Here is a 57,671-nt window from a genome sequence, read left to right as displayed (position 1 = left end):
AACGTCGGGTTCTGCGGCCAGAACAGCGGGGTCGACGTCATCACCTCGGGCCGCGGCTTGAACGCCGTGTTCACCATCCAGTAGACGGGGAACAGCCAGACGAGGCTGAAGACGACCGCGATCGCGTTGCTGACCCAGCGGGGCTTCCGGCGGCGACGGGTCGGGCGCGCGGCCGACGGGCGGCCGGTGCCGTGGCCCGAGCGCGCCTCCTTGCTCGTCTCGTCGCGGGCGACGGTCTCGGTCGTCGTGGTGCCGACGCCGGCAGGTGCGGTCGTGGTCACAGGTCTTCTCCGGATCGGACGAGGTTGCGGACGTAGAACGCGGTCAGCACGACGAGCAGCAGCGTGGTGACCACCGAGATGGCGGCACCCTGCCCGATGTCGAAGCCGACGAACGCGGTGACGTAGGTGAAGACGCCGAGGGTCGAGGTGGCGTCGTCGGGGCCGCCGGCCGAGACGAGCCAGATCTGGTTGAAGACGTTGAAGTCCCAGATGATCGACAAGATGGTGATCAGCAGCAGCGTCGGCTTGAGGAAGACCAGGGTGACCGTCCGGTAGACGCGCCACTCGCTGGCGCCGTCGAGCCGCGCGGCCTCTTTGTACTCGAGCGGGATCTGCGTCTCGGCGGCGTACATGGTCAGTGCGATGAAGGGCACGGCCTGCCACACGATGAGCATCCAGATGCTCGTGTAGGCGAGGGCCGCGTCGTTCGACCAGTCGACGTTCGTCATGTCGCCGACCAGGCCGGTCTGGGTGAGCAGCCAGTTGACGACGCCGTAACCGGGCTGGAACAGCCACTTCCAGACGATCGACGAGGCCACGTTCGGCATCGCCCAGGCGAGGATCAGCACGACGGTCACGGCGTACCGCATCGGCGCGCCGAGTCGGGTCAGCAGGTGCGAGACGCCGGTGCCGATCAGCACGCTGCCCCCGACCATCGCGGCCGTGAAGACGAGCGTGCGGACGAGCGACCACCAGAAGTCGGTGTCGGTCAGCAGCGTCGCGTACTGCTGCACGCCGACCGAGTCGTACGCGCCGGTGAAGAGCGAGCGCTGGTCGTAGTCGGTGAACGACGTGAAGACCAAGAACACGATGGGTGCGACGGTCACGGCCAGCAGCACGATGCCGGCAGGCGAGAGCAGCCAGAGCGGCGCGAGCTGGCGCTTCTTCCCCGGCCGCACCGGAGCCTTCCGCTCGTTCTTCGGGCGCCTGCGGCCCTTCTGGTCGGGCGCGGCGCCGGGCGGGGTCTCGGTGAGACCGGGAGCGATCGAGAGGGCCACGGTTCCTCTTTCGGTTCGAGTCCAGGAGGGGCGGGTCGAGGGGGCGGGAGCGTCGCGCGATCAGGTGGTCGCGCGACGCCCTCGGGGTGCTGCCGGTGGTCGGTGCCGGTCGCCCGGCGCCTCGGTGCCGGTCGCCCGGCGCCTCGTCGTCAGTCGTTCAGCGCCTTGTCGGTGGCCTCGTCGAAGGACTTCGCCGCGGCCTCGGCCGACTTGGAGCCCGAGACGACCGAGGAGAAGAGCTGGTTGATGCTCTTGTCGCCCTCGAGGGCCGCCCAGTTCGCGCTGGCCGGGGTGGCCTTCGAGTTCAGGGCGGCGTCGAAGAAGCCCTTCTGGATCGGCGTCACGACGCTGCCGGCCGCCTCGATGCCCTCTTCGCTGTTCGGGATCCAGCCGTCGTTGCCGACGACCCACTCGCTCTGGATGTCGGGGCTGGTGGCGATCTTGGTCCACTGCAGGGCGAGGTCGGAGTTCTGGCTCTTCGCCGCGATGCCCCAGTCCGAGCCGCCGAGCATGACCGGCTGCGTCTCGCCCGACTTGCCGGGCATCGGGAAGGTGCCGAAGTCGTCGTCGGTCAGCGCGGGGTTGGCCTTCTTGATCAGGTCGATCGAGCCGTTGGTGTGCAGGATCGTCGCGGTCTTGCCGTCGGCGAAGACCTGCGTCTGGTCGGGCGCGTCGGTGTCGAGCGTCTGCGAGGCGGGCGTCGAGTAGGCGTTCTGGAACTGCGTGAAGTCCTCGAGACCCTGCTGCGCCTCCTTGCTCTCGAGGCCGGCGGTCCAGGTGCCGTCACTCGACGTGGCGATCTCGCCGCCGGCGTCCCAGACGAACTGCATGCCGGCGTACCAGTACTGGCCGGGCAGGTAGAAGGCCGAGAAGTCGGAGGCCGTGTTCGCGGCCTTCACCGCGTCGAGGTCGGCCGTGAGTTCGTCGTAGGTGGTCGGGGCCTCGGTGATGCCGGCCTGGGCCCACATCGTCTTGTTGTAGATGACGGCACGGGCACCGGCGAAGCCCGGCACGGCGTAGAGCGAGTCGTCGACGGTGGCGGGTTCTTCGAGACCGGTCAGCCAGGTCTGGCCCTGCTCGAGGTCGTCGCGGTACGACGTCAGGTCGAGCAGCGCGCCGTTCGCGGCGTAGCTGGCGACCTGCGTGTTGCCGAGGTCGAGCACGTCGGGTGGCGTGTTCGTCGCGAGCGCCGTGCTGATCTTCGTGGTGATGCCGTCCCACTGCTGGATCTGGACGTCGACCTCGGCGCCGGTCTGCTTCGTGAACTTCTCGTTGATGGCGTCGATGGTCTCGGGCGTGTAGTCACCCGTCATGACCCAGACGGTCAGGCTCTTCCCGTCGCCCTCGGTCGTGGGGACGGCCTGCGGCGAGTCGGACGAGCTGCCGCCCGTGCCCGAGCTCGAGCAGGCGGTCAGGGCGAGTGCCGCGGCCAGGCCCAGGGCCCCGACCGCCGTGTAGCGTTGGATTCGCAATTTCATCTCCTCGTTCTCGAAGCGGGGATGCCGCATCGCTGTGGTCCCGGCCCGCGCTCGCACAAGCGTCGGGTCGGGAATGCGGCACGGGCGGTGGCCCTCGCCGCCTCCGGGGGTGGGCCCCCGAGGTCTGTGGTGGGGCTCACGTCAGCCCCAGTTCGGCCTGCAGCACGAACGACGCCGCACCCCGCAGGGCGAGGTCGGTGCCGCTGCCCGCGATGCGCATCGTCAAGCCGTTGCTGACGGCCGACAGCGTCCGCTGCCGGACGGTCTCGCGGGCGGCCCGCAACAGGGCTCCCTCGACCAGGTCGGCGGGGCCCGACAGCACGACCTCGTCGATGTTCAGTGCGCTGACGATCGGCGCGAGGACGAGCCCGAGCGCTCGACCGGCGTCGTGCAGCACGGCACCCCGCGACCCCTCGTCGTGCTGACGGAGGCGCGCCCTGAGCTGCGGAGCGGCCAGCACCTCCTCGAGGCACCCGCGTCGCCCGCACGCGCACACGTCGCCGTTCTCGTCGACCGTCACGTGGCCGATCTCGCCGGCCGAGAACTGGTCGCCCTCGACGAGGGCACCGGCGACGACGAGCCCGACGCCGACGCCGTGGTCGATGGTGACGACCATGAGGCTCTGGCCCGGCGCGGGGCGTGCGGTCGCGGGGTGCGCGGTGGTGGGGTGCGCGACGGGGTGCGCGGTCGGGGGGTGCGCGGTGGCGGTCGTGGCCTGCACGGTCGTCTCGCCGAAGGTGCGGATGCCCACGGCGGCCGCGTTCGAGTCGTTGCCGACGTGGACCGGCAGCCCGACGTGGTCGGACAGGCGCGCCCGCAAGGGCAGGTCGTACCAGCCGAGGTGGACGGCGGTGCGGACGACCCCGTCGTGGTCGACGATGCCCGGTGTCGCGACACCGACGCCGAGCACCGGGCGGGTCGTCAGCGCACCGAGGTCGTCGACGAGACGTTCGACCAGGGCGACCGCGGCTTCGCCGACGGCGCCGTCGAGGTCGACGCTCGCGCGCTCGACGACACCGCCCCGCAGGTCGACGACGGCCCCGACGAAGCGCTCCGCGCTCGACAGGTCGACCGTGACGATGTGGAAGGCGTCCGACTCGATGCCGACGAGCGTCGCCGGCTTGCCGACCCGGGAGTCGTCCCGGACGCCGAGCTCGCGGGCGACGCCGCCGTCGATCAGCTCGGCGACGAGGGCCGAGACCGTGGGACGGGTCAGCCCCGAGCGCCGGGCGAGGTCCGCCCGGCTCATCGAGCCGTCACGGTAGAGCGCCTGCAGGACGAGCGACCGATTGTGCGCACGGACGGGCGGTTGCTGCTGCCTGGTGATCGTCGTGCTGGTCACGGGCGCGTCCTCTCGTCTCGGCATCGTCGCCGACCTGTGGCCCGGTCTGCAGGCCCGCCGGCAGCGGTGCCGGGGTGGCGACGCCATGGTGGCGTGCCGTTAGTAAATGAGCCTTACAAACACGTGTCAAGGTGTGTGGCGGCGAGTTTACGCACACGAAACACCGACGGTCAACACCCGAAACATCGACCGGCGATCGCCGCGACCTCTTGCCGGGGCGTGGTTCGTAAGCTTTACTAACAAACATGTCCACGCCCGCCACCGCGTCCGTCGTCGCGGCCCCCGGTGCGCCCGGCCGTGCCCCGGCGGGCCCCTCCGCAGCCGAGCCGACGGGGCGGCCGTGAGGGTCGGTCTCGACATCGGCGGCACCAAGATCGACGCCGTCGTCGTGGACGCGTCCGGGGCACCCGTCCACCGCCTCCGGCTGCCGACGGGCTTCGGCCCGGACGCCGTGCTGGCCAACGCGATCGCGGCCGTGACCTCGCTGGCCGGCCGAGCGGGCGTCGACGTCACCGCCTTCGAGTCGGTCGGCGTCGGCATCCCCGGCCTGGTCGACGGCGCGACGGGTCGCGTCCGGCACGCGGTGAACATCGGCTTCGACGACGTGGCGGTGGGGCCCACGATGGCGGCCCGGCTCGGGGTGCCCGTGCGGGTCGAGAACGACGTGAACGCCGCTGCACTCGGCGCCTACCTCGCCATGTCGCTGTCCGGCTCGGTCGGCTACCTGAACCTCGGCACCGGCCTCGCCGCGGGCCTCGTCGTCGACGGCGAGCTCTGGCGCGGGTCACGGGGGGTCTCGGGCGAGATCGGCCACGTCCCCGTCGACCCCGCGGGCGAGGCCTGCCCCTGCGGTCAGCGCGGGTGCCTCGAGACCGTGGCGGCCGGGGCCGCGGTCTCACGCCACTGGCCCACCGAGGGGGCGTACCCGGCCGTGGCGCTGTTCGCGGCGGCCGACGCGGGCGACCCCGAGGCCGTCCGCGTGCGTGCCGACCTCGCGGCGGGCGTGGCGGCCGCGGTGCGCCTCCTCGTCCTGACGACCGACGTCGACTCCGTCGTGATCGGCGGCGGGCTCAGCAACCTCGGTCGACCCCTGCTCGACGACGTCGCCGGAGTGCTCGACCGCTGGGCGGCCGGGTCGCCCTTCCTGGCGTCGCTCGAGCTCTCGTCGCGCATCGAGCTGCTGCCGCCGGGGTTCCCCGTGGCCGCCGTCGGCGCGGCGACGGTCGGAGCCCGCGGGCCCGGCGCCGCGGTCGCCGCCGCGCTCTGACGAGCGCACCCGCACCCGCCGCACAGTCGCGCCCCCGCGCCGCCACGCCCACGGCGCCACGGGACACGACGCCAGAAAATGGTCACAGCGCCAGGAGAAAACCTGGTGCTGTGACCATCTCGTGGTGCGGTGCCCGCGGGAGGGCGCTCGGCGTCGCTACGCCCTGGCCACCCGCAGCGTCACGATCTCGAACGGGCGCAGCGTCAGCTCGACGACCGAACCCGCGGCCCATCGACCCGCCCCGGCGGTGCCCGGCTCGAGTTCGCGCTCGATCAGGTCGGTGCGCCACGCCTCGCCGAACCCGCTGTCGGCGTCGACCGTGACGGTGCTCGACGCCCGAGCACCCCGAGCCTCGTAGAGCCGGACGATCAGGTCGCCCGAGCGGTCTTCGGCGAGCTTGACCGCCTCGACCAGCACCGCGGGTGACGACGACGTCACGAGCGGAGCCACCCGGGCACCCGACGCCCCCTCGACCCGTCGCACGGGCAGGTTGAGCCGGTAGCCCGCGGTCGCGGCCTCGAGCACGTCGGGTGCGACGCGAACCGACGAGCGGAGCACGTGCCGGCCCTGGTCGGCGTACGGGTCGGGGAAGGTCGGTGCGCGCAGCAGCGACTGTCGGACGAGCGTCGTCGTGCCGCCGTCACCCCCGTCGGCCGCGTCGCGGGTGCTGCGGGTGACGTCGTGCCCGTAGGTGGCGTCGTTCGCGACGGCCACGCCGAAGCCGGGCTCGGCCACGTGCACCCAGCGGTGGGCCACCGTCTCGAAGCGGGCGAAGTCCCACGAGGTGTTCTGGTGGGTCGGGCGCTGCACGTGCCCGAACTGCACCTCGGAGGCCGCTCGGTCGGCGTGCACGTCGAGGGGGAACGCCAGCTTCAGCAGCTTCTGCCGCTCGTGCCAGTCGACGTCGGTCTGCACGTGCAGCTCGGCCTCGCCCTCGTCGAGCCACCACCGTTGCACGATCGTCGACCCGCCGAAGCGACGGGTCACGACGAGCGCGCCGCCCTCGGCGACCACCGACTCGGCCTCGACCAGGTCGGTGCGCACGTTCTTGTAGGCCTGGTCGACGTCCCACGCGTCCCACTGGTTGGGGGTGTCGCGGAAGAGCTGCAGCAGGCCGAGCCTCTCGCCCGGGGCCACGAGGTCGCGCCGCGACGAGGCGTCGACCAACGAGACGACCAGGCCGTCACCGTCGAACGCCGCGCGGACGAGCCCGTTGTCGAGCACCCAACCGTCGCCGTGGGCGACCGGCGAGACCGACCCGACCCCCGCCTCCTGGGCGAGGCCCTCGGCCGAACCCGACGACGCGGCGACGCCCGCCGCCGTGACCGGCCCGGCGTTGAAGGTCGTCGTCGCCGAGCCCGACCCCGCGAGCGCGCGCTGGGCCGAACCGATGATCGCCTCGAGCTGTTCGGCGACGCGGGCGTAGTGCCGCTCGGCCTCGTGGTGGACCCAGGCGATGGACGAGCCGGGCAGGATGTCGTGGAACTGCTGCAGCAGCACGACGTGCCAGATCTGCTCGAGTTCGTCGTAGGGGTAGTCGACCAGCCCGCGCGCGGCGGCCGTCGCGCTCCAGAGCTCGGCCTCGCGCAGCAGGTGCTCGCTGCGCCGGTTGCCCTGCTTCGTGCGCGCCTGCGACGTATAGGTGCCGCGGTGGAACTCGAGGTACATCTCGCCCGACCAGACGGCCGGGTCGGAGAGCTCGGCCCGCGCCTGGGAGAAGAAGGAGGCGGGGGTGCCGACGGTCACGCGCGGCGAGCCCTCGAGGTCGCCGGCCCGGCGCGCGGCCGCCATCATCTCGCGGGTCGGCCCGCCACCACCGTCGCCCCAGCCGAACGGCACGATCGAGACGTTCGAGAACCCCTTCTCGGCGTAGCCGCTCTCGGCGTGCGCCAGTTCGCCTGCCGAGAGGTCGGAGTTGTACGTGTCGACCGGCGGGAAGTGCGTGAAGACGCGGCTGCCGTCGATGCCCTCCCAGAGGAAGGTGTGGTGCGGCATGCGGTTCGTCTCGTTCCACGACTCCTTCTGGGTGAAGAACGAGCTCGCCCCCGCGGCCCGGGCGATCTGCGGCATCGCGCCCGTGTAGCCGAACGAGTCGGGCAGCCAGACCTCGTCGGCGTCGACGCCGAACTCACGGAGGAAGAACCCTTTGCCGGCGACGAACTGACGCGCGAGCGCCTCGCCGCCGGGCATGTTCGTGTCGGACTCGACCCACATGCCGCCGACGGGCACGAAGCGGCCCTCGGCGACCTTCTGCTTGACGCGCTCGAACAGCTCGGGGTACCGCTCCTTCAGCCAGGCGTACTGCTGTGCGCTCGAGGCGGCGAAGACGAAGTCGGGGTCGTCGTCCATCAGGGCGACGACGTTCGAGAAGGTGCGCGCGACCTTGCGCTGCGTCTCGCGCACGGGCCAGAGCCAGGCCGAGTCGATGTGGGCGTGACCGGTCGCCACGACGCGGTGTGCGCTCGCGTTCGCCGGCGAGGCGAGCACCCCGGCGAGGGCCTCGCGCCCGAGTGCCGCGGAGCCGGCCACGTCGGCGTGGTCGACGACGTCGCACATCCGGTCGAGGGCCCGCAGGATCTCGTGTCGTCGCGGGGTCGCGGGGTCGAGGGTGCGCATGAGCCCGACGAGCGTCCACACGTCGCGGTCGAGTTCGGCGACCACCTCGTCGCGCTCGGCGAGGGTGATGCCCCGCAGGGCGTAGATCGGCGCGTCGCCGGCGGTCTCGGGGTCGCCCAGCAGCGTCTCGCCGTGGAAGTCGTCACCGCCGATGTCGGGGTTCGAGGCCGCCTCGACGTAGACGTCGATCGTGCTGCCCGGCGTGACGCCCGCCCCGATCGAGGTCAGCGGCACGTACCCGTTGTAGGGCTCGATCGCCTTGACGATCGTGCCGTCGGGCCGCCAGACCAGGCCCTCGGCCTGGAACCCGGGCTGGCGGATGCTGAAGCCGAGGTCGACGACCAGCTCGAGCGCCGTCGAGGGGTCGGTGCCGAAGTCGTCGGGCACCGTGCCGGTCACGTGGAACCACGTGGTGCCCCAGGGCCGGCTCCACGGCGAACCGACCGAGAAGGGCGTGAACTCGTGCGAGACGGCCTCGGCGAACGGGACCGGCTCGCCCGGCGCCTCCCACGCCGAGATCGTCAACGGGACGGCCCGGCGGTAGACCGCCGGCGTGATGCGGTCGCGGACGAAGCGGTCGATGCGGGCCTCGACGAGGACGGTGTTGTCGTGCATGGGATCAGTCTCCTGACGGGCGCGCCGGAGCGCGCGGTGGGGCGGGTCGTTCTGTGGATCGCGAGGGCTGGGGGCTGACTGGTGGGGAGGCGCGTCACCCCTTCACGGCGCCGGCCAGCGCGTTCGATCCGCCGAGGGTCCGCGACACGAGCACGTACAACGCGATGACGGGCACCGAGTAGACGATCGAGAACGCGGCGAGCTGGCCGTAGGCCACCGAGCCGTACTGCCCGAAGAAGTTGAAGATGCTGACGGCCGCGGGCTGCTTGTCGGGGCTGAGCAGCAGCACGAAGGGCACGAAGAAGTTGCCCCAGGCCTGGATGAACACGAAGATGAACACCACGGCGATGCCCGGCCGCATGAGCGGCACGACGATGCGCGTCAGCGTCGAGAACATCGAGGCGCCGTCGGTCCAGGCGGCCTCCTCGAGCGAGATGGGCACCGAGTCCATGAAGTTCTTCGCCATCCAGATCGCCATCGGCAGGCTGGTCGCGGCCAGGAAGAACACCGTGCCGCCGATCGAGTCGATCAGGTTCAGCGAGACGAACAGGCTGTAGACCGGCACCATCATCGCGGTGATGGGCAGGCCGGTGCCGAACAGGATGCCGTAGAGGAACGGCTTGTTGATGCGCATCCGGTACCGCGACAACGGGTACGCGGCGAGGATCGCCACCACCACGGTCACCAGGGCGCAGCCACCCGAGACGATGAGGCTGTTGGCGAGCGGCACGAACGAGATCTCGGGCGTGAGCACGGCCGTGAAGTTGTCCAGCGTGAACTGCGACGGCACCTTCGCCGACAACGTCGCCGAGGGGTCGAACGACGCGAGCAGCAGCCAGGCGAGCGGCACGGCGAAGCAGATCGCGATGACGATCAGCACGACGTTCGAGACGGCCTTCATGCTGCGGCCGCTGGGTGAGGTCATGGCCATGGTCAGTCGACCTCCGGTTTCAGGGCCCTGATGTAGATGATCGAGAAGACCGCGCCGACGAGCAGCATGATCGTGGCGATGGCGGTGCCGAAGCCGAGCTGCGAGAACTGGAAGGCCTCTTGGTAGGCGAGGATCGGCAGCGTCGTGCTGTTCACGCCGGGCCCGCCACCCGTCATCACGTAGATCAGGGTGAAGACCGACAGCGTCTGCAACGTGGTCAGCATGAGGTTGGTCGAGATGCTGCGTCGGATCACCGGCAGCGTGATGTAGACCAGGCGCTGCCAACCGGTGGCGCCGTCGACCTCGGCCGACTCGGTGATCTCGGGCGGCACCTCCTGCACCGCCGCCGAGTAGACGAGCATCGAGAACGCGGCTCCGCGCCAGATGTTGGCGAGGATCACCGAGAGCATGGGCAGCGCGTAGAGCCAGTTGGCGCCCGTGATGCCGAACCACGACAGGACCGTGTTGAGCGTGCCCGCGTCGTTGAAGAACGCGTACGCCGCGAAGGCCGCCACGATCTCGGGCAGCACCCAGGCGGCGATGACGAAGGTGCCGACGATCGACCGGACGACCTTGTGGCCGTTCCGCATCAGCAGCGCCAGCCCGAGGCCGACGACGTTCTGCCCGACCACGGCCGAGAAGAAGACGAAGGCGAGCGTCAACAGCACCGACTTCGGGAAGTCCGGGTCGGCGAAGAGCTCGGTGTAGTTGCGGAACCCGATGAACTCCGACCCGCCCGCGGCGTAACCGGTCAGCGAGGCGTCGGTGAACGAGCCGTAGAAGCTCGAGATCACCGGCCCCAGCAAGAACAGGGCGAGCAGCACGAAGGCCGGGACGAGCGGCAGGGTGCGGGCACCCGTGCGCAGCGCGCGGGCCTTCGAGGCACCGGCCCGGCGACCCGGCTTCTCGCCGTGGGGCCCGGGGCCGGGCCCGGGGGCCCCCGGCCGGCCGCTCTCGCGGCCGACCGGGGTGGGGGCGATGGTCGCCATCCGGCTAGTCCCCCGCCTTCTGCGTCTGGTCCTCACCGACGATGCCGACCAGCTGCTCGTCGAAGGCCGCGGCGGCCTCCTCCGGGCTCTGCTGGCCCGTCATGACGGCTTCCATCGCGACGGTGATCTCGTTCGAGATGCGGCTGTAGTCGGTCGTCGCCGGGCGGAAGTGCGTCACCGGCACGATCGACGAGAAGAACTCGAAGGTCGGGTTGCTGTCGACGTACTCCGGGTCCTCGGCGACGTCGCTGCGCACGGCGATCTGGCTGGCGGCGATGTCGTAGCTCTGCGAGCCCTCCTTGTCGAGGGCGTCGGCGATGAACTCGAACGCCTTGTCGGGGTTCTTCGTCTTCGACCCCACGGCGAGCGTCCAGCCGCCCGACATGCTCGTCGCACCCGGCTTCGCGCCGTCCTGCGTCGGCATGGGCGCCTGGCCCATCACGTCGTTCCACTCGGGCCACGGGTTCGTGCCGGTCTCGAGCCACGTGCCGCTCATCCACGAACCGTCGAGGGCGATCGCGAGCTTGCCCTGCGGAAGCCACTCCCCACCGACGATGGTGGCGATGTTCGTGTCGAGCGCCTCCTCGGGTTTCGGTCCGACGCCGCCCTGGTAGACGTCCTCGATGAAGCCGAGCGAGTCGACGAAGCCCTGCGAGTCGGTCAGCCACTTGCCGGTCTCGTCGTCGTACAGGGTGCCGGTGGGGGTGCCGTAGAGCAGCATCTCGAAGCCCTGCATGGTCGCGCCCTCGCCCTGCGGCTTGCCCGAGTAGACGTTGAGCGGCACGACGTCCGGCACCTTCGCCTTGACCGTCTCGGCCGCGTCGAGCACGTCCTGCCAGGTCTTCGGCTCCCACGGCACGGGCAGCCCGGCCTGGGCGAAGAGGTCCTTGTTGTACCAGAGGGCCCGCGTGTCGGTGCCCATCGGGATGCCGTAGGTCTTGCCGTCCTCGCCGACGCCGGCCTCCTTGGCGTTGTCGTAGAACTTCTCCCAGTCCTCCCACCCGGCGGTGTACTCGTCGAGCGGCAGCAGGTAGCCGGCGGCCGCGTCGCTCTTGACCTTGAATGTGTCCTCGTACATCACGTCGGGCGCGGTGGCGGCCGAGCGGTTCATCAGCGCGAGCTTGGTGAAGTAGTCGTCGTTCTGCGCGGCGATGGGCACGAACTCGACCTTCATGCCGGGGTTGGCCGCCTCGAAGGTCTTGGCCGTCTCCTTCATGTGGGCGTCCATCTGCGTGAACGTGCCGAACTTCTGGTACGCGACCTTGATGGTGTCGGAGTCGCCGTCGCCGGCACCCCCCGCGCAACCCGAGGCCAGCAGGGCCGTGGCGACTGCCGCGGCGGCGACGGCCAGTGCGCGCTTGCGCCCCCGGGCCGAGGTGAACGTGCGTGACATGGTGCTCCTTTGCTCCATCCGCGTCGGCGCCGGGCAGCTCTGCCCGACCGCGATGCGATTACTACATCGTATGGAGTAACTCGTGTCAAGAAGGAGGCGGGCAACGTTCCGGTAACGGACCAGGAGGCGCGGGTCGGCCCCTCAGGCGCGGATCAGCAGCGCGGACGGCCGCGGCGAGAACGTCTGGTCGAGCACGAGGCAGGCCGCCCCGACGGCCGCGACGTCGATGCCGATCGACGACTCCACGATGCGGATCGGATGCTTCGGGATCAGCGCGGGGTCGTCGCGCACGGCCGCCGGCAGCACCTCGAGGACGTGCCGCGACAGCGGTGCCCAGAACGGCCCGCCGCAGACGATCTCGTCGAGGTCGAGCAGGTTGACGATCGTGACGAGCGCCCTGGCCAGGTGGCGACCGGCGCCGTGCAGCACCGCCAAGGCCGCGGCGTCGCCCGCGTCCGCCTTGCCGACGAGGGCGCCGAACGCCTCGTCGATGCGGCGCATGTCGACGTCGTCCCCGCGCCGCGCCGACTCGGCGAGCGCGTCGTCCGACACGTCGCCGGCGACGAGGACTCCCCCGTCGACGGCCTCACGCACCAGGGCGTGCGGCGTGATCAGCTCACCGACGCAGCCGATGCGCCCGCAGGTGCAGCGGTGCCCGTGGTCGGCGACCATGACGTGGCCCGAGTCCCCCGCGTTCGCACTGGCCCCGCGCAGCACGTCGCCGCCGAGCACGAGCCCGGTGCCGTAACCGGTGCCGTAGTAGACGAAGGCGAAGTCGGTGCGCCGACCCGCGCCTCCTTCGCTCAGCCACGTCTCGGCGACCGCGCAGGCCGTGACGTCCTTCTCGAGCAGGACCGGCAGGCCGGTCGCCTCGCTGAGCGCCCGACGCAGCGGCACGTGCCGCCAGAGCGGCATCATCGGCGGGTCGAGCACGAGACCGGGGCCGATGTCGACCGGGCCGGGCGAGGCGATGCCGACCCCGAGCAGCAGCTCGCGGTCGACGCCGCTCGTCACGACGAGCCCGTCGATGGCCCGGGCCATCAGGGCGACCACCTCGTCGGGTTCGCTCGCGGACGGGGTCAACTCTCGGGCGTGCGCCACCACCGTCCCCACGAGGTCGAGCAGCACGAAGGTGAGCACGGCGGGGTCGATGTGCACCCCCACGGCGAACCTGCCGCGCGACTCGAGCTGCAACATCGTGCGCGGCTTGCCCGGGCCGCTGATGACGGTGCCGCTCTCGCGGATGAGACCCGCCTCGAGCAGGCGTCGCGAGACGTTCGTCACGGCCTGCGGGCTGAGCCCCGTCCGACCGGCGATCTCGGTGCGACTGAGGCCGGCGCTCTCTCGACGGATCGCGTCGAGCACCACGGATCGGTTGTAGCCGCCGATCGCCGGCAGGTTCGTCCCGCGGTTCATTCTCGCCATCATCCACGACCCGGGGGCCTCCGTGCGCCCGCCGCGGCCCTCATCCGCCGGGTGGTGGTGCCCTCGGGGGCACGCCGATACCCTGATGCCATGTCTGGTCTGCGCCTCGAAGAACTGTCCGCCGCCACCGTCGTCGCGGCCAACAACCTCACGCTCAAGCCGGGGCAAGAGCAGTTCGTCGCTCCCGTCTCGCACTCGATCGCCGAGGCCTACGTCAACCCGACCACCGCGTGGCCCCGGGTCGTCGTCGACGCCGACGGCACGGTGGTCGGCTTCATCATGGGCAACTTCGACGCCGAGGCCGACGACGAGGCCCTGCGCAGCTGCATCTGGCGCATCAACGTCGAGGCCGACGCCCAGGGCCGCGGCATCGGGCGCTTCGCCGTCCACGCCCTCGCCGACGAAGCCCGCAGCCGCGGCTTCGACCGCGTCACCGTCATCTACGAGCCCGGCGACGACGGCCCCGAAGAGTTCTTCCACCACATCGGCTTCGAGGTCATCGGCGAGACGCCCTACGGCGAGCAGATCGCCGGACTGACGCTGGCGTCACCGGAGGCGTGAGCGCCGACGCCGAGGGGCCACCGGCCCCCGACGACTTCGCGTCGCGCGTGATCGCCGTCGTCGAGTCGATCCCGCCCGGCCACGTCATGACCTACGGCTCGGTCGCGGCCGCCCTCGGGTCGCGGGCGTCGCGGGGCGTCGGTCAGGTGATGGCGTACGCCGGGGCCGACCTCCCGTGGTGGCGGGTGATCCGCGCCTCCGGCCACGCCCCGCGCGACCACGAGCAGCGGGCCCTCGAGATGTACCGCGTCGAGGGCACTCCCCTGCTGTGGAGCCGGACGGGCGTCTTCCGCGTCGACCTCGAGCGCGCCTCCCACCGCCCCTGACCGGGCACGGGGTGACGCGACCCCTGACTCAGCGCGCCCAGTCGTACGGAGTCGTCGTCGACACCGCGACCAGGCCGGACCGCTCGAGGATCGGCCGCGAACCCTCGGTCGAGTCACTGTGCACCAGGGTCTTGCCCCCGGCGAGAGCCGAACGGGCTCGTGCCGCGGTCAGCGCTCGGTAGATGCCGCGGTGGCGGTACGCCTCGAGGGTGGCACCGCCCCAGATGCCGACGAAATCGGTGCCGGGCACGGGCTCGAGTCGGCCGCCGCTGACCATACGACCGTCGACCTCGGCCACCCAGAGCTCCGTGCCGTCGCCGCGGGCCAGACGCGAGAGCAAGGCGTCGGCCGTGCGCGCGTCGACCCTTTCACCGAAGGCCTCGTCGACCATCGCGCTCATCGCGCGGACGTCGCCCTCGGTCGTGACCCGACGCACGGTCACCCCCTCGGGCACCTCGCCGAGATCGGCGAGTGCGCGGAGCGGGCCGATCATGATCGACTCCGGTTCGCCGGGCTCGAAACCGTGGGCGACGAGCGCGTCGTGCAGCCCGGGGGCCTCGTCGTGCCCCCGCGTCTTCCACTCGACCCGGGTGATCTCGTCGTCGGCGCGGAAGTGCGCGACGGCGACCCCCACCAGGTCGCGGATCGCGTCGGCGTCCGCTCCCCCGAGGTCACGGTAGGTGACGAAGCCGCGACCGCCGGCGAAGGTCACGAGTCGCAGCGGGCCGTGCCGGGTGACCGAGAGGGCGCTCGGCGTCTCGGCGTCGGTGCGCAGTTGCTCGTCGTAGGCGTGCAGGTAGGTCGTCGCGTCGGTCATCGGGGCCAGGCTAGCCGAGCCCGAGCGGCAGGCGGCGGGCGGCAGGCGGCAGGCGGGCCCACCTGCCTGCCTGCCTGCCTCAGACCAGCGAGTCGCGCCAGGCCGCGTGCAGCTGGGCGAAGCGGCCCGTGCCCGCGATGAGGTCGTCGGGGGTGCCGTCCTCGACGATCTTGCCGTGCTCCATGACGAGCACCCGGTCGGCGATCGCGACCGTCGACAGCCGGTGGGCGATGATCACGGCGGTGCGATCGGACAGCAGGGTCTGCAGAGCCTCTTGGACCATGCGTTCGGACGGGATGTCGAGCGACGCCGTCGCCTCGTCGAGGATCAGCACGCTCGGGTTCGCGATGAACGCCCGCGCGAACGACAACAGCTGGCGCTGCCCGGCCGACACCCGCCCGCCGCGCTTGTTCACGTCGGTGTCGTACCCGTCGGGCAGTGCCTCGATGAACTCGTGCGCACCGACCGCCTGGGCCGCCCGTACGATCTCGTCACGCGTCGCGTCGGGCTTGCCCAACGAGATGTTGTCGGCCACCGACCCCGAGAAGAGGTAGGCCTCTTGCGTGACCATGACGATGGCGCGTCGGAGGTCTTTCGGGTGCAGGTCGCGCAGGTCGACGCCGTCGAGCGTCACCGCACCCCGAGTGGGGTCGTAGAACCGCGAGATGAGCTTGGCGAGGGTCGACTTGCCTGCCCCGGTCGAGCCGACGAGGGCGATGGTCTGCCCCGCCGGCACGTGCAGGTCGAACCCGGGCAGCACGACCGTGTCGGCGTTGTACGCGAACTCGACGTCGTCGAAGTGCACCTGCCCCTTGGCGTCCCACAGGTCGACCGGTCGCGTCGGGTCGGGCACGCTCGGCTGCTCTTCGAGCACGCCCGAGATCTTCTCGAGCGCGGCCGACGCCGACTGGTAGCCGTTGTAGAACATGGCCATCTCTTCGGCCGGGTCGAAGAACCGCTTGGCGTACAGCGCGACCGCGAGCAGCGCACCCACCTCGAGTGAGCCGTCGATGACCCGGAACCCGCCCCAGAGCACGACCACCGCGAGGGTCGCGTTGCCGATCAGCACGAGACCGGGGTCGAACGTGCCGAACAGGGTGAACACCTTCGCGTTCGCCTGGCGGTACTCCTCGACGTGGCCGGCGTACTCGTCTTCGTTGCGCTTCTCCTTGCGGAACGCCTGGACGGCGCGCATGCCCGTCATGGTCTCGACGAAGTGCACGATCACCCGCGCGCTCGCGACGCGCGTGGCCCGGAACAGCTTCTGCGACCGCACCTGGAACCAGCGCGTCAGGGCGAACAAGGGCACCAGGGCGACCGCGAGCACGAGCCCGCTCTGGGCGTCGAGGCTCACCAGCGCGATGGCCGTGAAGACCATGTAGAGCAGGCCGGAGACGAGCTGGTTGATGCCCGAGTCGAGCAGCTCGCGGATCGAGTCGAGGTCGCTGGTCTGCCGCGAGATGATGCGGCCCGACGTGTAGGTCTCGTGGAACTCGAGGCTGAGCCGCTGGGTGTGCAGGAAGAGCCGTTTGCGCAGGTCGATCAGGATGGCCTGGCTGATGCGGGCCGAGAGGACCGTGTACTGCGCCATGAGCACGGCACCGATCACGCCGGTGATCAGGTAGACCACGACGACCATGATCGCGGGCACCCAGTCCTGCTGGTCCATCAGGGCGGGCAGGGCCCGGTCGATGCCGATCGCGATGAGGGCGGGCCCCGCGACCTGCGACGCCGTGCTGATGACGACGACGACGCCCATCAGCGCCAGGCGCCACCGCAGCGGGTGCACGAGCGACCCGAGCAGTCGCAGCGAGCGTCGGCGCAGGCGCTTGCTCTCGGCCGTGGTGAAGTCCTGACGTTCTTCACCGCGGACGCCCTCGGTCGTCGAGCCCTGCTCGGCGCGCTTCTCGGCGGGGGTGCGGCCGTCGAGCGCTTCGTGCTCGACAGGTGCCGTGGGGTCGGACGCCGACGCGTCGCCGGCGGTCGTGGGGCGGTCGGGACGGTCGTCCTCGAGGGTCGCGTCGATCATGCCAGCACCTCTTCTCGGGTGTTCGTGTCGTCGTCGAGCGACGAGATGACGTAGCGGTAGTGCTCGTTGGCCGCGAGCAGGTCGGAGTGTCGGCCGACCGCGGTGACGCGCCCGTTCTCGAGCAGCGCGACCCGGTCGGCCAGGGTGACCGTCGAGGGCCGGTGGGCCACGATCAGCGACGTCGTCGACGCGAGCACCCGGCGGAGGCCGGCCTCGACGCGCGCCTCGGTGTCGACGTCGAGCGCGGACAGCGGGTCGTCGAGCACGAGGACGGCCGGACGGGCCGCGATGGCGCGGGCGAGGGCGAGTCGCTGACGCTGTCCGCCCGACAGGCTGAGCCCTTCTTCACCGACGCGCGTGTCGACCCCGTCGGGCAGGCGTTCGACGAAGTCGGCCTGGGCGATGTCGAGGGCCTCGCGCATCACGCGGTCCGCCTCGGCCGGGTCGTCGACCAGGTCGGGGCGGCCGAGCATGACGTTGTCGCGCACCGACGCGCTGAAGAGCGTGGCGTCCTCGAACGCCATGCCGATGTGCCGGCGCAGCTCTTCTCTCGTGAGGTCGCGTACGTCGACCCCGTCGATCAGCACACGACCGCCCGTGACGTCGTAGAGCCGCGACACGAGCGAGAGCAGCGTCGTCTTGCCCGAGCCCGTGAGCCCCACGAGAGCCATGGTCTCGCCGGGCTCGAGCACGAGGTCGACCCCGTTGACGAGGTCGTCGTACTGCGCCGGGGAGTCCTGGTACCGGAAGTGCACGGAGTCGAACTCGAGCCGCCCCCGGGGCTCGGCGATCGTCTTGGGCCGGGCGGGGTCGGTCACGGCGTTCTCGGTGTCCATCACCTCGAAGTAGCGGTCGACGGCGGTGCGGGTGTCGAAGGTCATCGACAGCAAGAACCCGATCGACTCGACCGGCCAGCGCAGCACGGTCGCCGTGGCGAAGAACGCGAACAACTGGCCGACCGTCAGCTGGCCGTCGGCGGCCAGCCCGATGCCGCCGAGCAGGCAGAGGGCGAACGCCACGTCGGGCACGAGCAGCAGCCAGAGCCACAGCTTCGAGATGGCCTTGGCCTTCTCGATCTCGGTGCCGCGCAGGTCTTCGGCCTGCTTGACGAACTCGCGCAGCGAGTGCTTGCCCCGGCCGAAGGCCTTGAGCACGCGGATGCCGTGCACGCTCTCTTCGACGCTGGTCGCGAGGTCGCCGACCTGGTCCTGGCTGCGACGGGCGACGACCGAGTAGCGCTTCTCGAAGGCGAAGCTGACGACGAACACCGGCAGCGAGGCCACGACGAAGATCAGGCCGAGCACCCAGCTGTACCAGAACAGCACGACGAACCCGACGACGATCGTGACCAGGTTGACGATCAGCAGCAGCAGCCCGAAGGCGAGCCACCGCCTGATCAGGCTGAGGTCGCTGACCGACCGGCTGAGCAGCTGCCCGCTCTGCCAGCGGTCGTGGAAGGCCACCGGCAGGTCTTGCAGCTTGGCGTAGAGCGAGTTGCGCATGGTCGCCTCGACGCGGGTGCTCGGCGTGAGCACCATGCGTCGACGCGTGCCGATCATCAGGGCCTCGACGACGCCCAGGGCCAGGACGACGCCGAACGCGGGCCAGACCTGTGACCGGTCGCCGCTCGACAACGGGCCGTCGACCAGCAGTTGCAGCACGAGCGGGATGAGCAACGCCACGACGGCGGCCATCAGCGACGCGACCAGGCCGAGGGCCAGCCGCGGGTAGGCGAGCCGCGCGTAGGGGTGGAGGCGCGCCAGGGCACGGACCGTCGAGGGTCGGCCCTCACGATCGGGAGGACGGGTGGACGGGGACTGCTGAGACATGGGTGATCCAAGTGTCGTGATCTGGCACGGATGACGGCGCCGAGCCGTGACCCGTTGTGGAGATTAGGTGGTGTCGCGGTCGCTGGGGAGGACGCGCGGCCCCGCCCGGGGATGGTCGCCGGGAGGGGGTGTGGGAGGGGTGCCGGTGGGCGGCGGGCCGTCTCGTCTAGCCGATCGGCGCCGGGCTCGGAGACGCCGAGGAGGCGCGACCCACGCGAGCACCGTCGGTGGCGGTGCCCACCGTGGTCAGTGTCGTCGTCGTCATCATGTCCTCCTGAGTGTCGTCGTCCGTCCGTGCGGTCGGGGTCGACCGGCTGCAAGCAGCCTTACAGGATATGCGTGTCGACGACTCCGCCGCAAGACTGAATCGTTCGGATCTGCAACCGTCTCGGACCGCGCCTCCTGAACCGTCCACGAGGGACGCCGAGGCGCCGCCGGGTGGCCGGCGAGGCACCGCAAAGGCGCCGCCGGGTGGCCGCGCCGTCGGCGGTTCAGTGGAAGAAGTGACGCTCGCCCGTGAAGTACATGGTCACGCCGGCCGCCTGGGCCGCGGCCACGACCTCGTCGTCGCGAATGGAGCCGCCGGGCTGGACCACGGCGGTGACCCCGGCGTCGAGCAGCACCTGCAGCCCGTCGGCGAAGGGGAAGAACGCGTCGGACGCGGCGACCGACCCGGCGGCTCGGGCACCGGCGCGGTCGACGGCGAGGTGGCACGAGTCGACCCGGTTGACCTGGCCCATGCCGACGCCCACCGACGCGCCGCCCGAGGCGAGCAGGATCGCGTTCGACTTGACGGCCCGCGAGGCCTTCCAGGCGAACTCGAGGTCGGCGCGCGTGGCGGCGTCGGCCTCGTCACCCGCGACGAGGGTCCACCCGTCGGACGTGAAGCCGTCGAACCCGTCGGCGTCCTGCACCAGCAGGCCACCCGAGATCTGCTTGACCTCGCGCGCCTCTCGCGCGAAGCCGGCGGGCAGCGTCAGCAGGCGGACGTTCTTCTTCCGGCTGAGGATCTCGACGGCCTCGGGCTCGAACCCCGGGGCGATGACGACCTCGGTGAAGATGTCGGCGACCGTCTCGGCCATGGCGCGCGTCACGGCGCGGTTGGCCGCGATGACGCCGCCGAACGCCGAGACGGGGTCGCAGGCGTGCGCCCGCTGGTGCGCGTCGGCGACGGCGTCGACGGCGTCGGGCGAGGCCACGGCGATGCCGCACGGGTTCGCGTGCTTGACGATCGCGACGGCCGGCTCGTCGAAGTCGAACGCGGCACGGAGGGCGGCGTCGGCGTCGACGTAGTTGTTGTACGACATCTCCTTGCCGTGCAGCTGCGTCGCCTGGGCGATGCCGTGCCCCCCGGGCGTCGCGTAGATCGCGGCGGCCTGGTGCGCGTTCTCGCCGTAGCGGAGGGTGTGCTGCAGCTCGCCCGAGACCTCGACCCGGGGGTCGAAGCCGGCCCGCGCCTCCTCGGGGTCGACGGAGGACGAGGAGGCGCCGGTCGCCGAGGCGGACGCGTCGGCCTCGTCGCGCACGCCCACGTGTGCGGCGAAGTACTGGGCGACGGCCGTGTCGTACGCGGCCGTGTGGGCGAAGGCCTCGCCGGCGAGACGCTGACGCTGGGCCAGGGTCGTGCCGCCCAGGGAGAGCGCCTCGACGACCTGCGGGTAGTTCGTCGGCGACACCACGATCGCCACGTTGGCGTGGTTCTTCGCGGCGGCACGCACCATCGCCGGCCCGCCGATGTCGACGTTCTCGATGACGGTCGGCACGTCGGCACCCGACGCCACGGTCTCGACGAACGGGTAGAGGTTGACGACGACCAGCTCGAAGGCGGCGATGTCGAGCTCGGCCAGCTGGGCCTCGTGCGACTCGAGCCGCAGGTCGGCGAGGATGCCCGCGTGCACGGCGGGGTGCAGGGTCTTGACGCGGCCGTCGAGCGACTCGGGGAACCCGGTGACGCTGCTGACCTCGGTCACGGCGTGGCCGGCGTCGCGGATGGTCTGGGCGGTCGACCCGGTCGAGACGATCTCGACGTCGGCCGCCGACAGGGCGGCCGCGAGGTCGAGCAGTCCGGTCTTGTCGCTGACGCTGATCAGCGCCCGCCGCACGGGCACGGCGTCACGGTCGCGGTAGAGGCTGGGGTCGATGACGTGGCCGCTCATGCGGTGGGCTCCTGTTCGAGAGAGATCGTTCCGTCGGCGATGTCGAGCACGGTCTGCACGAGCAGTTCGCGCTCGACGACCTTGATGCGGTCGTGCAGCGACGACTCGTCGTCGCCGGGGTGCACGGGAATCCGGCGCTGCGCGAGGATCGGCCCGCTGTCGACCCCTTCGTCGACGACGATGACGCTGGCCCCGGTCTGCTCGACGCCGGCCGCCAGCGCGTCACGCACGCCGTGCGCCCCGGGGAACTCGGGCAGGTACGCGGGATGCGTGTTGATCAGGTTCGGGGCGAGGGCCGCGACGACCCGCGGCGGCACGAGTCGCATGAATCCGCTGAGCACCACGAGGTCGGGCTGCCACTGCCGGATCTGCGCGAGCAGCTCGTCGCCCCAGGCGGCACGGTCGGCGAAGTTCGAGAACGAGACCGAGAACGTCGGCACCCCGAAGTGCTCGGCGTGCTCGAAGCCGTCGGCCTCGCGGTCGGCCCCGACGGCGACGACCCGTGCGGGGTACTCCGCGTCGCTCGCCGCCTCAAGCAGCGCCCGGAGGTTCGAGCCACCACCGGAGATGAGCACCACGAGGTTCAGCACCCGGCAAGCCTAGCGGGCCGGGCGATCGGCCCGGGGGCGGCCCATCCGCTGCCGGGGACCCGATCCGCCGCAGGGCGATCAGCGCGTGAGGCCCTCGATGCGCTCGGTGTCGTCGCCGTCCGGCCTCGCCGCGGACGCACGCTCGGTCGCGGACGCGGTCGCTGGCTCGGCGTCACGCCGGGCGTCACGGGTCGGGGCTTCGTCGGTCGACGACGTCGGCCTCTCGGCTCGGTCGCCCACGAACCTCGGGGGCGAGACGACCATGGCCAGCGCTCCCGCGACGGCGAACTCGAGCGCGGCGAACCCGCCCACCAGCAGCGGGTCGGGTCCGACCTCGGTCAGCCGTCCGGGCCCGGCCGACCCCGATGCGGCCCAGGCGAGCAGCCCGAGCAGCACTCCGCCGACGAGGCCGCCGACGACCGCGGTGGCGATCCGGTGCAGCAGGTCGTCGACCCCGTGACCGGCGAGCATGCGCTGCAGCCGCGGCCTCAGCACCGTGACGCAGACGTAGGCCGCGACGACCGGCACCAGCAGGCCGACGAAGCCGAACGTGAGATCCGCCGTCGGCAGCGCTCCCAGCAGCGGGATCGCGGGCATCGGCCCGACCGCGGTGCCGAGCGGAGAGATCGACGACCCGGTGCCGATGGCGAAGCCGGGGCCGACGAGCCACGACGCCGCCCAGACGACGACGTCGGGGATCAGGGCAAGCTGGCCCACGGTCAACGCGAGCCCCCCGAGGAACCCTCCGTGAGCCCCTTCGTAGAGCGTGATGACCTCGGCGTAGCTCGTCACGATCAGCACCGTGACGACGAGTGCCGAGGCGGCGAGCACGGCCGCGGCGGCGGTCGCGCCGAGGCGCAGGGCGGCCGCGGCGATGCCGGTCACCTGCCCGGGCAGTCGCGACAGCAGACCGACCACGGCACCCGTCACCGGGTCGGCAGGTTCTCCGCGACGGCGCCGGGTCACCTCGGCCATGGCGACGACGGGCACCGCGTAGACGAGCGTCGGCAGCAGCGTCCCCTGCCACAGCGAGGGGCGGGCGAGCTCGTGCTGGGCCGAGGCCGTGAGGGCGAGCGAGAGCAGGGCGACGGTGCCGATCGTCACGAGGACGCCCGTCACGCGGTGCGCCGTCTCACCCGCGGCCCGGCCGGCTCGGACGCCCATCAGCACGGTGAGCGCCGCGAAGCCCATCGCCGCCAGCGAGACGACGATGGGGGCGTCGGCACCGGTGACGCCCGTCGCGGCCGCGGCGTCGGCGCTGAGTTGCAGGGTGAGGTCGGCGCCGTGGCCGACGAGCCACGAGTCGACGGCCGCCCGCCAGAACACGATCCAGTCGATCTGCAACCCGTACTGGAACGCCCAGAGCGAGGTCAGCACGACGAGGGGGATGCCGACGCCGACGCCCACGACGAGCAGGGCTTCGAGCGCGGCGAAGAGGGCGGTGACTGGGCGGTTCATCGCGAGCGACTGTACCGGTGCCGACCGTGGCCGGCCTGCTGCCCCGCCGCCCGCGACGGCGACATCGGCGGCCACGCCCGCGACGACGCCCGGTCACCGCGCAGACGACGACGGGCGTGTCCGCCGTGACCGAGCGTCCGAAGACGACCCGTCACGGCGAACACGCCCGACGAGGAGGCGCGGGTCGCCCCCTAGAGGGAGGCGTAGACCTCGCGGAGCAGCGCCGCGGTCTCGCTCGGCGTCTTGCCGACCTTGACCCCTGCCGCCTCGAGGGCCTCTTTCTTGGCCTGGGCGGTGCCGGCCGAGCCGGACACGATCGCGCCGGCGTGGCCCATCGTCTTGCCCTCGGGGGCCGTGAAGCCCGCGACGTAGCCGACGACCGGCTTGGTGACGTGCGCCTTGATGTAGTCGGCGGCCCGCTCTTCGGCGTCGCCGCCGATCTCACCGATCATGACGATCGCCTTGGTGTCGGGGTCGGCCTCGAACGCCTCGAGGGCGTCGATGTGGGTGGTGCCGATGACCGGGTCGCCGCCGATGCCGATGGCGGTCGAGAAGCCGAGGTCGCGCAGCTCGAACATCATCTGGTAGGTCAGGGTGCCCGACTTCGAGACGAGGCCGATCGGACCCGAGCCCGAGATCGAGGCGGGCGTGATGCCGACCAGCGATTCGCCCGGCGTGATGATGCCGGGGCAGTTCGGGCCGATGATGCGCGTCGTGCCCCCCTTGGCCTTGGCGAGCGCCCAGAACTCGGCGCTGTCTTGCACGGGGATGCCTTCGGTGATGACGACGACGAGGGGGACCTCGGCCTCGATGGCCTCGACGACGGCGTCCTTCGCGAACGCCGGCGGCACGAAGACGATCGAGACGTCGGCGCCGGTCTCGGCGACGGCCTCGGTGACGGTGCCGAAGACGGGCAGTTCGACGTCACCGTGGGTGACGGTCGTGCCGGCCTTGCGGGCGTTGACGCCACCCACGACCTGCGTGCCGGCCTTGAGCATCAGGGCGGTGTGCTTGGTGCCCTCGCCGCCGGTGATGCCCTGGACGATGACCTTGCTGTCCTTGTTGAGGAAGATCGACATTGTTCTGTGCAGTCCTTACTTCGAAGCCAGCTCGGCGGCCTTGTCGGCCGCCTCGTCCATGGTCGCGACGACGGTGACGAGCGGGTGCGCCGCCTCCGCCAGGATGCGTCGACCCTCGTCGACGTTGTTGCCGTCGAGGCGCACGACGAGCGGCTTGGTGGCCGCGTCGCCGAGGATGCCCAGGGCGGCGACGATGCCGTTGGCGACCGCGTCACAGGCGGTGATGCCACCGAAGACGTTGACGAACACGCTCTTGACCTGGGCGTCGCCCAAGATGACGTCGAGCCCGGCCGCCATGACCTCGGCGCTCGCTCCGCCGCCGATGTCGAGGAAGTTCGCGGGCTTGACGCCGCCGTGTGCCTCACCGGCGTAGGCGACGACGTCGAGCGTCGACATGACGAGCCCGGCGCCGTTGCCGATGATGCCGACCTCGCCGTCGAGCTTCACGTAGTTGAGCCCGGCAGCCTTGGCCTTGGCCTCGAGCGGGTCGGCCGCGTCGGCGTCCTCGAGCTCGGCGTGGCCGGGGTGACGGAACTCGGCGTTCTCGTCGATCGACACCTTGCCGTCGAGGGCGACGATGTCGCCCTGCTCGGTGAGCACGAGCGGGTTGACCTCGACGAGCGTGGCGTCCTCGCCCTCGTACACCGCGTAGAGCTTGACCAGCACGGGGGCGACCTTCTCGATCAGCTCGTCGGGGAACCCGCCGGCCTTCGCGATCTCGGTGGCCTTGGCCAGGTCGATGCCCGAGCGGGGGTCGACCTCGACGCGCGCGAGGGCGTCGGGCTTCTCGACGGCGAGCTGCTCGATCTCCATGCCGCCCTCGACGCTGCAGAGCGACAGGTACGAGCGGTTGGCCCGGTCGAGCAGCACGGAGAAGTAGAACTCCTGCGCGATCTGGGCACCGCCCGCGATCATCACGCGCTTGACGACGTGACCCTTGATGTCGAGCCCGAGGATGTCCTTCGCTGCGGCCTCGGCGTCGTCGGGGGTCTTCGCCACCTTGACGCCGCCGGCCTTGCCGCGGCCGCCGACCTTGACCTGGGCCTTGACGACGGTGACGCCACCCAACTTCTCGGACGCTGCCCGCGCCTCCTCGGGGGTGTCGGCCACGATGCCCGGCAGCACGGGCACGCCGTACTGCTCGAACAGGTCTCTGGCCTGGTACTCGAAAAGATCCACGCTGTTCTTCCAATCCGCATCTCTGCGTCGTCTCACCATGATCCGTCTCGACATCGAGCCATCTCGACATGAAGACAATGGGCCAGCGGTCAGCCTAGCGGGCGACCCGAGGGGTACGCCGAGCGTCGCGTCTGCTGTGAGCATCGAGGGCTCGCCCGCGGCTGGGGAGTAGACGAGAGGCATCCCGACAGAACGAGAAACGGAGACACGCATGTCGAAAGAGCAGAACGTCGCCACCCAGCAGCGCATCGGCGAGATCCTGACCGCCCGTGAGATCGACCGCCTGGGCGAGGGCTTCCACGCCGACGTCGTCGACCACGACCCGGCCCCCGACGCACCCGCCGGCCTCGCCGGCATCCAGGCCTTCTGGACCGAGTTCTTCGAGGCCTTCCCCGACGCCGACCTCCAGGTCGAGACGCTCGTCGCCGACGACGAGAACGTCACCGCGGTCTTCACGATCTCGGGCACGCACACCGGCACGTTCCAGGGTGCCGAGGCGACCGGCAAGTCGTTCACCGTGCGCGGCATCCAGGTGGGTCGCTTCGACGACGACGGACTGCTCGTCGAGCGCTGGGGCGCCACCGACGAGGCCGGCCTGAAGCAGCAGCTCGGCCTGGCCTGAGCCACTCCCCACCACCCCGCACCGCCTTCGAGAGGACGCACCATGAGCGACACCAACACCCCCGCCTCGTCGGGTGACCAGCCGTACGACCAGGCCGACGAGTTCGCCGAGTCCGAGCAGATCGCGACGAACGACGCGGTCGCGGGCGAGACGGTCTTCCCCGGCGTCGGCGAGGGCAACGACGGCCCCACCGGCGGCGCACCCCGCGAGGGCTCGCCCGAGTACGCCTCGAACGACCTCGAGGGCGACGAGATCGACCTCGACGAGACCGAGTGACCTCGGTCACCACCGTCTGACGACGCCCCCGCCGCAGCTCGCGACGGGGGCGTCGTCGCGTCACGACTCCTCCACCGCGGGTCGCCGTCGTCATCCGTGCACAGGAGGCGCGGTGCCGGCCTCGGCAGCCGGGGTCGCTGCCCGATCGTCGGTGCATGACATCACCAACGAACGCCCTCCGGCCCCCCAGACGGCGCCTCGCGCTCGCCCTCGTCCTCTTGTTCTCCGTCGCCGCCGGCTTCCTCGGCCAGGCCCCGGCCGCCGCCGTGACCGGCACCGGGCACGGCGTCGGGCACCTGTGGCGGGGTGACGGCGTCTCGTGGCTCGGCACCTACCGGCTCGACGACGGCACCCAGGCGTTCTGCCTCGAAGCCGGCAAGACCTCGCCCGTGGGCAACCACTACGACACGACCACCGGCGGCGACGTCATCGGCGTCTCGACCGACGACCACGCCCGCCTCGCCTACATCGCCCGCACCTGGGGCGGCACGACCGACGCCGACACGGCGGCCGCGGGTCAGCTCGCCGTCTGGACGATCACCGGGCTGAACGGCCACACGCAGCGTTACTACGCGGGCCGCGCCAACGAGCGCTGGCCCATCGTGCTCGAGCGGGCGAACCAGATGCTCGCCGAGGCGTCGTCCTCCGCGTCGAAGTCGGTCGTGGCCTCGATCACCGTCGAGCTCGCCGCCGACGGAACGGGGCTCGTCCGCCCCGTCCTCACGGTCGACCGAGTGACGGGCGGCCCCACTCTGCTCGAACCGTCGCACGAGGGCACCGTCACGCTCGACGGCGCCGTCTTCGCGGACGGGTCCACGACGACCTCCGTCCGAAACGCCGAATCGGTGCCCGTGACGGCCACCGGCGACCAGGCGCGCCTGACCGTGAGGGCGACGGTCCGGTTCGACGACCTGCCCTACGGGAGGGTCACGACCGTGGGCAACAGCCCTGCCGGGTCGCAGATGATCCTGTTCTCGGGCGGGGTGGCGGCCTCGGCCTCCGAGGCTGCCAGCGTCGAGCAGCTGTCACCCCTGCCCTTCCAGCCGAGGATCGTGACCCAGACCAGCGACACGATCGCCGAGACCGGCACGACGGTGACGGATCAGGTCACCCTCGACGTCCGCCCCGGCGAGGGGCTCCTCTCCGAGTGGGGTCGCTACGACGACGCGGGCACGTGGCTGGCCGTGCCGGTGACCGTCCGCAGTCGCCTGCTCGGGCCCTTCCTCGCTCCCGTGGTCGAGGCCGACGACTGGCCCGAGGACGCTCCGGTCGTCTGCGAAGTAGCCCTCGAGGTGCTCGACGGTCCCGGCACGTACTCGACGCCCGGTTGCGACCTGCCGTCCGGCGGGTACTACACCTGGGTCGAGACCATCGACCCGGCCGACACCCCGGTCGAGGCGGGCCGTGACCGGGTCGGTTCGTGGCGCTCGCCCTTCGGTACGGCGACCGAGACCACGTTCGTCCCCTGGGCTCCGTCCGTCTCGACGACGGTGTCGGAGGCCGAGGTCGACCCCGGCACCTGCGTCAGCGACGCCCTCACGGTCGCCGACCTCCACCCCGATGTCCCCGGCGGCGTCGAGGTCGAGTCGGTGCTCGTCGGGCCGTTCGACGACGCCCCCGAGGCGGGAAGCGATCTCGGGCCGATCGACCGGATCGACCCGAGCCTCGTCGTGGCCCGCGAGGCCGTGGTCGTCGGCGACGACGGCACGTACGACACGCCGTGCATCACGCTCGACCGGCCCGGAACGTACGTGTTCGTGTTCTCGTCCGCCGGATCACCGGCAGCGGAAGACGGCAGCCAGGTCGTCCCGGCCTTCGCCGACACCACGGTGCACCGGAGCGAGATGACGACCGTCCGTCAGCCGGCCCCGACCGAAGCCCCCGTCGTCCCGGCCCGCCTCGCCTTCACCGGGTCGGACGGCGGCGGGCAGGCGTTGCTGGTCGCCCTCGGCATCGTCGGCACCGGGGTCGTCCTGGTGGCGACGGCGGGCGTGCTCCACGTCAGGAGGCGCCGACGCTCGGGCGTCGCCACCGGCGCCGCGTCGATCGCACGGCCGAGCGACCGTCCGTCCGCCCTCGGGGTCGGTGACGCGCGATGAGCCGCCGGGTGCGGGCGTCACGACGCGGTCGGCGGTCGACCGACCGGGTCGAACGGCACCTGCACCCTCACCGCCTGCCCGGTCCCGTCGTCCACGACCGCGACCCCCGGCGTCGCCCGATCCGTGAGGTCGGCCTTCGTCAGACGGATGCCGACCTGCTCCCCCTCGTTCGGCAGCTGCGGGCTCAGCACGGCACCGCAGCGGTTGTTCCGCACGTCGACCTGCCACCCGGCCCACCCCGCCAACACCTCGCCGGTCGTGCCCGCCACGACGAGGGCACGACCGGTGTCGGGGCACGACCGCACGAACTCCACCAGCCACTCGGCGGCGGGGCAGTCCTTGAGCTGTTCGCCGTCGTCGACGACCAGCACGCGGGGACCGCCCTGACCGTCCTCTCGGGAGAAGAGCGCTGCGAGACTCGAGGCCTCGACGGCCCTGGTCGTGATCGTCGCCACGACGCCCTGTGCGCCCTCGAGTTCACGCAGCGGCGAGCGACGTGGTGCCACGACGACGACCCCGACGCCCTGTGCGGTGATCGACCGCACCATGGCGACCAGGACGCTGCTGCGGCCACTCTTCGGCGGCCCGGTGACGACGAAGCTGCCCGGCCCCTCGGCGAGGTCGGGGCCCATCGGCACGAGGTCGTCACCGCCGACGCCGACGAGGGCGAAGAGGCCGGACGGGTCCTCCTCGACACGTCGGGACCAGGCCTGGTCGAACGTGATCGGACCGGCCAGTTGGTCGACGCGGAAGGGCTTGCGCCCCGAGGGCACGTGGCGGTCACGGTGGGCCGCCGCGACCCCGCGTCGGCGCAGGGACTCGGCCTGAGCCTGCCCCGTGGGGTCGTCCGCGATCAGGGCGACCTGAGTCTCGACCGCACTCTCGGCAGTGAATCCCCTGCCCGGGAGCACGACGTCGGGCACGGCCCGGGGGGTCAACCCGGCGAGGGCGTAGTCGGCCCGGTCCGTCAACCGCAGCAGCAGTTTGTCGTCGACGAGGGCGGCGAGCCGTCCGGCGACGAGCTGGCGGTCGCCCGTGACGATCACGTGCACCCCCGCCGCGGCGCCCTCCCGCAGCAGCAGCCCCACCTGGTCGACGAGTGCGCCGTGCTCGATCTCGGCGAAGCTGCCGGTGAAGCCCTCCCAGCGGTCGATCATGACGACGAGGTGTGGCAGCCGGTCGGCCTCGGGCACGGCCCGGCGCTGTTCGACGACGCCGGCGTGGCCCCCCGTGGCGAGCACCTGCTGTCGACGGTGGGTCTCGTCGACGAGCTTGGTCAGCAGACGGCGCACGCGGTCGAGCTGGGCCCGCTGCGCGACGGCTCCGACGTGCGGCATGGCCTCGAGCGGCAGCAGGGCCCCGCTGCCGCAGTCGATGCCGAAGAGGTGGACGTCGGCGCAGCTCGTCCGGTCGGCGATCGCCGCCGCGACGGTCCGCAGCACCTGCGACCGTCCAGTGCGCGGGGCTCCCACCACGAAGAGGTGCCCGAGGGTCTGCAGATCGAGGACGGCCGCGGACTGACGCTGTTCCGCCGGGAAGTCCTGGCGTCCGAAGGGCAGGACGGGCAGATCTCCGTCGAGGGCGACCTCGTCGTCGTCGCCGAGCCCGGGTGCGTCGAGGTCCTCGAGGACGATCCGTTCGGGCAACGCGTCGAGCCAGGGACGATGCGGACGGGCGATGCCGAGACGGTCGCTGGCCGCGGCGAGCGCGGCGACGAGCTCGACCAGGTCGGTGCGTTCGACCGACTCGGTCGACGTGCGCGGGGGCGGCTCGGCGGCGACCCGCCCGAGGTCCTCCCAGCCGAGCGGACTCGACCACACCTCGGGCACGACCTCGGCGACCGCGCCCGGACGCCGCCCGCCGACGCGCCCCGCCTGGAACGGTACGAGCGCACGTGCCCCCAGGCGCACGAAGGCCCGACCCGGCGTCGACTTGGCGATGCCGGCGGCGTCCCCCGCGTCGATGACGTCGGTGCTCTCCCCCGCGTCGGTCACCCGCAATGCGATTCGCAGGTTGGTGTTGGCCCGGATGTCCCCGGTCACGACGCCGGTCGGTCGCTGGGTCGCGAGCACGAGGTGGATTCCGAGGGATCGTCCCCGTTGGGCGATGTTGACCAGGCCCGTCACGAAGTCCGGCAGCTCGCGGACCATGCTCGCGAACTCGTCGATGACGATCAGGAGGCGCGGCAGCGGCGGTCGCGCAGCCGGCCCGCGTGCTCCCTCGACGTAGTCCTCGAGGTCTTTCGCGCCGACGTCGGCCAGCAGGTGCTCCCGCCGACGCAACTCGGCCCCGAGCGAGTGCAGGGCACGCTCGACGAGGTGCGTGTCGAGGTCGGTGACCATCCCGACGGTGTGGGGCAGGGCCTCGAAGTCCCGGAAGGCGGCCCCACCCTTGTAGTCGACGAGGACGAAGGTCATCGACTCGGGCGTGTTCGCGGCGGCGAGCGACGCGACCATGCTCTGCAAGAGCTCCGACTTGCCCGACCCGGTCGTGCCGGCGACGAGACCGTGCGGGCCGTCCCGCCGCAGGTCGAACGAGAACGGGCCGTCGAGGCTCTCGCCGATCACGACCTCGGTCGTGGGGGCCGTGTGCGACCAGCGCTCGAGGACGGCCTCGGGCGTGGGAGGCTCGAGCTGCAGGACGTCGAGGAGGCGCGATCGTGCCGGCAGCCCGGCGGCACCGCCACCATCGTCGACGTCGACCACCGGGGCCACGGCTCGTCCGACGGCCTCGAACCAGCCGGCGGGCAGCAGGTCGGCCTTGACCTCGCGCACGTCGGCGGTCCGGTGCACGTCGAGCGAGTGCCGGGTGGTGCCACAGGTGACGACGGCGACGCACTCCTCGGGGAGCGAGCGACGTTCGGAGTCGATGCACACCGCGTGCACGCCGACGGACGGTCCGTCCCGGAGGACGCGGACGAGCCCCGGCAGGGTGCGCAGTCGCCTCGCCCCGTCGACCACGAGCACGACGTCGGTCGCCACGCGGAGCGCTCCCGCCGACTCGCGGGCCGCTCGCTGACGGCCGTCGATCTCGGCCCCGAGCTCGGCGATCCGCCGGGCGACGGTCTCGGCGTCGGTGCCCAACCACACGGCAGCCGGTCGTCCGTCGTCGGGTCGGGCGTGGGGCACGTGGGCGAGCCAGGACCAGTGGTCGGCCGCAGCCTGCTCGGTCAGGACCACGAAGCGCACGTCGCGGGGGCTCTGGGCGACGGCGAGCTGGGCGAGCATCCAGGCGACCAGGGGGCGGGCGTGCTCGGGCCTGCCGGCGACGCCGACGACCCCGTGGTCACCCAGGTCGACGGTCACGGGGACGTCGACGGCAGGGCGGGCCACCGTCCGACGGTGCTCGAGTTCGGCGGGGTCCTCGGTGGTGACGCCCGAGGGCAGGTCCGCGGTGCCGATCCTGACGCGCAGGTGGTCGGGGTCGTCGCGGCGGCGCTCCCACAGTCGCGATCGACGCCGGACGGCGATGTCGAGCACGGTCGCGGCGTCGGGGCTGAGGTGTCGCAACTCGCGCTGCAGCTGTCGCACGGCGTTCTCTGCGTCCGCCGCCACCGCCTCCTTGGTGGCCTGGTGGTCCGCGAGCCGCCGTCGGTGCGACACCTTGCCGTTGCGTTTGTCGTAGAGGTGGTTGCCGATCATGACGACGGGCGACATGAGCCCGAAGGCGAGGAATGCCACGTTCCCGAACACGCTCACCATCACCACCGCCATCAGCATCGGCGCGAGAGCCGCCACGATCGGCAGGGGCCGCTTCGTGCCCTGCTGGGGCTCGGCGGGGTAGCGGAACGACGTGGTCGGGGGCTCCGGCAGGAGGCGCGGGGGACGCGCGTGGTCGAGCGTGCCTCCCCCGTCGCTCACGGTGATCGCCGCGGACGGGTGCCCCGCCGGAGCGACGACGAGGAGGGTGTCGCCGATGGTGATCACGCAGTGCTCGTCGACGGCGGCGGTGCCGCGGACCGGCACTCGATCGACGAGGACGAGCGGCCCGCGGGCGTCGTCGTCGGGCTCCGCGAATGCCGAAGCGGTCGGGGTCAGCGAGAAGCGTCCGGCACCGTCGAGCTCGATCGACGCGACGATCGGGGGCACGCGGTCGTCGTCCAGGCGGACGCCGGCGTCGGGTCCGGTGCCCACGTGCACGATGCCGACGTCGACGACGTGGATCGTGCCGGCACCTCGGCCCCCGATGACGCGGATCGTGGGCAGGTCGTCGGGGAGGCGGTGGTGAGGTGCGGGGCCGCCGAGTCCGAGCACGGCACCGTCGAGTAGGACGCCCGAACGGAGGCGGGCACCGGACTCCACCGGAATGCCGTCGACCGAGAGGCTGCCCGGGGTCGGCCCGGGGGTGTCGGACGCCAACCCGAGGGTCGAGGCGAGGTGTGTCGCGACCTCGCCGACGGTGGTCTCGGGGTCGACGACGACGGAGCGATCGGCCCGGCGCCCCGTGGGGACGTGCAGGACGGTGAGCGCGAGTCTCACTCGGCCGGCACCACGCTGATGCCGTCGGCGAAGTGGTCGACCTCGACGAGCATGGCGGGCACCCCTTCGGGGCCGCCGACCTGACAGCTGATGCGGACGTCGTACGGTTCGGCTCGGAAGGCGTAGACGAGGGTGGCGAAGAGGCCGTCGTCGCCGTCCACGGCCGAGTACCGCACGCCCCGCAGGCCTCGACCGAGGTCGGTCGTCTCGATCTCCTCGACGACGGGAGGCTCGATCGGGGCGAGGTCGCTCTCGAGGACCATGGCTCGCAGGGCGGTGTCGCGGTCGCCCTGGGCGAAGCCGTATTGCACCCGCAGCAGGCTCGGTGGTGTGGCGATGTCGGGCAGGTAGAGGTACCGGCGTTCGTCGGCCGGCGACCAGCGCGCCAGGGCCGAGAGCACTTCGGTGAGCCAGGACCGGGAGGCGCGGGTCGCCCCCTCGGACCGCTCGGCCACGGCGCGCACGGTGGCCTTGATCCACGAGCGCGGCGCTCGGTGCCCGTCGTGTGGCCAGGTGGCCGGCAGGGGCACCCAGACCTCGGGATCGTGCCCGATGAGCAGGTCGAGGTCGTGGTCGCGGTCGGTCATGGTGCGAGGTCGCTTTCTGTCGCGGTGGAAGGAGTTCAGGCGAGAGGTCGGTCGGTGACGAGGCGGCTTTCGGCGTCGCGCCAGCGGAAGGTGCTGACCATGGCGTCGAAGACGTCGACGAGGGCGTCGGCGATGCGTCCCCTCCCGTCGGCGTCCGTGTCGGCGTCGGCGTCACCAGGAGCAGCCTCGGCACGGGCTGCCACTCCGACGGTGAGGACGAGACTGATCAGCCGGTCGTCGTGGCCGGCGATCCGCGCCAGCACGGTTCGGCGGCGCAACGGTGTCAGGCTGGCGACTCCCTCACCTCCGTCGCTCTTGCCGCCCGACGCGGTGTCGCCGCCGAAGCCGTCCCACACGACGGCCGGGTCACCCGCGAGAACGAACGGTTCTGCACCGTGAGTGGCGACCCTCCGCAGCAACAGCCGGTCGAGATCGGCGTGCCCTGACCGGGTGACGGGCACCGTGGCGACGACGATGGAACAGACGACGTCGGTGCCGGGCAGCGGTCCCGCGGTGAGGTACGAGTCGAGCACCCGACCGTGGATGTCGGCAGCGAGCGCGCGGCCGAGCGCCGACCCGAACCGCAGCCGCCAGTCCTGGGTCGCCGCCCCGGCCTCGGACTCCGCCGGCTCACCGAGCTGCGCAGCGACGACCACGGCTGCCTCTCGGGCATCGAGACCCCCAGGCACCCGGACGAACCCCGGAGGCACGACGATCGAATACGACGCCGCCACCGTCCCAGCCGTCCGCCCCACGTACCCCGCGGCGCTCACGACTTGTCCCGGTGAGTCACTCCGCCATGTACTGCCCGAAACTCCACCGTACTTTTCGCGCACCTGCGCTCACGCTTGACGAGGAAGGACTCGACCGTCCGCAGTATCCCCAAAATGAAGAACGCGAGGCACTCCGCCGCCAACACGAACGCTGCGACGAATGAGTCTCGGGGCCACGCGTCCAGGTCGACGAAGAAGAGCGAATGGGCCAACGAATAGAAAGCAGCAAGACCACACCAAAAGGACAGGACAAAGGGCTGGAGTGCAAAGTCGAGAGACTCCGCACGCCTGAGGAAGACGACCACAACGAGGGCCAACAGGGCAACGCTCGTGAGCCAGAAAGGACCCGAAGGCAGAACGAACGGAGGCCAGCCCTCGGCGGACTGAAAGAGGGGGCCTCCCCCAGGATTGGTCCGGAAGTCACCCCCCTTAGGCAGCGCTAGACATCCAAAGACGAGTCGTGCGAGTTGGAAGTAGACGGGTGATGCGATGCCCACGATCCCCGCTAGGAGTGGTAGTCCGCGCGAGACAAGCATTCGCGTTGAGACATCCGCGGCACGGCGACCCGAACTCATAACGTGCCCCCATCACTAGTTCTCCAGGCTGCTGCTGAAGGCGCATCGTGAATACCTCTGGGGAGCAGGACGTCGAAGACGTCGCGCGTGGTCAGAGCGTGGTCGATCGCCTGGATGCCCCGGGCGATGTTGAGCTTGCGCATGATGGTGGCGACTTCTTCGGCGTCATCCGCGAATGCGCCCGGCCTGCTCGACCGGAGAAAGTGCAGCATCCTTGCCACATCGCTGTCGCCGAGCGCTTTCACGAGGGTCCAGTCCCCCAACCCGGGTTGAGCCCTCGACCAACTCTTGCTCACCCAGGCCGCCGCAGATCCACGAGAGACTCCGCCGTGAGTTACGAGACCCGCGGCTCGCGCGGAAGCGATGCCTCTCATCCCTGCGCGAGCCGAGGCGACCGCAGCACCACCTATCCCCATGGTCGCCATGGACAACCCGGCTAGAAGGACATCTCCGAGAGTCGCTGTACCTGCACTCGCCCGGGCTGCCGTGATGGCGAACGCAAGGACGGCGATGATCGCCGCCACGACGTTCAGCCCGGGAACGATGAATGCCAGAGCTGCGAGGAGCTCGCCAAGAATCGTGAGCACATCCATGAAACCGCTGATCCACGAGTCGTTCTCCTCCATCCAGGTCTGGAAGGCGGCGAAGCCTGCGTCCCAGGCGCCGCCGAGGTCGTCCCAGACGGTGTCGTCGAGGCCGTCGTCGGTGGCGTCGTCGATCCTGGCGATGGCGACGGTCGCGGCGGTCTCGACGGACGCGTGCGCGTCGGCGAGTCGTCTCGCGTAGAGGGCGACGCGGCCCCCAGCGTCATCGGCCTTGGCCCGCTGGGCCACAGCCTGGTCGAGGTGCTCCTGTTTCGTCACCTCGTCGGTCGCCACCAGGGCCAGCTGTTCGTACCGCTCGACCAGCCTCTCGGCTGCAGCGAGGTCGTCGACGGCGTCTCGATGGTTCGCCAGGGCCGGCGCCGCGGCCTCCTGTGCGAGTGAGAGCTCGGACGCGTACGTCTTCAACGCCGAACCCGTCTCGCCGTAACGACCCTCGGCCTTGCCCAGGCTCGCCGACACCTGCTGGGCCTTGGCGAGGAACGCGTCGAGGGCGTCACTCGACGACGACCCCGCATCGAGCGACCGCAGCCTGGTGGCCGCCCCACGGATCGACGCCGCCACCGACTCGTAGTGGTCAGCCATGGAGTTCACCACCCCCGGATCACCCGAGACCCCCACGAGCGAATCGGCCGCCACCGCGGCGAGCACACCGGCCGTCACCGGTCGCCACCCACGAGGGTGCCCTCGAGTTCGCCGTCGACCTCGGCGAAGGTCTGGTCGATCGTCGAGAGCGCCTCGCCGAGCTCGGTGATCTGCCGTGCGAGCTGCGCCCGCCGGTCGTTCCAGTTCGTCGCGAACGAGGTGACCTTCGCGGCGAGCCGCGCGTGCCCGCAGGCCTCGGCCGTGAGCTGTGCCGACGAGTCGGCGGTCTCGAAATCGGTCCGTACCCGGTCGAGGTCGCCGAGCAACGCCTCGAGACCGGCCCCGTCGATGTTCAGGCTCGATCGAGCCATGAGGTTCCTCCCCTCGTGTCGGGAGGCCGAGGCGCGACGTGCCTCAGCACGACCCGCCTCGACCCCGGTCGTGCGTCGGTCAGCCCAGGCTGCTGGCGAGCTGCTGGTCGGCCCCCTCGAGGGTGCTGGCCGCGTTCTCGAGGAACGCCGCCATGCTCTCGACCGCCGAGACGGTCTTGGACGCCCCGGTCGTGAACTCGGTGTACGTCGAGTCGAACGCCTTCGACGACTTGTCGGTGACGTAGCCCGAGCCGACGAGGTTGTCGATCTGCGACTTCATCTGCCCGAGTTGGTCTTCGATCGCGCGCTGCCCGTTGCGCAGTTGCGTGGCCTGCGTGCGCAGGTCGTCGTAGGTGACGGTGACATTGGCCATGAGGTGCTCCCTCTCGTTCGTGACGTCGACCGGTCGGTCGATCACAACCAATATGTCATGCCTGATAGGTTGCGTGACGGTTGTCCACAGATCGGAGTCGACATGGGGCGGAAGAAGAACGAGCGCAGGAGGCGCGAGCAGCGCCCGACGGAGCCCCCGGTGGTCACCGCCCAGACGGTTCGTGAGCAGCGGGCCGCAGGGCTGCTCTCGCGCATCACCACCCTGCCCCTCGAGCCGCCCGCGACCATCGTGACGTCGGTTCCTCCCCCGCCCCGCGCCTCCTCGGGGTTCGTCCCGCCTACCTCCCCGACGATCGATCGGGGCAGTCCGGTCGGCGCGACTCCCGTCACCCGCGGCACGGTGCCCGTCGAACCCTCGTCCGCCGCCACACCGCACGCACCGACCGTCGGAGCCCCGACACCGCCTCCAGCGTCGCCGCGACCACCGGCGTCACCCTGCGCCGAGAGACCGTTCGACGAGAGGTCGCCGGGGGGACCGGATCTCGAGGCGACGGCGCTGCGCCCGAGGCACTACGGCCTGCGACTCCCCGATCAGAGCGTCGTGCCCGTGACGGCGCGGGCGGTCGTCGTCGGTCGCCGGACGGACCAGCCGCCGCCCCCGCCTGCCGGCGCCGTCGTCGTGGCGCTCGACGACCCGGGACGGTCGCTGTCGCGCCACCACGTCTCGGTCGTGATCGGTGCCGACGGGGGCGTCTGGGTGACCGACCTGGGCTCGGGCAACGGCACGACCCTGGTGTCGACGACGGGTGAGGTCACCGAACTCGAGGCGCACACCCCCGTACGCGTGAGGGTCGGGTCGCTGTTGTCGATCGGCGACCACGCGGCGACCGTCGTCCGTCGCCGCCCGGACGCCCCGACTCACGGCGAGGCGTGAGCCGACGGCCCGACAGGTGACTGCAGGCATCACCCCGGGCTCCGACCCTGGTCGGCGGCGTCGGCCGCGTTGATGCGCCCGAGCTGACGGGCGCCGGGCCGCCGGCGCTAGATCTTCTCGATCGGCGCGACCTTGATCAGCAGCTTCTTGCGGCCGGCCCCGTCGAAGAGCACCTCGGCGATGCGACGGGCGCCGATGCCGGTGACGGCCATGACGCGACCCTCGCCGAAGTCGACGTGCGAGATGCGGTCGCCGGCCTCGAGCTCCATGTCGCCGTTGTCGCGCACGGTGCCCGTGACCCGGTTGGCCCATTCGGTCTTCGGCTTCGTCTTGGCCGCTGCGGTGGCCCGGTCGTAGCTGCCCGAGCCGTAGCCACCCGACGCGCGCGGCGTCGCACCCCGGTTGCCGTCGCCACCCTCGCCACGCGCGTTGAGCGCGCGCGGCTGCGTGCCCCCGCGACTGGTGGCCATGCCGGGCGACTGCTTCCAGTCGATCAGCTCGACCGGGATCTCTTGCAGGTAACGCGACGGCATCGCCACGTTCACCTCGCCGAACTGCGCCCGCGTCATCGCGAGCGACAAGAAGAGCCGCTGGCGTGCGCGGGTGATGCCCACGTAGAACAACCGTCGCTCTTCGGACGGACCGCCCGGCTCGCTGGCCGACATGCGGTGCGGCAGCAGGTCTTCTTCGACCCCGGTGAGGAAGACGGCCTCGTACTCGAGCCCCTTCGCGGTGTGCAGCGTCATCAGCGACACCGTTCCGCTCGTGTCGTCGAGGTCGTCGGCGGCCGCGACCAGCGTGACCTCGGTGAGGAAGTCGAGCAGCGTGCCGTCGGGGTTGTTCTTCTGGAACTCTTTCGTCACCGCGACGAGCTCGTCGATGTTCTCGGCGCGGGCCTCGTCTTGAGGGTCGCGTGACGCTCGCAGCACCTCGACCAGGCCGCTGCCCTCGATCAGGGTGGTCAAGATCTCGTGGACGGGTGCCGTCGCGGCCGTCGCCTGCACGTCGTCGAGCAGCTTCGCCAGACCGGTGATCGCGCCGGTCACCTTCGGGCCGAGACCGAGCTGGCCGGCGTTGCGCATCGCGTCACGCAGCGGCGCCTCGTTGGTGTCGGCCCACCGCTGCATCGCGGTCTCGGTGGCCGGGCCGATGCCGCGCTTGGGCACGTTCATGATGCGACGGAGCGCCAGCGGGTCGGCCGGGTTGGCGACGGTGATCAGGTACGCCATGGCGTCCTTGATCTCGGCGCGCTCGTAGAACTTGGTGCCACCGAGCACGCGGTACGGGATGGCCGAGCGGATGAAGATCTCTTCGAGCGCACGCGTCTGTGAGTTGGTCCGGTAGAAGACGGCCATGTCTTTGTAGTCGGTGCCGGACTCGTGCAGCGCCGCGATCTCGTCGGCGACGAACTGGGCCTCGTCGTGACCGGTGTAGCCGGTGAACCCGACGATCTTGCTGCCCGCGCCGACCGTGGTGAAGAGGTTCTTGGCCTGGCGGTCGAAGTTGTTCGAGATGACGGCGTTGGCCGCGTCGAGGATGTTCTGCGTCGAGCGGTAGTTCTGCTCGAGCAGGATGACCTTCGAGTTCGGGAAGTCGCGTTCGAACTCGACGATGTTGCGGATGTCGGCGCCGCGGAACGCGTAGATCGACTGGTCGGAGTCGCCGACCACGGTGAGCGACGCCCCGGGGATGCCGCCGCTGCCGTCGCGCATCGACTGGACGAACTGGCCGCCGCGCTCGAGCTCGTCGACGAGGTCGGCCTGCACGGGCCGGGTCAGTTCGCGGATCAGCGAGTACTGCGCGTGGTTGGTGTCTTGGTACTCGTCGACCAGGATGTGCCGGAACCGTCGCTGATACTGCGCTGCCACGTGCGGGAAGGCACGGAACAGGTAGACGGTCTGCGCGATGAGGTCGTCGAAGTCGAAGGCGTTGGCCCGCTGCAGCTCGCGGGTGTACTGCCGGAAGATCTCGAGGAACATGACCTCTTGCGGGTCGTTCATGTTGATCTGGCGCGAGTACGACTCGACGTCGCTGAGCTCGTTCTTGAGCTTCGAGATCTTGCCCGACGCCATGCTGACGGTGAGCCCGAGCTGATCGGCGTCGAGCTCTTTCAGGATTCGCTTGAGCAGCGCCCGCGAGTCGGCCGAGTCGTAGATGGTGAAGCTCTTGGTGAAGCCGAACTGCTCGGCCTCGCGCCGCAGGATGCGCACGCACGCCGAGTGGAACGTGCTGATCCACATGCCCTCGCCGGCCTGACCCACGAGGTGAGCCACGCGCTCGCGCATCTCGGCAGCGGCCTTGTTGGTGAACGTGATGGCGAGGATCTGGCTGGGCCAGGCCTCGCGAGTCGCCAACAGCCCGGCGATGCGGCGGGTGAGCACGCTGGTCTTGCCCGAGCCGGCACCGGCCACGATCAGCAGCGACTGCCCGCGGTACTCGACCGCCTCTTTCTGCTGGGGGTTGAGACCGGCGGTCAGGGGGTCGCCGGAACCGCCGGCAGCGTCAGAGGGCTCGAGCACGATCGTCATGGCCCGTCGAGTCTAAGCGCGACCACCGACATCGTGAGGGGGTGCAGGTCGGCCACGGCCACGGGCGGCATCGTGCGGGGTCAGCGGGACGCGAAGGCGACCCGCGCCTCCTCGGCGAGCTCGGGCTGGTCGGCGAAGACGCCGTCGACGCCGAGCGCCATGAGCGACGTGAACTCGGTGCGCCAGTCGCCGAAGGCGGCCTTGCCGCCGGGGCCGCGGTTGGCCTTGGCCAAGAAGGCGTTCTCGGCCCGGAGCGTCCAGGTGAAGACGTCGAGCCCGGCCGCGTGCGCCCGGTCGACGACCCGGCCGTCGGTCGCCCCGCGGGCGTCGACCAGCGTGTGCTTGTCGAGGCTGACGCCGTGCAACCCGGCGTCGACGAACGACTCGAGCGACTCGGCGTGCAGCTGGTCGCGGTACCCCACGGAGGTGCGACCCGCCGCGACGAGGTCGGCTGCCGTCCCGGCCTTCTCGAGCAGGTAGACGAGCCGGGCCCCGAGTCGCTGGTCGGCGAGCCGACCGAGCACGGTCTGTTCGAACGACTCGATGGTCAACCGGGGGTCGTCGACCCACCGCCGCTGCCGCAGCTCGTCGGCGAGCAGCTCGCCCAGCGGCAGCCCGATCGAGTCGAAGTAGGTCGCGTGCTTGACCTCGGCGACGAGCCCGACCGGCCGATCGGCGGCGTCGAGCAGGTCGAGCAGGTCACCCAGCCGCTGGATGCGCCCCTCGCCGTCGTGCGCCGCGCTCTCGGGCCGCAGCTCGGGCAGCCGCTCGCGGATGCGCAGGGTGCTGAGCTCGTCCCAGGTGAAGTCCTCGGTGAACCAGCCCGTGACCGTGGTGCCGTCGATGGTCTTGGTGGTGCGACGGTGCCGGAACTCGTCGTGGTCGGCGACGTCGGTCGTGCCCGAGATCTCGTTCTCGTGCCGCAGCACGAGCACGCCGTCGCTCGACGCGACCAGGTCGGGCTCGATGGCGTCAGCCCCGAGCTCGATGGCGAGCCGGTAGGCGTCGTCGCCGTGCTCGGGACGGTGGCCGCTGGCGCCGCGGTGGGCGATGACGAGAGGCGAGGTGGACACCCGGTCACGCTAACCCGCTCGTCCGTGCGCGACCCGAGCCGGGCGGCTCCTGGTGGACGGCAGAGGAGGCGCGGCCCCTGGGGACGAGGCGTCGCACCCACCGCAGACGCAAAAGACTGCACGCCATGCATGTTCGCCCTGCGAGAATGCGGCTCTCATCAGGCAGATCTTCAGCCATTCGTTGCACGGCGCGGTTAGCCTCATGTGTACGGAACAGCCCTCGTGCACCTGCGCGGGCGGTCCACACATCCCTAGCGATCAAGAAGAGGAATCCCTTGGCATTCTCGAATCCCGGCTTCAGTCAGTCGCCGGCCTTCTCGAAGAACGGCGGGCCCGTCATCCGTCAGCAGCAGGGCGCAGCCCAGCCGGTCGAGTACAACGGCATGACGGCCGAGCAGCTGCAGCAGCTCTACTCGCAGCCCGCCGCCGGCCCCACGCAGACCGACCGCATGACGTACGAAGACACGATCTCGAAGACGTTGCTCGCCTTCGGCGTCGTCCTCGTCTTCGCCGCCGTGGGCTGGTTCGTCCCGGCCCTCGCCTTCGTCGGCGCCATCGTCGGCTTCGTGCTCGCGCTCGTCAACATCTTCAAGAAGAAGCCGTCGCCCGGTCTCGTGCTGGCCTACTCGGCCGCGCAGGGCCTGTTCGTCGGTGGCATCTCGGCCATCTTCGAGGCGCAGTGGGACGGCATCGTCACCCAGGCCCTGATCGGCACCGTGGCCGTGTTCGTCACGACCCTGCTGCTCTTCAAGAGCGGCAAGATCCGCGCCTCGGCCAAGGCCACCAAGATCTTCATGATCGCGATGATCGGCTACGGCGTCTTCTCGCTGCTCAACCTGGGCCTGATGGTCTTCGGTGCGAACACCAACCCCTGGGGCCTCCGCGGCATGGAGATCGCGGGCATCCCGCTCGGTTTCATCCTCGGCATCCTCGTCGTGATCATGGCCGCGTACTCGCTCGTCCTCGACTTCGACCAGGTCAAGACCGGCGTCGAGCGCGGCGCTCCCCGCATCTACGCGTGGTCGGCGGCCTTCGGCATCGTCATGACCGTCATCTGGCTCTACGTCGAGATCCTGCGCATGCTCGCCATCCTGCGAGGCAGCGACTAGTCACCACGGCGCCACCAGCACCACCCCGAAGCGGGGCTCGTTCCGAGAGGGACGGGCCCCGCTTCCGCGTGTGGGCCGTCGGTCGGGTGGGCAGAAGGTGTTGATGACGGGCGGATGAGGAGCATGTTCTGCCCACTCGCGGAACCACGACCGGCCAGGAACGACGGAGAGATCCAGGAACGACGAAACCCCCTCGGGCAGATGTCTGCCGGAGGGGGCTTCGCGTCACTGCGCTTCGCGGGAGGTCTCCCTCACTCCACGTTCGCGGCTACTGGTGGGCACCGGGGTCGCAGGCTCCCCCGGAATGATCAGGCCTCGGCGCTCCGCACCGAAAACGGCCTGATCATTGCGCTTCGCGGGAGGTCTCCCTCACTCCACGTTCGCCGCTACTGGTGGGCACTGACGGCGCAGAGCGCCGCCAGAGTGACGCTCCGCGTCACTCCCATTCGATCGTTCCCGGGGGCTTCGAGGTGACGTCGAGCACGACGCGGTTGACGCCGTCCACCTCGTTCGTGATGCGGTTCGAGATGCGGGCCAGCACGTCGTACGGCAGGCGCGTCCAGTCGGCGGTCATCGCGTCTTCGGACGACACCGGGCGCAGCACGATCGGGTGACCGTAGGTGCGACCGTCGCCCTGCACGCCGACCGAGCGGACGTCGGCGAGCAGCACCACGGGGCACTGCCAGATCTCGTCGTCGAGCCCGGCGGCCGTCAGCTCGGCACGCGCGATCGCGTCGGCCGCACGCAGCAGCTCGAGACGCTCGTGCGTGACCTCGCCCACGATGCGGATGCCGAGCCCGGGGCCGGGGAAGGGCTGGCGACCCACGATGACCTCGGGCAGACCGAGCTCGCGGCCGATGGCACGGACCTCGTCTTTGAAGAGGGTGCGCAGCGGCTCGACGAGCTCGAACTGCAGGTCTTCGGGCAGGCCGCCTACGTTGTGGTGGCTCTTGATGTTCGCCGTGCCCGTGCCGCCACCGCTCTCGACGACGTCGGGGTAGAGCGTGCCCTGCACGAGGAACTTCACCGCCGAGTCGCCCTCGGCCGCGGCCTCGAGCACGAGGGCCTCGGCGGCCGCCTCGAAGCTGCGGATGAACTCGCGGCCGATGATCTTGCGCTTCTGCTCGGGGTCGGTGACCCCGGCGAGGGCGTCGAGGAACTGCTGCTCGGCGTCGATCGTGACGAGCCGCACGCCGGTCGAGGCGACGTAGTCCTCTTCGACCTGGCGACGCTCGTCGGCGCGCAACAGGCCGTGGTCGACGAAGACGCAGATCAGCTGGTCGCCGACGGCCTCGTGCACGATCGCCGCCGCGACGGCCGAGTCGACGCCGCCCGAGAGGCCGCAGATGACGCGGGCGTCACCGACCTGCTCGCGGATGCGCGCGACCTGCTCGGCGATGACGTTGCCGCTGTTCCAGTCGGCGGGGATGCCGGCGGCACGGTGCAGGAAGTTCTCGAGCACGGCCTGGCCGAACGACGAGTGCTTGACCTCGGGGTGCCACTGCACGCCGTAGAGCTTGCGGGCGTCGCTCGAGAACGCGGCGACGGGAGTCGAGGCGCTCGACGCCAGCACGTCGAAGCCCTCGGGGGCCTTCGACACCGAGTCGCCGTGGCTCATCCACGTCGTCTGCGAGGACGGCTGGCCCGACAGCAGGGTGCTGTCGCCCTCGGCGAGCGTGACGTCGGTCGCGCCGTACTCGCGCTGACCGGTCTGCGAGACCTCGCCGCCCAGCGCCTTGGCCATCGCCTGGAAGCCGTAGCAGATGCCCAGCACGGGGATGTCGAGGTCGAAGATGCCCGCGTCGATGCTCGGCGCGCCCTCTTCGTAGACGCTCGACGGCCCACCGCTCAGCACGATGCCCACAGGGTTCTTCTCGGCGATCTCGGCCGCGGTGATCGTGTGCGGCACGATCTCGCTGTAGACGTTGGCCTCGCGCACGCGGCGGGCGATCAGCTGCGCGTACTGGGCGCCGAAGTCGACCACGAGCACGGGGCTCTGAGCGGTCTCGGGGGCACGCTCTGCCGGTGCGGGGGCCGTGGCGGCGGTCGTCGCCGACGCCTCGGCGGTCTCGGGTGCGTCGGTCACGCGGGGGCTCCCTCGGTCGTGGGGGTGGTCTCGGCGGTCAGCGCGTCGTACTGCCGCGTCGCGAGCTTGGTCATGTGGCTCTCGACGAAGAACGAGAGCAGGGGCACGACGCCGCCGAGCGCGATGAGGAAGAACCGCGAGAACGGCCACCTCATGAGGCTCCAGAGGCGGAAGTCGGCGAAGAGGTAGACGACGTAGAGCCAGCCGTGCGCGATGAGGATCGCGGTCGACAGGTTGAAGCCGGTGGTCGAGTCGACCGGCACGAGGAACCCGCCCTGACCGCCGAGCTGCATCTCGAGCTGCAGCGGCGTGTACTTGAAGAGCATCTCGAAGATGAGCAGCAACAGCATGACGCCGGTGACGTACGCCGAGATCTTGTAGAACCTGACGGCACCCGGGATCTTCGGGATGTCGCGTTGCCGGGGCTTGAGAGGCATGGGCTCGATTCTAGCCGCGCCCACCGACGCACCACGACGGCACCTGTCGACGTCGAGGGACGCCGCGCACCGCCCGACCTAGACCTCGACGCGGCGGGGTCAGGAGGCGCGGGTCGGCTGAGTCGCGCCGCGCGCGTCCGCCTCGGCCCGCGCCTCCTCGGCCTCTTCGTGCTCGCGCTCGAAGGCGTCGCGCACGAGTCGGAACCACAGGAAGACGGCGAAGCCGGCGAAGACGACCCACTCGATCGCGTAGAAGACGTTGAGCCAGTTGAACTGGACGTCGGAGGCGGGAGGCGCCGAGTCGATGGCGTCGAGCGACCGGGGCGCGTCGTCGGAGACGACGTAGCCGCCGTAGACCTGGCCGTCGAAGCCGGGCCACTCGTTGATCAGGGCCGCCACCGAGACGACGGTCTGCGCACCGCTCTCGAAGTCGCTCTCGGTCGGCGACTCGGACGGGAAGTACCGGCCCTCGACCGTGACGGTCGACGTGGCGGCGACCGCGGACTCGGCGGCCTCGGCCCCGTCTCGCGTGGCCGACCAGCCGAGGCCCACCGGCAGCGAGGCGCCGTTCGCGTCGTCGACGAAGCGACCGATCAGCCAGTAGCCGGTCTCGCCACCGTTGACCCGGTCGCCGACGACGGCGAAGTCGTCGGGGTCGAACTCACCCGTGACCGACACCCGCTGGGCACCGAGCGAGTCGGCGAACGGAGTCTGCGGCGTGGCCACCGACGAGAGCACCTTGGTGGTCTCGGTCTCGGGGTTGACCACCTGCACGCTCTCGACGCTGCGCTCGATCTGCCAGTGGCCGAGCCAGGCGAAGATCGCGGCGACCACGAGCGCGAGCCCGAGCAGGGCGATCCACCGCGGGCGGCGGGCGACCTGCCACATCGTCTCGGGCAGCGGATCGCCGTCGACTCCGAGGAGGGCGGGGCGCTGCTCGGTCTGGGTCACGTCGGTGATCGTACCTCTCGTCGTCGACGAGCTCGCTGGGACGTCGAGCGGATCGAGACGTCGAACGCAGCTAGCTACGATCGGATCGGGTCGACGAGCGGACGGGGCCGGGTCTCAGTACTCGGGGTCGCGCTGGCGCGCCGCCCGCTGGTCGCTCTGCTGGCCGGCCTGCTCGGCCCAGAGCCGGGCCTCGTCGGCGTCCATCGCGTCGAGGTCGTCCAGATCGTCGTCGCCGTCGCCGTCGTCGCCGTCGCCGTCCGCGTCACCCTCGCGTCCCGCGCGCGTCGAGCCGGGCCGCCCGGCGGCGGCCCGCGCCGCGCCCGCGCGCACCCGCTCGGTCTCGCGCTCGTCGTCGTCCTCGGTGACCTCGGTCTGGTCGAGGTCGTCACCCGCGAGCGCGGCTTCCATCAGGGCGATCTCGTCGCCGCTGCGCGCCTCGCGTTCGAGGCGGCGCGCCTCGGCCTCGGCCCGCTCGGCCTTCTTGCGCGACCGCAGCAGCACGGACCCGATGCGCTCGCTGTTGGACGCGAGGACGGGCCCGAGCACGGCCATGATGAGCACGTAGAGCCCGGCGAAAGGCTGCAACCGTTCGTCGAGCCCTGCTCCGGCCGAGAGCGTCGCGAGGATCAACGCGAACTCGCCCCGGTTGACCAGGATGACCGTGGTGTTGATGCCCGCCTGCGGCCCCAGCTTGTTGAGCCAGGCGACGAACTGGCCCGCGCCGACGTTGAGCAGCACCGTCATGCCGACCGCGATCGCGACCGGCCCGAGCACGCTCGGGAAGAGCGCGGGGTTCAGCCCGAGGCCGAAGTTCAGGAAGAAGAACGCCCCGAAGACGTCGCGCATGGGCAGGGCGAACTGCTCGACCCGGTTGCGGAACTTCGTCGCCCCGATGATCAGGCCGATGAGGAAGGCGCCGATCGCGTCGGTGACGCCGAGCACCTCGCCGAGGCCGGCGAAGAGCACGGCGAGGCCGAAGAACAGCACCGTGAAGAGTTCGTCGTCACGGGTGCGCATGAGCCTCGACACGACCCGACCACCCCACCGGGCCACGCCGAACATCGCGACGAGGAACGCGAAGGCGATGCCGAGCTTCAGGATCACCGGCCCGGGGTCGGTCTCGCCGCTGAGGACGACCGAGACGATCGCGAGGTAGATGGCGATGAAGATGTCTTCGACGACCGTGACGCCGAGGATCATCGGCGTCTCGCGGTTGGCCAGGCGGTTCAGCTCGATCAGCAGCTTGGTGACGATGGCGCTCGACGACGTCGCCGTCATGCCGGCGATGATCAGCGCCTCGCGCGTGCCCCAGCCCAGCATGAAGCCGAAGACCAGCCCGACGCCCATGTTGATGGCGATGTAGCTGCCGCCCGAGACGATCAGACGCCCGGCGTTCGAGAAGAACTCGTCCTGGTCGAACTCGAGCCCGAGGTTGAACAGCAACAGGATCAGCCCGAAGATCGCGATCAGCTCGATGTTGTCGGACTCGAAGCTGAGCGGGAACCAGCCCGTGTTCGTGCTGGCGAGCAGGCCGACGATCATGTAGATCGGGATCGACGGCAGCCCGATCAGCTTGCCGGCACGACCGAGCACGTAGGCGATCAGCAGCAGGATGCCGAGGACGATCAGCTCTTCACCCAGGTGCATCGGGCCTAGCCCCCGGGCGGCGCGTCGACCGGCGAGCGGTGCTTCAGTTCGCCGGTGCGGTAGAACGAGAACGCCTTGGCGACCTTCTCGGGCGAACCGGCCACGACGAGCGTGTCGCCGGGGAACACCTTGAAGTCGCCCGACGGGGCGGGGTTGGCGGCGTCACCACGGACCACGGCGACCACCGTGAGGCCCACGACGCCCTTGGCGCCGAGGTCGCCGAGCGGCTGGCCGGCGATGTGGTCGTCGTAGTCGACCGTGAACCAGTCGATGCTGAGGCCGGGGATCTGGTCGAGTGCCGACAGCGATTCGGTGATGCGCGTGCCGCCGAGCAGCTCGGCGAGCGTGTGCGCCTCGTCTTCGCTGAGGCGCAGCGAGACCTTCTTGACGTGGTCGCCGTCGACGTCGTCGCTGAACGTGATGAGGTCGCTGTGACCCGAGCGGTGCGTGATGACACCGCACTTGCCGCCGTCGTCGGTGATGAAGGTGTGCAGCACACCCACGCCGGGGAGCTTGACTCGACGCACGTCAACCATGGTTCGTCTCCAGTGGACTCGGGGGCAGTCGTCTCAGCTTAGCGGCGGGGTCGGCCGCGGCAGCCGGGCTGCTCACGAGGGGGAGAACCTCTCGCGACGGCCCGTTGTTCCCGACTCGCACCACCGACGCCGACCCTCGGTCGCCGGCTCCCTCGGCGCCGGGGTCGCGGATCGCCTCGCGATCCCTTCAGCTCCACCGCGGGAGGCGCGGTGCTGGTCGAACCGGCACCGCGCCTCCTGCGGGTGGTCGCGTGAGCGACCCGGCGTCAGCCCTGGCGACCGCCCGGGCTGCTCGCCGACGTGTCGTCGCCCGGCGTGCCCGCCGGCTCGGTGACCTTCTCGCCCGGCTTGGGCGCGCCTCCTTGGTCGGCCCCCGCGACGACCATGTCGTCCTCGTCGAAGCCGAAGGTGATGTCGGGCGCCTCGAGGCGCACGCGGTCGGCCGACTCGTCGTCGGGCTCGAGCTGGCTGGCCCGCTCGGCCGCGACGCGCTTGAGGTAGTTCGCGACCTCGGCCTCGGCCTCGTCGTCGCTCCAGCCGAGCACGTCGGCCATGAGCTTGGCGGCGACCGGGGCAGCGGACTCGCCGCGGTCCCAGGCCTCGATCGAGATGCGGGTGCGGCGGGCCAGCACGTCTTCGAGGTGCAGGGCGCTCTCGTGGCTGGCGGCGTACACGACCTCGGCCCGGATGTAGTCGTCGGCCCCGGGCAACGGCTCGGCGAGCGAGGGGTCGTCGCGGATGAGGTCGAGCACCTCGTCGGTCAGCGTGCCGTAACGGTTCAGCAGGTGCTCGATGCGCACCTTGTGCACGCCGAACGCCTTGGCGATCTTGCCGCGCTTGTTCCACGCCGCGTGGTAGCCCTCGGCGCCGAGAAGCGGGATCTCCATCGTCGTGCTCTCGGGCGTGCGACCGTCGAGGGCCGCGACCGCCTCGTCGATGGCGTCCTCGGCCATGACCCGGTAGGTGGTCCACTTGCCGCCCGCGACGACGACGAGCCCCGGCACGGTGTGCGCGACGATGTGCTCGCGCGAGAGCTTCGACGTCTGGTCGCTCTCACCGGCGAGCAGCGGACGGAGGCCGGCGTAGACGCCCTCGACGTCGGCCCGCGTGAGGGGCACCGCCATGACCTTGTTGACGTGCTCGAGGATGTAGTCGATGTCGGCCGCGGTGGCGGCAGGGTGGGCCTTGTCGAGGTCCCAGTCGGTGTCGGTCGTGCCGACCAACCAGTGGCGGCCCCACGGGATGACGAACAGCACGCTCTTCTCGGTGCGGAAGATCATGCCCATGTCGGAGTGGATGCGGTCGCGCGGCACCACCAGGTGCACGCCCTTCGACGCCCGCACCTTGAACTGGCCCCGCTCGCCGACCATGGCCTGGGTGTCGTCGGTCCAGACGCCGGTCGCGTTGACGACCTGCTTCGCCCGGATCTCGAAGTGCTCGCCGGTCTGGTAGTCGTGGGCCTTCACGCCGACGACCCGCTCGCCGACCTTGACGAAGCCCTCGACGCGGATGCGGCTCGCGGCGTGGGCGCCGTAGCTCGACGCGGTGCGCACGAGCGACGACACGTAGCGGGCGTCGTCGACCTGGGCGTCGTAGTAGGTGAGGCCACCGACGACGGCGTCCTTCGACAGGCTCGGGATCGCGCGCAGCACCTGCGTCTTGCTGAGGTGGCGGTGGTGGGGCACGCCGGGCGGTCGGCCACCGGTCCAGCTGAAGATGTCGTACAGCGCCATGCCGGCGCCGATGTAGAAGCGCTCGTAGACCGGCTTGCTCAGCGGGTAGAGGAACCGCACGGGCTTGACCAGGTGCGGCGCGAGGCGCTGCAGCAGCAGACCGCGTTCGATGAGGGCCTCGCGGACGAGCCGGAAGTTCAGCTGCTCGAGGTAGCGGATGCCGCCGTGGACGAGCTTCGACGAGCGGCTCGACGTGCCCGAACCCCAGTCGCGCGCCTCGACGATGCCGACGCTCAACCCGCGGGTCACGGCATCGAGCGCGGACCCCGCCCCGACGATGCCACCGCCGATGACGAGGATGTCGAGTTCTTTCGTCTTCAACGCCTCGACTGCTGCGGCCCGTTCGTCGGGGCCGAGCTTCGAGGAGAGCGAAACGGACGCGGACTTGGCCATGCGAGCCTCCATCGTTGGATTCGGTCGGCCCGGCCTCTCGACCGGACCACCTCATCAAACGCTAGTGGGGCTGGTAGGGGGCCACAACCACTTCGACCCGCTGAAACTCTTTCAGGTCGCTGTAGCCCGTGGTCGCCATCGAGCGCCGCAGGGCCCCCATGATGTTCGACGTGCCGTCGACCGTCGTGGCCGGGCCGTAGAGGATCTTCTCGAGCGAGCCGATGGTGCCGACCTGCATGCGGCGACCGCGGGGCAGCTCGGGGTGGTGCGCCTCGGCGCCCCAGTGGTAGCCACCGCCAGGCACGTCGTCGGCCCGGGCCAGCGCCGCACCGAGCATGACGGCGTCGGCACCGCAGGCGATCGCCTTGACCAGGTCGCCCGAGGTGCCGAGGCCCCCGTCGGCGATGACGTGCACGTAGCGCCCGCCCGACTCGTCGAGGTAGTCACGGCGCGCGCCGGCGACGTCGGCCACGGCGCTCGCCATCGGGGCGTGGATGCCCAAGGAGGCGCGGGTCGTGCTGGCGGCGCCGCCCCCGAACCCGACGAGGACGCCCGCGGCACCCGTGCGCATCAGGTGCAGGGCGGCGGTGTAGGTCGAGGCGCCACCGACGATGACCGGGACGTCGAGCTCGTAGATGAACTTCTTGAGGTTCAGCGGCTCGCTGCTCTTCGAGACGTGCTCGGCGCTGACCGTCGTGCCGCGGATGACGAAGAGGTCGACGCCGGCGTCGACGACCGTCTGGTACAGGTCTTGGGTGCGCTGGGGGCTGAGGGCGCCGGCGACGGTGACGCCGGCCGCGCGGATCTCGGCGAGGCGGTCGCGCACCAGCTCGGGCTTGATCGGCTCGCTGTAGATCTCTTGCATGCGGGCGACCGAGTCGTCGTCGGAGAGCTCGCGGATCTCGGCCAGGACCTCTTCGGGGTCGTCGTAGCGCGTCCACACGCCTTCGAGGTCGAGGACGCCGAGGCCGCCGAGCTGACCGATGCGGATGGCCGTGGCCGGGCTGACGACGGAGTCCATCGGCGCGGCGATGACCGGCGACTCGAACTGGAACGCGTCGATCGACCAGCCGACCGAGACGTCTCGGGGGTCGCGCGTGCGCCGGCTCGGAACGATGGCGATGTCGTCGAACGCGTACGCGCGGCGGGCTCGCTTGGAGACGCCGATCTCTACCTCAGTCACCGTGCCACCCTACCGGAGCCGGGGGTCGCACCCCCGGCCCGGTGGATCAGCGGCGGTAGTTGGGGGCCTCGACGACCATCTGCAGGTCGTGCGGGTGGCTCTCTTTCAGGCCGGCCGCGGTGATGCGGACGAACTTGCCGTTCGCCTTGAGCTCGGCCACGGTGCGTCCGCCGACGTAGAACATCGACTGACGGAGTCCGCCGCTGAGCTGGTACACCACGTTGTTCAGCGCGCCACGGTAGGGCACCTGGCCCTCGACGCCCTCGGGGATGAGCTTGTCGTCGCTCGGGACGTCGGCCTGGAAGTAGCGGTCCTTCGAGTACGAGGTGTTCTTGCCCCGGGTCTGCATCGCACCGAGCGACCCCATGCCGCGGTAGTTTTTGAACTGCTTGCCGTTCACGAAGACCAGGTCGCCCGGGCTCTCGTCGCAGCCCGCGAGCAGCGAGCCGAGCATGACGGTGTCGGCGCCGGCCACGAGGGCCTTCGCGATGTCGCCCGAGTACTGCAACCCGCCGTCGGCGATGACCGGCACGCCTGCCTCTCGGGCCGCCAGCGACGCCTCGTAGACCGCGGTCACCTGGGGCACGCCCACGCCGGCGACCACGCGGGTGGTGCAGATCGAGCCAGGGCCCACGCCGACCTTGATGGCGTCGGCACCGGCGTCGACGAGCGCCTGCGCACCGCTGCGGGTGGCGACGTTGCCGCCGATCACGTCGACGTGCGCGAAGCTCGGGTCGGCCTTGATGCGGCGGATCATGTCGAGCTCGCCCGAACTCTCGCCGTTGGCGGTGTCGACGACGAGCACGTCGACGCCGGCGTCGCGGAGGGCGCAGGCGCGCTCCCACGCATCGCCGAAGAAGCCGATCGCGGCGCCGACCCGAAGGCGGCCCTCGTCGTCCTTGGTGGCGTCGGGGTACTTCTCGCTCTTGTCGAAGTCCTTGACGGTGATGAGGCCGCGCAGGTGACCGGCCTCGTCGACCAGGGGCAGCTTCTCGATCTTGTGCTGGGCGAAGATGGCGATCGCCGAGTCGGGGTCGACGCCCTCGGGCGCGGTGATCAGCGGCGCCTTCGTCATGACGTCGCGGACGAGCGTGGTCGACATCTCGAACGGCGACACGAAGCGCATGTCGCGGTTGGTGATGATGCCGACGAGGGTGCCGTCGCCTTCGACGACCGGCAGGCCCGAGACGCGGAACTGCCCGCACAGGGCGTCGACCTCGGCCACCGTGGCGTCGGGCGTCGTCGTGACGGGGTTGGTGATCATGCCGGACTCGCTGCGCTTGACCTTGTCGACGTGCGCGGCCTGGTCGGCGATCGAGAGGTTGCGGTGGATGATGCCGATGCCGCCCTGGCGCGCCATGGCGATGGCCATGCGCGACTCGGTGACGGTGTCCATCGCGGCCGAGAGCAGGGGCACCGCGACCCGGATGCGCTTGGTGAGCTGCGACGAGGTGTCGGTCTCGCTGGGGATGACGTCGGTGCGGCCCGGCAGCAGCATGACGTCGTCGTAGGTGAGTCCGATGAATCCGAACGGGTCCGGCTGGTCCATGAGTCCCCTTCGAAGGAGCGAGATGAGGGTGGGTGGGTTGGCACCGGTTCGCCGTCGAGTCCGGTAGTCGATATTAACCCAGCCCGCGCCTCCTGCATTCCTGCCTCCGGCGTCCCGCCGGGGCGGTGAGGAGGCGCGGTGCGACCCCCGGCGCACGCAACGAACCGGCACCGTTATCGATCCGACACACGGAAGATTCGTGATTCTCGCTCGCGATGGGGGATTCTGTACCGACTCCACTCCGTCTTGCACCTGAAACATGCTCGACACACGGCGGAGTTACTGTCAGCGACGACGACGCCCCGGGAGCAGAACGAGACCGCCCGAATCTCGACGGGGCGCTTCCCACCAGGAGGTTTTGTGAGACTCTCGACGACCATCGCGTCGCGGCCCCGGCTGCGGCAGTCCCTGATCGTGACGGCCTCCGCCGTGCTGCTCGGGCTCATGGCCACGTTCGCCGCCGCGACCGTCGCCCCCACGTCGGCCCAGGCCGCGCAGGCCGCCTGTGTCACCAGCCCCACGACCGGCTGCATCCAGGGCACCATCCGCGACAGCGAGGGTGAGCCCGCCGTGGGAGTCGACGTCGTGGCGACCGGGGCGAGCGACTTCGAGGAGACGGGCACGACCGACGACACCGGCCGGTGGACCATCGCCGTGACCGAGGCCGGCCCCTACAGCGTCACGGTCGACACCGAGTCGCTGCCCGACGGCCAGTTCTTGGTCAACGCCGACAACGCCGAGCGCACCGTGAACGTCAACCTCGGGGCCTCGGCGAGCGCGCTGTTCGCCCTGACCGCCGAGGAGGGCGCCGTCACCGGCGACGCCACCGCCTCGAGCTTCAACTGGGACCGCTTCGCCCAGCAGTTCGCCTCGGGCATCCGCCTCGGCCTGCTGCTCGCTCTGGCCGCCATCGGCCTGTCGCTCATCTACGGCACGACCGGTCTCAGCAGCTTCTCGCACGGTGAGCAGGTGACCCTCGGTGGTCTGCTGGCGTACTCGTTCACCTCGATCGGGGTGCCGCTGATCCTCGCCGCCGTGCTCAGCACCGTCATCTGCGCCGCGACCGGCTACCTGCAGGACCTCGCCATCTGGAAGCCCCTGCGCAAGCGGCGGCTCAGCCTGACGCAGCTCATGATCGTCACCATCGGCCTCTCGATCGCGCTGCAGTACGCGTTCCAGTACTTCTACGGCGCCGGCACCGTCCGCATCGACCGCGACAACCCGTCGACCGTGACCTTCCTCGGCATCACGCTGACGGTGCAGTCGTACGTGGCCATGGCCATCTCGGTCGTCGTGCTCGTCGGCACCGGGCTGTTCCTGCTGAAGACCCGCACCGGCCGTGCCACCCGCGCGGTCTCGGACAACCCGGCCCTGGCCGCGGCGTCGGGCATCGACGTCGACCGCATCATCCGCCTGGTCTGGACGCTGGCCGCCGGCCTCGCCGGCCTGTCGGGCGTGATGCTCGGCCTCGTGCTCAACGGCGTCAACTGGATGACCGGCCTGCAGATCCTGCTGCTGATCTTCGCCGCCGTCACGCTGGGCGGGCTCGGCACCGCCTTCGGAGCCCTCGTCGGCTCGCTGATCATCGGCATCGTCGTCGAGCTGACCAACATCTGGCTGCCCGGCGACTTCAAGTACGCGACGGCCCTGCTGATCCTGATCCTGATCCTCGTGTTCAGGCCACAGGGCATCTTCGGTCGAAAAGAACGAGTGGGCTAAGGGGCAACGACCATGTACTTCATCGAACTCCTGCGGGCGCTGAGCGCCGAGGCACTCGCGCCCACGACGGCCGCCTTCGCCATCGCGGCGATCGGCCTCAACATCCATTTCGGCTTCACCGGCCTGATCAACATGGGCCAGGCGGCCTTCCTGCTACTCGGTGCCTACGGCTTCGCCATCTCGATCAGCAACGGCCTGCCGCTCGGACTGGCCGTCATCATCGCCCTGGTCTGCTCGCTCGTCTTCGCGCTGATCCTCGGCGTGCCGACCCTGAAGCTGCGAGGCGACTACCTCGCCATCGTCACGATCTGTTCGGCCGAGATCATCCGGTACGTCGGCCGGTCGAGCATCTTGACCGACACGACCGGTGGCTCGAACGGCATCCCGGGCGCCTCGTACCGCGAGGCGTTCACCGCCCTCTCACCGTTGCCCGACGGCCAGACCACCATCCTCTGGTTCACGTACGACAACAACGGCGTGAGCGGCTGGTGGATCCGCATCGTCGGCTGGAGCATCGTCGCGCTGCTCTGCCTGCTGGTCTTCCTGCTCAGCCGGAGCCCGTGGGGCCGCGTGCTCAAGGGCATCCGCGAGGACGAGGACGCCGTCCGCAGCCTCGGCAAGAACGTCTACTCGTACAAGATGCAGGCGCTCGTGCTCGGTGCGCTGATGGGGTCGCTCGCCGGCATCATCTACGTGCTGCCGAGCTCGGTGCAACCGGACAGCATGGGGCGGTCGATGACCTTCTTCATCTGGACGGCCCTGCTGCTCGGTGGCGCGGCCACCGTCTTCGGCCCGGTGCTGGGAGCGATCCTGTTCTTCGTGACCCGCCTGCTGGTGCGCACCCTCGCCGGCGACTTCATCCCGTCGAGCATCATGAACGGCCAGCAGGCCGAGCAGTTCTCGTACGTCCTCGTCGGCATCGCCCTGATGCTGCTGATCATCTTCAGGCCACAGGGCATCCTCGGAAAGAAGAAGGAGTTGGCGTTCAGTGTCTGACACCTCGAGCACCACCACGAGCACCACCCCCAGCGGCAGCACCCGGCCCCGCCGCGAGGGCTACGACTACGACCGCACGGTGCTGCGCTCGAAGCTCGCCACCGTCGAGAAGACCCCGGGCTCGGCGAAGCCGGACCCCATCCTGACGGTCGACAACGTCGTGCGTCGCTTCGGCGGCATGACCGCCGTCGACGTCGGGCACGTCGAGGTGCAGCGCGGAGCCATCACGGCGCTCATCGGCCCGAACGGTGCCGGCAAGACGACGTTCTTCAACCTGCTGACCGGGTTCGACAAGGCCTCGTCGGCCCCCACCGCGTTCAAGCGCAGTGGCGCAGGAGTCGCGAAATGGGTCTTCGAGGGCAAGGCGATGGGCAACGTCGGCGCCGCCAAGGTCGCCCGCTCGGGCATGGTGCGCACCTTCCAGCTCACCAAGGCCCTCTCGCGCCTGACCGTCATGCAGAACATGCTGCTCGGCGCGAAGGACCAGCCCGGCGAGAACTTCTTCGTCGCCATCGTCGCGCCGCTCTGGCGCAAGCGCGAGCGCGAGATCGAGGCGAAGGCCGAGGACCTCCTCGCCCGGTTCAAGCTGCTCGAGAAGAAGGACGACTTCGCCGGCAGCCTGTCCGGCGGCCAGCGCAAGCTGCTCGAGATGGCCCGCGCCCTGATGAGCGACCCGGCCATGATCATGCTCGACGAGCCGATGGCCGGCGTGAACCCGGCGCTGACGCAGTCGCTGCTCGGGCACATCCAGAGCCTGCGCGACGACGGCACCACGGTGCTCTTCGTCGAGCACGACATGCACATGGTCCGCCACATCTCGGACTGGGTGATCGTCATGGCCGAGGGTCGCATCGTGGCCGAGGGCCCGGCCGACACGGTCATGGACGACCAGGCCGTCATCGACGCCTACCTCGGCGCGCACCACGACACCGACCTGGGCGACGACTCGCTGCTCGACGACGCCACGCTCGAACAGCTCGAGGAAGAGGTTGCGCGCGAGGACGCGGCGCGCGCGGCCGAGGCGACCGGCGCCTCCTCGTCCGCGGGAGGCGTCGCAGGACGCGACCTGCCCGGCCACCCCGACCCCTCGACGCCGCAGGCCACGAACGCGGCCGACGACCAGCTGTCCGACGGACGGCAGAGCGGAGACAAGCGATGAGCACCGCACAGGACGGCGCGGGCGCCACCACGGCCCCCAAGCACCCGGGCACCGAGAAGTTCGCCGGCGTCGAGCCGGTGATGAACGCGACGGACCTCGTCGCGGGTTACCTGCCGGGCGTGAACATCCTCAACGGGTGCGACCTGGTCTGCTACCCCGGCGAGCTGATCGGCATCATCGGCCCGAACGGCGCCGGCAAGTCGACGCTGCTCAAGGCGCTCTTCGGCCAGGTCAAGATCCACTCGGGCTCGGTCACCCTCGGTGGCACCGACATCACGAACCTCAAGGCCAACAAGCTGGTCGAGGCCGGCGTCGGCTTCGTGCCGCAGACCAACAACGTGTTCCCCTCGCTCACCATCGAGGAGAACCTGCAGATGGGCATGTTCTTGCGGCCCAAGAAGTTCGCCGAGCGCCTCGAGGTCATCTACGACCTCTTCCCCGTGCTCGCCGACCGTCGCGGCCAGCGCGCCGGGTCGCTCTCGGGCGGCGAACGCCAGTCGGTCGCCATGGCCCGCGCCCTGATGATGGACCCGAAGGTGCTGCTGCTCGACGAGCCGTCCGCCGGCCTGTCGCCCGTGCGCCAGGACGAGACGTTCATCCGCACCCGTCGCATCAACAAGGCCGGCGTCTCGGTGATCATGGTCGAGCAGAACGCCCGCCGCTGCCTGCAGATCTGCGACCGCGGCTACGTGCTCGACCAGGGCCGCAACGCCTACTCGGGCACCGGCCGCGAGCTCGCCGACGACCCCAAGGTCATCGAGCTGTACCTCGGCACCCTGGCGAAGGACGTCGAGGGCGCCTGACGCCCCCTGCGCCGCCCTGAGGCCCCGATCACGCCCCGGCGTGGTCGGGGCCTCGTGCGTGCGCCCGGCGGCGGGTCAGGGGGGTGTCGGGGCGTCGGGGCGTCGGGTGCGTCGAGGCGTCGGAGTTGCGCACCGCGTTTCGTGCAGCACACCCGGTCTCGACGCGGTGCGGTGC

45 protein-coding genes (1 of these 45 cut by a window edge) are annotated in these 57,671 nt (G+C 70.8%); 12 read left to right on the top strand and 33 right to left on the bottom strand.

Annotated elements, in window-relative coordinates; translation table 11 throughout:
* The 4 genes from ITJ55_RS08760 to ITJ55_RS08745 form a co-directional block, all read right to left on the bottom strand.
* A protein-coding gene (locus ITJ55_RS08760) for a carbohydrate ABC transporter permease (protein ID WP_370544088.1) crosses the window boundary here: on the bottom strand, positions 1–281 show its 5' portion. The gene continues 673 nt to the left of window position 1, outside the view; only the first 281 of its 954 coding nucleotides appear in the window; it begins with the start codon at positions 279–281; the stop codon falls past the left edge of the window.
* Positions 278–1,279, bottom strand: a complete 1,002-nt coding sequence (locus ITJ55_RS08755) for a carbohydrate ABC transporter permease (protein WP_370544087.1) — start codon at positions 1,277–1,279, stop codon at positions 278–280. Before ITJ55_RS08755 ends, ITJ55_RS08760 begins: the two co-directional genes overlap by 4 nt.
* Positions 1,280–1,428: 149 nt before the next feature.
* Complete coding sequence (locus ITJ55_RS08750; protein ID WP_194595037.1) at positions 1,429–2,751, bottom strand: extracellular solute-binding protein; 1,323 nt, start codon at positions 2,749–2,751, stop codon at positions 1,429–1,431.
* Between the two features lie 142 nt (positions 2,752–2,893).
* Positions 2,894–4,099 (bottom strand): ROK family transcriptional regulator, encoded by a 1,206-nt coding sequence (locus ITJ55_RS08745; RefSeq protein ID WP_370544086.1) that lies wholly within the window; start codon positions 4,097–4,099, stop codon positions 2,894–2,896.
* 340 nt (positions 4,100–4,439) lie between these two features.
* On the opposite strand from ITJ55_RS08745, the gene ITJ55_RS08740 reads away from it, so the two are divergent.
* Positions 4,440–5,366 (top strand): ROK family protein, encoded by a 927-nt coding sequence (locus ITJ55_RS08740; RefSeq protein ID WP_194595035.1) that lies wholly within the window; start codon positions 4,440–4,442, stop codon positions 5,364–5,366.
* 156 nt (positions 5,367–5,522) lie between these two features.
* Here ITJ55_RS08740 and ITJ55_RS08735 read toward each other — a convergent pair whose 3' ends face one another.
* From ITJ55_RS08735 to ITJ55_RS08715, 5 genes are all read right to left on the bottom strand, one after another.
* Positions 5,523–8,597, bottom strand: coding sequence for a glycoside hydrolase family 38 C-terminal domain-containing protein (locus tag ITJ55_RS08735; RefSeq protein ID WP_194595034.1), 3,075 nt, complete (start codon positions 8,595–8,597; stop codon positions 5,523–5,525).
* A 94-nt stretch (positions 8,598–8,691) separates the two neighbouring features.
* The gene (locus ITJ55_RS08730; RefSeq protein WP_056259591.1) at positions 8,692–9,528 is read right to left on the bottom strand and encodes a carbohydrate ABC transporter permease; all 837 of its coding nucleotides are present in this window, start codon (positions 9,526–9,528) and stop codon (positions 8,692–8,694) included.
* Positions 9,529–9,530: 2 nt separating this feature from the next.
* On the bottom strand, positions 9,531–10,517 hold the full coding sequence (locus ITJ55_RS08725; protein WP_056259594.1) for a carbohydrate ABC transporter permease: 987 nt from the start codon (positions 10,515–10,517) through the stop codon (positions 9,531–9,533).
* A gap of 4 nt (positions 10,518–10,521) precedes the next feature.
* Positions 10,522–11,910, bottom strand: coding sequence for an extracellular solute-binding protein (locus tag ITJ55_RS08720; RefSeq protein WP_228498091.1), 1,389 nt, complete (start codon positions 11,908–11,910; stop codon positions 10,522–10,524).
* 141 nt (positions 11,911–12,051) lie between these two features.
* On the bottom strand, positions 12,052–13,326 hold the full coding sequence (locus ITJ55_RS08715) for an ROK family transcriptional regulator (RefSeq protein WP_194595032.1): 1,275 nt from the start codon (positions 13,324–13,326) through the stop codon (positions 12,052–12,054).
* A gap of 99 nt (positions 13,327–13,425) precedes the next feature.
* Here ITJ55_RS08715 and ITJ55_RS08710 point away from each other — a divergent pair, with 99 nt between their 5' ends.
* Complete coding sequence (locus tag ITJ55_RS08710; protein WP_194595031.1) at positions 13,426–13,896, top strand: GNAT family N-acetyltransferase; 471 nt, start codon at positions 13,426–13,428, stop codon at positions 13,894–13,896.
* Positions 13,893–14,222, top strand: coding sequence for an MGMT family protein (locus ITJ55_RS08705; RefSeq protein WP_194595030.1), 330 nt, complete (start codon positions 13,893–13,895; stop codon positions 14,220–14,222). Before ITJ55_RS08710 ends, ITJ55_RS08705 begins: the two co-directional genes overlap by 4 nt.
* Before the next feature lie 28 nt (positions 14,223–14,250).
* On the opposite strand, the gene ITJ55_RS08700 is transcribed toward ITJ55_RS08705, so the two are convergent.
* The 8 genes from ITJ55_RS08700 to sucC form a co-directional block, all read right to left on the bottom strand.
* Positions 14,251–15,039 carry a GNAT family N-acetyltransferase gene (locus ITJ55_RS08700; protein WP_194595029.1) on the bottom strand — a complete coding sequence of 263 codons (789 nt, stop codon included), beginning with the start codon at positions 15,037–15,039 and terminating at the stop codon, positions 14,251–14,253.
* A 79-nt stretch (positions 15,040–15,118) separates the two neighbouring features.
* Complete coding sequence (locus ITJ55_RS08695; protein WP_194595028.1) at positions 15,119–17,068, bottom strand: ABC transporter ATP-binding protein; 1,950 nt, start codon at positions 17,066–17,068, stop codon at positions 15,119–15,121.
* Positions 17,065–18,897: an ABC transporter ATP-binding protein gene (locus ITJ55_RS08690; protein ID WP_194595027.1), complete on the bottom strand. Its 1,833-nt coding sequence runs from the start codon at positions 18,895–18,897 to the stop codon at positions 17,065–17,067. Before ITJ55_RS08690 ends, ITJ55_RS08695 begins: the two co-directional genes overlap by 4 nt.
* Positions 18,898–19,388: 491 nt before the next feature.
* The gene (gene purH / locus ITJ55_RS08685; protein ID WP_194595026.1) at positions 19,389–21,053 is read right to left on the bottom strand and encodes a bifunctional phosphoribosylaminoimidazolecarboxamide formyltransferase/IMP cyclohydrolase; all 1,665 of its coding nucleotides are present in this window, start codon (positions 21,051–21,053) and stop codon (positions 19,389–19,391) included.
* Positions 21,050–21,643 carry a phosphoribosylglycinamide formyltransferase gene (purN, locus tag ITJ55_RS08680; protein WP_056259606.1) on the bottom strand — a complete coding sequence of 198 codons (594 nt, stop codon included), beginning with the start codon at positions 21,641–21,643 and terminating at the stop codon, positions 21,050–21,052. Before purN ends, purH begins: the two co-directional genes overlap by 4 nt.
* Positions 21,644–21,721: 78 nt before the next feature.
* A complete protein-coding gene (locus tag ITJ55_RS08675) occupies positions 21,722–23,101 on the bottom strand; it encodes a DUF6350 family protein (protein WP_194595025.1) in 1,380 nt (459 codons plus the stop codon).
* Between the two features lie 191 nt (positions 23,102–23,292).
* Complete coding sequence (gene sucD / locus ITJ55_RS08670) at positions 23,293–24,180, bottom strand: succinate--CoA ligase subunit alpha (protein WP_043594275.1); 888 nt, start codon at positions 24,178–24,180, stop codon at positions 23,293–23,295.
* Between the two features lie 15 nt (positions 24,181–24,195).
* Positions 24,196–25,359, bottom strand: coding sequence for an ADP-forming succinate--CoA ligase subunit beta (gene sucC, locus ITJ55_RS08665; RefSeq protein WP_194595024.1), 1,164 nt, complete (start codon positions 25,357–25,359; stop codon positions 24,196–24,198).
* 211 nt (positions 25,360–25,570) lie between these two features.
* On the opposite strand from sucC, the gene ITJ55_RS08660 reads away from it, so the two are divergent.
* The 3 genes from ITJ55_RS08660 to ITJ55_RS08650 all read left to right on the top strand — a co-directional run bounded on the left by ITJ55_RS08660 (position 25,571) and on the right by ITJ55_RS08650 (position 28,356).
* The gene (locus ITJ55_RS08660; protein WP_056259609.1) at positions 25,571–25,981 is read left to right on the top strand and encodes an ester cyclase; all 411 of its coding nucleotides are present in this window, start codon (positions 25,571–25,573) and stop codon (positions 25,979–25,981) included.
* Between the two features lie 42 nt (positions 25,982–26,023).
* Complete coding sequence (locus ITJ55_RS08655; RefSeq protein WP_194595023.1) at positions 26,024–26,257, top strand: hypothetical protein; 234 nt, start codon at positions 26,024–26,026, stop codon at positions 26,255–26,257.
* Positions 26,258–26,412: 155 nt separating this feature from the next.
* Positions 26,413–28,356, top strand: coding sequence for a thioester domain-containing protein (locus ITJ55_RS08650; RefSeq protein WP_194595022.1), 1,944 nt, complete (start codon positions 26,413–26,415; stop codon positions 28,354–28,356).
* A gap of 17 nt (positions 28,357–28,373) precedes the next feature.
* Here ITJ55_RS08650 and ITJ55_RS08645 read toward each other — a convergent pair whose 3' ends face one another.
* The 6 genes from ITJ55_RS08645 to ITJ55_RS08620 all read right to left on the bottom strand — a co-directional run bounded on the left by ITJ55_RS08645 (position 28,374) and on the right by ITJ55_RS08620 (position 36,700).
* A complete protein-coding gene (locus tag ITJ55_RS08645) occupies positions 28,374–32,834 on the bottom strand; it encodes an FtsK/SpoIIIE domain-containing protein (RefSeq protein WP_194595021.1) in 4,461 nt (1,486 codons plus the stop codon).
* Positions 32,831–33,421: a hypothetical protein gene (locus tag ITJ55_RS08640; RefSeq protein ID WP_194595020.1), complete on the bottom strand. Its 591-nt coding sequence runs from the start codon at positions 33,419–33,421 to the stop codon at positions 32,831–32,833. Before ITJ55_RS08640 ends, ITJ55_RS08645 begins: the two co-directional genes overlap by 4 nt.
* A 35-nt stretch (positions 33,422–33,456) precedes the next feature.
* The gene (locus ITJ55_RS08635) at positions 33,457–34,077 is read right to left on the bottom strand and encodes a hypothetical protein (protein WP_194595019.1); all 621 of its coding nucleotides are present in this window, start codon (positions 34,075–34,077) and stop codon (positions 33,457–33,459) included.
* A gap of 688 nt (positions 34,078–34,765) precedes the next feature.
* The gene (locus ITJ55_RS08630) at positions 34,766–35,992 is read right to left on the bottom strand and encodes a putative T7SS-secreted protein (protein WP_370544149.1); all 1,227 of its coding nucleotides are present in this window, start codon (positions 35,990–35,992) and stop codon (positions 34,766–34,768) included.
* 38 nt (positions 35,993–36,030) lie between these two features.
* The gene (locus ITJ55_RS08625; RefSeq protein ID WP_194595017.1) at positions 36,031–36,327 is read right to left on the bottom strand and encodes a hypothetical protein; all 297 of its coding nucleotides are present in this window, start codon (positions 36,325–36,327) and stop codon (positions 36,031–36,033) included.
* Between the two features lie 79 nt (positions 36,328–36,406).
* Positions 36,407–36,700, bottom strand: coding sequence for a WXG100 family type VII secretion target (locus ITJ55_RS08620; protein WP_056260739.1), 294 nt, complete (start codon positions 36,698–36,700; stop codon positions 36,407–36,409).
* A 567-nt stretch (positions 36,701–37,267) separates the two neighbouring features.
* Here ITJ55_RS08620 and ITJ55_RS16520 point away from each other — a divergent pair.
* Positions 37,268–37,594 (top strand): FHA domain-containing protein, encoded by a 327-nt coding sequence (locus ITJ55_RS16520; protein WP_194595016.1) that lies wholly within the window; start codon positions 37,268–37,270, stop codon positions 37,592–37,594.
* 107 nt (positions 37,595–37,701) lie between these two features.
* Here ITJ55_RS16520 and ITJ55_RS08610 read toward each other — a convergent pair whose 3' ends face one another.
* Positions 37,702–40,122, bottom strand: a complete 2,421-nt coding sequence (locus ITJ55_RS08610; RefSeq protein ID WP_194595015.1) for an ATP-dependent helicase — start codon at positions 40,120–40,122, stop codon at positions 37,702–37,704.
* An 80-nt stretch (positions 40,123–40,202) separates the two neighbouring features.
* Positions 40,203–41,195 carry a glycerophosphodiester phosphodiesterase family protein gene (locus tag ITJ55_RS08605; RefSeq protein ID WP_194595014.1) on the bottom strand — a complete coding sequence of 331 codons (993 nt, stop codon included), beginning with the start codon at positions 41,193–41,195 and terminating at the stop codon, positions 40,203–40,205.
* A 275-nt stretch (positions 41,196–41,470) separates the two neighbouring features.
* Between ITJ55_RS08605 and ITJ55_RS08600 the strand changes: the two genes are divergently transcribed.
* Entirely contained in the window at positions 41,471–42,304 is an 834-nt protein-coding gene (locus ITJ55_RS08600; protein WP_194595013.1) for a Bax inhibitor-1/YccA family protein, read from the top strand.
* Positions 42,305–42,740: 436 nt separating this feature from the next.
* On the opposite strand, the gene guaA is transcribed toward ITJ55_RS08600, so the two are convergent.
* The 8 genes from guaA to guaB all read right to left on the bottom strand — a co-directional run bounded on the left by guaA (position 42,741) and on the right by guaB (position 52,819).
* Positions 42,741–44,294 carry a glutamine-hydrolyzing GMP synthase gene (gene guaA / locus ITJ55_RS08595; protein ID WP_370544148.1) on the bottom strand — a complete coding sequence of 518 codons (1,554 nt, stop codon included), beginning with the start codon at positions 44,292–44,294 and terminating at the stop codon, positions 42,741–42,743.
* A 92-nt stretch (positions 44,295–44,386) separates the two neighbouring features.
* Complete coding sequence (locus tag ITJ55_RS08590; RefSeq protein WP_056259629.1) at positions 44,387–44,827, bottom strand: DUF3817 domain-containing protein; 441 nt, start codon at positions 44,825–44,827, stop codon at positions 44,387–44,389.
* Between the two features lie 99 nt (positions 44,828–44,926).
* A complete protein-coding gene (locus ITJ55_RS08585; RefSeq protein WP_056259631.1) occupies positions 44,927–45,778 on the bottom strand; it encodes an SURF1 family protein in 852 nt (283 codons plus the stop codon).
* A 114-nt stretch (positions 45,779–45,892) separates the two neighbouring features.
* Entirely contained in the window at positions 45,893–47,425 is a 1,533-nt protein-coding gene (locus tag ITJ55_RS08580; RefSeq protein ID WP_194595011.1) for a cation:proton antiporter, read from the bottom strand.
* A 5-nt stretch (positions 47,426–47,430) separates the two neighbouring features.
* Positions 47,431–47,961 (bottom strand): cation:proton antiporter regulatory subunit, encoded by a 531-nt coding sequence (locus ITJ55_RS08575; RefSeq protein WP_043595745.1) that lies wholly within the window; start codon positions 47,959–47,961, stop codon positions 47,431–47,433.
* A gap of 266 nt (positions 47,962–48,227) precedes the next feature.
* Complete coding sequence (locus ITJ55_RS08570) at positions 48,228–50,087, bottom strand: glycerol-3-phosphate dehydrogenase/oxidase (RefSeq protein ID WP_082486686.1); 1,860 nt, start codon at positions 50,085–50,087, stop codon at positions 48,228–48,230.
* A gap of 61 nt (positions 50,088–50,148) precedes the next feature.
* A complete protein-coding gene (locus ITJ55_RS08565; RefSeq protein WP_194595010.1) occupies positions 50,149–51,270 on the bottom strand; it encodes a GuaB3 family IMP dehydrogenase-related protein in 1,122 nt (373 codons plus the stop codon).
* A gap of 46 nt (positions 51,271–51,316) precedes the next feature.
* Positions 51,317–52,819: an IMP dehydrogenase gene (gene guaB / locus ITJ55_RS08560; RefSeq protein WP_194595009.1), complete on the bottom strand. Its 1,503-nt coding sequence runs from the start codon at positions 52,817–52,819 to the stop codon at positions 51,317–51,319.
* Between the two features lie 360 nt (positions 52,820–53,179).
* On the opposite strand from guaB, the gene ITJ55_RS08555 reads away from it, so the two are divergent.
* The 4 genes from ITJ55_RS08555 (at position 53,180) to ITJ55_RS08540 (ending at position 57,496) form a co-directional block, all read left to right on the top strand.
* On the top strand, positions 53,180–54,538 hold the full coding sequence (locus ITJ55_RS08555; RefSeq protein ID WP_370544085.1) for a branched-chain amino acid ABC transporter permease: 1,359 nt from the start codon (positions 53,180–53,182) through the stop codon (positions 54,536–54,538).
* Positions 54,539–54,550: 12 nt separating this feature from the next.
* Positions 54,551–55,534 (top strand): branched-chain amino acid ABC transporter permease, encoded by a 984-nt coding sequence (locus ITJ55_RS08550; protein ID WP_056259640.1) that lies wholly within the window; start codon positions 54,551–54,553, stop codon positions 55,532–55,534.
* A 79-nt stretch (positions 55,535–55,613) separates the two neighbouring features.
* The gene (locus ITJ55_RS08545; protein WP_370544147.1) at positions 55,614–56,693 is read left to right on the top strand and encodes an ABC transporter ATP-binding protein; all 1,080 of its coding nucleotides are present in this window, start codon (positions 55,614–55,616) and stop codon (positions 56,691–56,693) included.
* Between the two features lie 80 nt (positions 56,694–56,773).
* On the top strand, positions 56,774–57,496 hold the full coding sequence (locus ITJ55_RS08540) for an ABC transporter ATP-binding protein (RefSeq protein WP_194595583.1): 723 nt from the start codon (positions 56,774–56,776) through the stop codon (positions 57,494–57,496).
* The last annotated feature ends 175 nt before the right edge of the window (positions 57,497–57,671 follow it).

The organism is Frigoribacterium sp. VKM Ac-1396 (genome assembly GCF_015350895.1).
Classification (GTDB): domain Bacteria; phylum Actinomycetota; class Actinomycetes; order Actinomycetales; family Microbacteriaceae; genus Frigoribacterium.
This window is presented reverse-complemented; position numbering and strand designations above follow the sequence as displayed.

Bases quoted from the DNA above. Each gene is read 5' to 3' on its own strand.
- ITJ55_RS08735 (WP_194595034.1), bottom strand. From the start codon at position 8,597: ATGCACGACAACACCGTCCTCGTCGAGGCCCGCATCGACCGCTTCGTC.
- ITJ55_RS08730 (WP_056259591.1), bottom strand. From the start codon at position 9,528: ATGGCCATGACCTCACCCAGCGGCCGCAGCATGAAGGCCGTCTCGAAC.
- ITJ55_RS08725 (WP_056259594.1), bottom strand. From the start codon at position 10,517: ATGGCGACCATCGCCCCCACCCCGGTCGGCCGCGAGAGCGGCCGGCCG.
- ITJ55_RS08720 (WP_228498091.1), bottom strand. From the start codon at position 11,910: ATGTCACGCACGTTCACCTCGGCCCGGGGGCGCAAGCGCGCACTGGCC.
- ITJ55_RS08715 (WP_194595032.1), bottom strand. From the start codon at position 13,326: ATGAACCGCGGGACGAACCTGCCGGCGATCGGCGGCTACAACCGATCC.
- ITJ55_RS08710 (WP_194595031.1), top strand. From the start codon at position 13,426: ATGTCTGGTCTGCGCCTCGAAGAACTGTCCGCCGCCACCGTCGTCGCG.
- ITJ55_RS08700 (WP_194595029.1), bottom strand. From the start codon at position 15,039: ATGACCGACGCGACGACCTACCTGCACGCCTACGACGAGCAACTGCGC.
- ITJ55_RS08695 (WP_194595028.1), bottom strand. From the start codon at position 17,068: ATGATCGACGCGACCCTCGAGGACGACCGTCCCGACCGCCCCACGACC.
- ITJ55_RS08690 (WP_194595027.1), bottom strand. From the start codon at position 18,897: ATGTCTCAGCAGTCCCCGTCCACCCGTCCTCCCGATCGTGAGGGCCGA.
- purH (WP_194595026.1), bottom strand. From the start codon at position 21,053: ATGAGCGGCCACGTCATCGACCCCAGCCTCTACCGCGACCGTGACGCC.
- ITJ55_RS08675 (WP_194595025.1), bottom strand. From the start codon at position 23,101: ATGAACCGCCCAGTCACCGCCCTCTTCGCCGCGCTCGAAGCCCTGCTC.
- sucD (WP_043594275.1), bottom strand. From the start codon at position 24,180: ATGTCGATCTTCCTCAACAAGGACAGCAAGGTCATCGTCCAGGGCATC.
- ITJ55_RS08660 (WP_056259609.1), top strand. From the start codon at position 25,571: ATGTCGAAAGAGCAGAACGTCGCCACCCAGCAGCGCATCGGCGAGATC.
- ITJ55_RS08655 (WP_194595023.1), top strand. From the start codon at position 26,024: ATGAGCGACACCAACACCCCCGCCTCGTCGGGTGACCAGCCGTACGAC.
- ITJ55_RS08650 (WP_194595022.1), top strand. From the start codon at position 26,413: ATGACATCACCAACGAACGCCCTCCGGCCCCCCAGACGGCGCCTCGCG.
- ITJ55_RS08640 (WP_194595020.1), bottom strand. From the start codon at position 33,421: ATGACCGACCGCGACCACGACCTCGACCTGCTCATCGGGCACGATCCC.
- ITJ55_RS08625 (WP_194595017.1), bottom strand. From the start codon at position 36,327: ATGGCTCGATCGAGCCTGAACATCGACGGGGCCGGTCTCGAGGCGTTG.
- ITJ55_RS08620 (WP_056260739.1), bottom strand. From the start codon at position 36,700: ATGGCCAATGTCACCGTCACCTACGACGACCTGCGCACGCAGGCCACG.
- ITJ55_RS08610 (WP_194595015.1), bottom strand. From the start codon at position 40,122: ATGACGATCGTGCTCGAGCCCTCTGACGCTGCCGGCGGTTCCGGCGAC.
- ITJ55_RS08590 (WP_056259629.1), bottom strand. From the start codon at position 44,827: ATGCCTCTCAAGCCCCGGCAACGCGACATCCCGAAGATCCCGGGTGCC.
- ITJ55_RS08580 (WP_194595011.1), bottom strand. From the start codon at position 47,425: ATGCACCTGGGTGAAGAGCTGATCGTCCTCGGCATCCTGCTGCTGATC.
- ITJ55_RS08575 (WP_043595745.1), bottom strand. From the start codon at position 47,961: ATGGTTGACGTGCGTCGAGTCAAGCTCCCCGGCGTGGGTGTGCTGCAC.
- ITJ55_RS08570 (WP_082486686.1), bottom strand. From the start codon at position 50,087: ATGGCCAAGTCCGCGTCCGTTTCGCTCTCCTCGAAGCTCGGCCCCGAC.
- guaB (WP_194595009.1), bottom strand. From the start codon at position 52,819: ATGGACCAGCCGGACCCGTTCGGATTCATCGGACTCACCTACGACGAC.
- ITJ55_RS08550 (WP_056259640.1), top strand. From the start codon at position 54,551: ATGTACTTCATCGAACTCCTGCGGGCGCTGAGCGCCGAGGCACTCGCG.
- ITJ55_RS08540 (WP_194595583.1), top strand. From the start codon at position 56,774: ATGAACGCGACGGACCTCGTCGCGGGTTACCTGCCGGGCGTGAACATC.